Source organism: Gimesia maris (assembly GCF_008298035.1).
GTDB classification, from domain to species: Bacteria; Planctomycetota; Planctomycetia; order Planctomycetales; family Planctomycetaceae; genus Gimesia; species Gimesia maris.
Genome location: NZ_CP042910.1, coordinates 7353428 through 7411098, shown reverse-complemented (window position 1 = coordinate 7411098; position 57671 = coordinate 7353428). Strand labels below are relative to the sequence as shown.

Below are 57671 nucleotides of genomic sequence, written 5' to 3'. Positions count from 1 at the left end.
TGATAGGCGGCGGCCGGCTTTGATTTCGCTTTGGAATCCTCGCCTGCCTGTAAGCCGTGTTGTGACTGCAGGATACCGGCGACTGCTGTACCCGTTAATACCTGCGCGGCGGTCTGTTTCAGGAAATCACGGCGGGGAAGCCGATTATAAGGGGAGGGAGTATTCCGCATGTTGAAAACCTTCTTTATGATCCGTTGTCCTGTAGATTTCGAGGAAAGCTATTTTATAGTAGTATGAACTGAGACCGACCCTTTTTCTACCAGATTTGCCTGATTTACTGAAATCGAAAGAGATCCCCGTTGAATATGTCCGAGCCGCTCACACTCGTTGCTACTACCGCTTTCGGCCTGGAAGCCGTGGTTTCGCGCGAACTGAAACAACTGGGATACGAAGAGCAGACCATTGAAAATGGCCGCATCACCTTTCAAGGCGATCTTGCTGCGATCTGTCACTGCAATCTCTGGCTCCGTAGTGCCGACCGGGTGCTGCTCAGCCTGGCGGAATTCACGGCGCTCGACTTTGATGACCTGTTCGACGAAATCCGCGACATCGAATGGGAACGCTGGCTGCCCCCTTCCGCCCAGTTTCCTGTCCGAGCCACCGCAGTCCGTTCCAAAATCAACAGTCCCAAGAACTGTCAGAAACTGGTTAAGAAAGCGATTGCCGAACGCCTGAAGGATCATTACATCAAAGACTGGTTTCCCGAAGATGGCCCGCTGTACTCGGTCAGCCTGTCGATTCTGAAAGACAAGGCTTCCGTCTGCATCGACACCACCGGCCCAGGACTGCATAAACGCGGTTATCGCAAGCTCGCCGCCGGCGCGCAGATTAAGGAGACGCTGGCAGCAGGTCTGGTCCAGCTCAGCTATTGGAATCGCGAACGGCCGTTTGTTGATCCCTGTTGTGGCACGGGTACGATTGCCATCGAAGCCGCCCTGATTGGTACGAACACGGCGCCGGGCCTCAACCGTGAGTTTGCCGCCGAAGGCTGGCAACAGTTGCCCCCCGAAATGTGGGAAGCGGCCCGCGAGGAAGCGCGCGCGCTCGCACGAACTGATATCGACTATCGACTGCAAGGCTACGATATTGATCCTGCCATGATTCGCATGGCCCGCTATCATGCGCAGCAGGCCGGCATGGAAGAATTCATTCATTTTCAGGATCAGCCACTTTCCGAATTCAGCACACCCCGCAAGTATGGCTGTATCATTACCAACCCTCCGTACGGCGAACGACTGGGCGATAAAGCAGACGCCGAAGTCATTTACCGTGAAATGAAACGGGTATTTGCGCCACTGAAGATGTGGTCAATTTATGTAATTACCTCGCATCCGGGCTTCGAACGCATTTACGAACAAAAGGCCCGCCGCCGCAAACTGTATAACGGTCGGATAGAATGCATTTACTATCAGTTTCCCGGCCCTCCTCCGCCGCGGAAGAAGTCACCCTGGGAACAGGCAGTCGGGACACAATCCGATTCAGCTGAGGAAACAGATGACGCCGATGAAACGCGGCAGGAAGAAGTTGCTTCCGAGCCGAACGTGACTCCACCCGAAGTGGCAAGCGAGAACCCGGGAGCTGCAGAATCGATTGAGACGGCTTCTACAGAGTCTACTCCAGCTGAAGATTCTGCGACACATGAAAAATCGAATGAAGAAACGGAAGACAGGCAAGAGTAGCTTCAGGCAGACCACATGTTGCGGATGTTCTTGCGGATGTCTTCTGCTGTCGTTTCGATCTCGGCTTCCTGGGGAGTATCCAGCGCATCGGCACTGAACGCCGGTCGTCGCTGAAACAGCGAGATCGTCTTTGGTGAAACAAACCGTGTCAGCTGGGCATAACTGTGTGCCTGGTTCCAGCGACGATTCTGGAAATACTGCCGATGAGGAAAGCAGACATACAGCCAGTTTTTCGCCCGCGTCAACGCGACATAAAACAGACGGCGTTCTTCGTCGATTTCGTCTTCGCTTTCCAGTGACATCTCTGACGGAATACTGCCATCGGCGGCCTGCAGCACGTAGACTGCGTCCCATTCCAGACCTTTTGACGAGTGAATCGTACTCAGTACCAGGAAATCATCGTCATCCGCGCCGCTGGCGGCTGAGACATCCTGCGTGGAACTGGGTGGGTCAAGGGTAATCTCTTCCAGAAAACTCATGCGACTGCTGAAGCGACTGGCAACCTGTTCCAACTGTTCCAGATCCCGTTGACGCGATGTCGCGTTATCGTATTGCTGGTCGAGCAGGGGACTGTAAAACGTGCGCACCTGATGCACTTCCGCCGAGATGCCCCGTTTTTCTGATTGGGGAGAACTCAGGTTTTTCATCAGCCGCACAAACAGAGGCCAGTGCTCAACCGTCGCTGCCGGCGGTTTGAATTCCGACCAGGCATCAAAGCGAAACTGCGATTCCGCCAGCAGGTTGATCAGCTGTTGTGCTTTTTTCTGGCCAATGCCCGGCAGTAACGTCAGTACTCGCAATCCCGAGACGGCATCGCGGGGATTTTCAGCCAGACGCAGATACGCCATCAGGTCTTTGACGTGCGCAGTTTCAATAAACTTTAAGCCGCCATATTTGTGATAGGCGATATTGCGTCGCGCCAGTTCAACTTCCAGCGAAAGACTGTGGTGTGAAGCCCGGAACAGGACCGCCTGCTGATTCAGGGGAATCCCGGCTTCCCGGTGTTCGAGCACCTGCTGCACGACGAAGTCCGCCTGTTCGTTATTGTCACTGCAGTCGACCAGGCAGGGCGCTTCCCCGCTGATCTTGGACGACCACAGGTTTTTCTCGTAACGTTCGTGTGCTTCGTCGATAATCTGATTCGTCGCCTGCAGGATGGGTTGCGTGCTGCGGTAATTTTCTTCCAGCGTGACGACGGTTGTTCCCTCGTATTCCTGGGGGAAGTCCAGGATGTTCCGTACGGTCGCCGCCCGAAAGGAATAGATTGACTGTGCATCGTCGCCGACGACGGTCAGTCCTTCACCGTCCGGACAGATGTTTTTCAGAATGCCCGACTGCAGGATGTTCGTGTCCTGGTATTCGTCTACCAGTACTGCTTCGAACTGGCCTCGCAACAGTTTGCCCCCCGCGGGATCAGCGGCGAGGGCATGCCAGAATAAAAGCAGGTCGTCGTAATCGAGAATGTTCTGCTTTTCTTTGCGATCCACAAACGCCTGAAACAGTTTCTTCAACTCGTCAGCATGTTCCAGGCACCAGGGATAATGTCGCTCGAGGATCGGTTCCAGTTTGGAACACGTATTCACACAGCGGCTGTAGATTTCCAGCAGGGTCCCTTTGCGAGGAAACTTCTTGCCGTTATTGCCCAGATCGAGTTCACTGCGGAGGGCGCTCATCAAGTCTTCGGCATCGCTGCGGTCGATGATGGTAAAGTCATCGGGTAGTCCGATGGCCTGTCCGTAACGCCTGAGCAGTCGCGCAGCCGTTGAGTGAAATGTGCCCCCCCAGATACTCCGCGATCGGGCCGAGGCGGTATTCTCGCGGCCGGCGCTCATCGCCCGCAACAGCGCATCGACGCGCCGGACCATTTCATTCGCTGCGCGGCGGGAAAACGTCAGCAGCAGGATCCGGCTGGGATCGATGCCTTGCGCAATCAGGTACGCGACCCGATGCGAAAGTGTGGTCGTTTTACCGGTCCCCGCACCGGCGATGATCAACAGCGGGCCCGTATCGTGGCAGGCGGCTGCCTGCTGCTCCGGATTGAGCTGTTTGAAAAGGTCTTCCAGTTGTGGGGGGATTTCTGACATCCATGCCTCGCCGAGGTCGAAAGAATTGCGAATCTGCTTTCTTTCTATTTTCGCCAGACAGACGACGACCGCAAGGGGCGGAAATCAAAAATGTTGCTGAACGACTGTTTTTCCCTCAATTCAGGGGTGATTACAGTTCCCGCAGGCGGACATTGCGGTAATGTGCTTCGTTCACGAGATTTCCATGAATCTGTAATGCGATGATGCCTTTCAATGGAATCTGGGGATCTGCTTCCGTAAAGTCGACTGTTTGTACATCGTTAATCCAGATGCGAATGCGGGGTCCTTCACAGCGAATGCGATAGCTGTTCCAGTCGTTCATGCGGACAGGCAGATCACGCAGTTCTGCAGGAGGCCCTGCCAGGATCTTTTTGCGGCGGGATTCATCATACAGGCAGCCCCAGTAGCCGGTTCCCAGGTCTGCCTGGTAGCCACTGACTTCGTGATGATCGGGAATTTCCGCGGTCCGAATCTGCACGCCGGCATTGGTTTTATCACCCAGCAGTTTGAATTCGAGCTTGAGCTCAAAATCATCGTACACTTTGTTGGAACGAAGAAACTCATTGCGTTCGACTTTCTCGGTCAGGCTGCCGGCGATGATTTCGCCATCTTCGATGCGAAAGATCTTCTTATTACCATGCCAGCCGTCGAATGTTTTGCCATTGAACAACGACTGAAATCCTAGTTCTTTCTCACCCTGTTTCGCCTGTGCAGAGATCCGTTCGTGCTGCTGAGCGGCTCGTTGTTTGAGGCCATTATTCGATGTGGAAGCGATGACGCGCTGTAACGCATCAGCCAGCAGTTCGTCGTCAATCGGAGTTCCCCGTTCGGCCCAAGAGACAATCGTCGTACTCGCAGGGACGTTCAATGATTTATCCTTGAGCAGTGAAACTGTGTAGTTGACGGCCTGAGGCGTCGGGTTACGGCGGAGCACTTCGAACACGAGTTTCTTCTCATCGTTACGTTCGGCAATCGCCAGTGTATTGCGGCAGACTTCCAGACGCTCTTCCGGGGTCATGTTCAGCTGTCGGGCCACGCGAATGTAACCACGCAGTGAGCGAATTTTGTATTTGTTGTTCTCCAGTGATTTCGCCAGTTCCAGCAGGGGGGGCGCGACGTCGATGGTCACCCATTTTCCCAGCAGGTCGGTCGCTTTGTTCTGCAGTGCGTCGTCATTCGATCGAGCGGCTGCCACGACGGTCTCTAGCGCGGTCTCACCTCCGATGGCCGCCAGCTGGTCCAGCAGAATCAGCTTCTGATCAGTGGTCGCGCCTTCGATGCCGCCGGCCAGTGCCTGTGCAGTCTCTTCCAGCGGCAGCCGCGAGCAGGCAGCGACGAGTGCCTGGCCTGCGGGAGAGTCGGGACTGGATGCAAGGGTGAGCTTGATTAATTTCGGAAGATCATCGAGCGAAGTGGTGCCGCCTAAAGCAGAGATGGCGGCCTGCTTCACTTCAGGGTTCGAATGATTCACCAGTTGCAACAGAACCGGAGTGGCTGAACTGAGACGACAGCCACCTGCCAGCTTGATGCCCGCCAGTTGCGATTCGCGAGTTTCACTCTCCAGCAGCTTACGGATACTGGCCTCAATGCGTTTTTCAATTTCTGCAGAAGGCTGACTGGAATTCAGTTTGACGATCACCGTTTCCGCAGCACCGGCGAGGTCGGCGTCTTTCTGTTTGACCAGTGCGAACAGGGAGTTCAAAGCCTGAGTTTTCTGTTCGTCATTCGCAACAGGCGCCAGTTCACCAATTGCAAAAATCGCCTGCAGTTTCAGTTCCTGGGAATCGCCCGAGGTCGCTTTAATCACCGTGGGCAGGGCAGATGGAGCTTGTAATGTCCCCAATGCAGCAACCAATAAGGCTTTACGTTCTTCAGGTAATCTCGGGTACGTTTCAATGAGAGTAGACGAAGATATTTTTCCCAGTTTCTGAGCCGCCTGCAGACCGGCACGGAATCGCTGCAGGTCGTCCGATTTAAGCTGTTCTGCCAATAGTCCCAGACCTGCCTTGCCCTGCAATACGATTGACTGTTGCGTCGCTGCCAGCAGGATATTATCAGGCAGATCCATTTTCTGTACGGTATTGACCAGTGTCAGTGCCAGCTGATTATCTTTGATATTTGCCAGCGACTTTGCACACATCAGGCAGGCAAATCCAACTTCCTGCTGCAGTTTCGCATCTCCTTTACCGAGTGCCAGCAGCAGAGCCTTGGCAGCTTCCGACGTACCAATTTCGCCGATCGCATGAGCGGCGGCGATTGCGACGTTTGTGTTCTTGTCTGAGAGCAGCGGAGTCAGATCGTCGACGGCTCCTCTGTCCTTCCGTTTTCCGATCGAATTGATCACGCCGACCAGCAGATTGCCTTTGACGGTTTTCAGTGCATCCCGCAGTGCTTTGTCAGCTGCCGGACCGGGGATGTTTTCCAAAGCCGAGCGGGCGTAGGTCGCCAGTTTTTCATCGCCCAGATATTTGGCGATGGCAGTTGCCGACGAAGCATCACCAATAGCGGCCAGCCGACGACAGGCCATCGCTTTGTCGTAGGTATCCGCGTCGGAGTTAAGTACTTTAACCAGGCGGGCGGCTTCGGGAGCATTTTTATCAGCAGTAGATTTATCAGCGGCAAAATTCATTGTCGGTGTCAGCAGCAGGCTGGTCACACACAGCATGAAAACGGAAAATCGACAGATCAACATGAGCACAAAATCCTCAGGGGAAGAAGACGTTATCGGAAATATTCAAATTCGGTTGTTGAAGCAGGTCGCGAATCAGACGGTCCACGGTTCGCGCATCGCACGGCTTCGCATGCGGTTGGCTTCCTCGTCGTTCACAAATTCTTCCGTTACCGGATCGAACTGCACCTTGCGTCCCAGTTTCCAGGCAATCGCAGCCGCGTGGCAGGCGATGTGTGAGCGGGCCATCACATCTTCGTTGGCCGCGGGCTTGGAACGCGTCTTCACACAGTTAAAGAAGTCGCGGACATGAAACTTGGGTGAGGTTCCCGGAATCGAACTGGGGGAAGGCAACGAAGCCCGCAACTCATTCGAAGAGACCGCAGTCTGTCCGGAGTCACCCGTTTCGACCCAGCCGGCTTCCCCTTCAAAACGGACGGGGCAGGTTCCCAGACCGAGCCAGCCATTGCGACGCATAACAAGCTTAACCCCGTTTTCGTAGACGCATTCTATGACGTTGTCGTCAGGAACGTCTTTGGGTTCGTAGGTGACGGGCATCGTATTATCGGCTTCGAGTGCCCACTGGCAGATATCCAGCGTGTGTGCACCCCAGTCGAGCAGCTTCGCACCGGAGTCAAAGTCGTAATGTCCGCGCCAGGCACCATCCACATACGCATGGTTATAAGGACGCCACGGTGCAGGGCCGAGCCACATGTTCCAGTCAACGACTTCCGGATCGGGCTCTGGTTCCGCAGGCAGCCAGTCGTGGCGATCGATCAACTGGTAGATCGAAGCGTGGACAGTATGAATTTTTCCCAACTGCCCGGTCTGCGCGAGTTTGGCGGCGTGGCCAAAGTTTGAAACGTTGCGGCGTTGTGTACCCGCCTGGAAGACGCGACCGGTCCGCTGAATCGTTTCCTGCAGTCGTCGTGCCAGCTCAATGGAGATCGCACAAGGTTTTTCCGAGTAGACATCTTTGCCGGCTTCGGCTGCCATCATGGAAGCGGTCGCATGCCAGCGGTCACCCGTGGCAATCAGGACGGCGTCGATATCATCGCGGGCCAGCAGTTCGCGGAAGTCGCGATAGGTGTCGCATTTCTGGTCGCCGTTCTGTTTGTCGGCCATCTCTTTGACGGTCTTGCGTTGATCAGCGCGAACATCGGCGATAGCGACGAAGCGGACATCGGGCTGCTCAAGCATGTGGCTCAATACATATCCGCCACGTCTGCGAATGCCGATCCCTCCCAGAATAATCCGTTCGCTGGGAGCCACGGTTCCGTTCAGGCCGAGTGCTGTTGCCGGGATAATTGTGGGGGCCGTGAATACGGTACTGGCGGCGGCTGCCGTCTTCATGAAGTCACGACGATTGAGAGCACTTTTCTTCGTCATCTGTTTCTCCTCGTTAGCCTGGGGGGAAGAGTCGGCTGATCTATGATTCAATGATTATAGCGGGTTGGTGAAACCAGTGTCTGCCTGGTTTTGTAAATTGTAATCGACGGGCCAACGTGCGTCTTGGAAATTCGAGGCGAATTTGTGTATATTTGGCGCATTTCTGGTCTCGATAATTTGCTATGAATGTTTCGTTACAACAGCAGTTTTTCAAAAAAGTCCCCGGTATTGCGCAGACCTGTCGCCTGTTCGAACATCTGCCCGATGTGTATCTGGTGGTGAAAGACGAACGGGGACGTTTCATCAACCATAATGCAGCGCTGTTGAGCTGGCTCAAGGTGGATTCGGGTGAAACGCTGATCGGCAAGACGGATTATGACATACATGCCCCCGATCAGGCCGAAGCGTATCGTCGGGAAGATCGTCGCGTGATGGAAACAGGGGAACCGCTGGTCGATCTCGTGCATCCGGTGACCGGCGGCGAGGGGGCCACGACCTGGTTTCAGGTGATCAAAGAACCGCTGTTTGATGTGCGCGGCAATGTGGCGGGCATTGTGGGGATGATGCGTGACTTCCGCCGCGCAGGTCTGGCGATTGCTCCCTATCTGGAAATGCAGCGCGTCTTTGATTTCATTAACGATCATTTTCAGCGCGAAATCACAGTGACCGAACTGGCGGCCTTGATGGGACTGTCCACCAGCCAGTTTCAGCGCCGGTTCCGCAAGCTGTTTGATACGAGCCCGGCCAGTTATATCAGCCACATTCGCGTTCAGGCCGCCTGTCGACTGCTGACATCGACGACTGACACGATTTCACAAATCGCCAATCAGACCGGATTTTACGATCACAGTCATTTTTCTAAAGTCTTCAAATCGCAGACTGGTGTCAGCCCGACCGTTTACCGCCGCAAGTATCAATAGCCACTGATCCGTTTGTATGTCGTTAATTTTCTCGAACCGATTTTGCCCGGTTCTTGTCCCTCTGCTATGATTGCCGCGACTGTTTCAACTGCCTGCCGACTTTCTGATCTAGTATTCAAAGTAAGAGCATCCAGAACATGGGAAAACAAATACCCGAACTTGAAGAACAGCATATCAAATTCATCGCCGCACAAAAGCTGTTCTTTGTTGGTACCGCGACCGCCGACAGTCGCATCAATGTGTCGCCGAAGGGAATGGATTCATTTCGTGTGCTGGGGCCGAATCGTGTGATCTGGTTGAACGTGACGGGCAGCGGCAATGAGACATCGGCCCATATTCAGCAAGACGGACGCATGACGGTCATGTTCTGCGCGTTTACCGGCAAGCCTTTGATCCTGCGACTCTATGGACAGGCACGCGTCATTCATCCTTATGATGCCGACTGGGACGAACTGTTCGCGCACTTTCCCTCGATTCCCGGGGCCCGGCAGGTATTCGACCTGAGCGTCGATCTGGTACAGACCTCCTGCGGCATGGCGGTTCCCTATTTTGATTACGTCGAGGAACGCGAACAGCTTAAAACCTGGGCCAGTAAACAGGGAGAAGCCGGCCTCCATCAATACTGGTACGACAGAAACCAGCAGAGCCTGGATGGTATTCCGACGCATATTCTGGAAGAAGAGTGATCAGAATCAAGGAGGATAGTCAAATAAAAATGGGTAAGCCCGAATGCAATTCGGGCCGAGCGCAGCGAGCAGGAAATTGGCAGAGAAGCAGAACGATTGCTGGAAAATCTGTCTGCCAGATATTGTTGAGATATGTCGCGTGACTAATATTTCGCAGGAGTGAACCGTCAGTTTCCTGTTGCCTGCGGCAATCCCGAATTACATTCGCGACCACCCGAGGATCACTCCTTTACTTCTTCGAAACGGCGCCGACCACTTCTTTGTTACCGGTATTGGGCAGGAGCCTCTGTGCTTCCTGCAACACGAATTTGGGATCCATGAACGGTTCGTAGCTGATGTCCTGCCAGACGACGTTTCCTTTGCCGTCGATGATGAAAGTGCCATGCAGGGGTTGTTTTTCAAAATCGTCGTAGACGTGGAATGATTTGAACACGTCAAGCTTGTCATTCGAGAACAGCGGGATAGGCAGATCCCCTTTGTCGTAGTTTTTGATCGACGTTTTCAAACCTTCGAGGTTGTCGGTACTGATGGCCACCAGCGGGAAGCCGGCCTGCTCGAATTCCTGCACCATGGGGGCGAACGCCTGCAGTTGCTCGGCACAATGCAGACAGCTGAAGCCCAGGTAGAAGATCAGCACGTGTGGCTTGCCGCGAAATTCGTCGGAACGGCGCACTTTACCGGTGGCGTCTTTCAGTTCCCAGGTGGGAGCCGGGCTGGGTTTCCAGCGGAAGGGGCCTAGCGTACTCAGATCGGGACGGTTACCTACATCGGTGGCGGCTGTCTTTTCAATGCGCCAGTCCGGTTTGAATTTCAGTTCGGCGGCGATCGGTGCCAGTCGTGTGAAGAGTGGCATGTCCAGATCGATGGAAGCTGAGATCTTCTGCAGCTTCTCGAATTCTTTTTTTGCAGCCGCTTTATCACCGGATTCCCAGAGCAGTTCCACCAATGTCGCCTGCGGGTGAACTTCATTCTTATGTGAGCCAATCAGTTTGCGTAACGCTTTCTCTGCTTTTTTACGGTCGCCAGATTTCCATTGAACGGCGAGCAGATAAACTTCATCCGCGCCCCCCGCTTTCTTCAGCAGCTCATAACCCGCTTTCAGATCACCCTGTGCAATCGCCTGATGTCCCTCCAGGGCTTTGATGCTCTGTTCCAGTTTGCGGACGCGTGAGAGGTACGGTTTCGCTGCTGTGTTTTTCGCTTTATCAATGATAGAGGCACGACTTTCGTCTGGTCTGAGTGCGACCAGTGGTTCCGCGGTCAGACTGGATTTTGCTTTGGCTTCCGCTTTTTCAACGGTTCGTTTGCGTTCAGCGGTGACGTCATCCAGTCGCTTTTTCAGTTGAGCCAACTGGGCATCACCCTGTTTGATATTTTTTGTCTGGTAATACGCCAGTCCCAGGTAGCGCAGGCGGTTGATCTGTTCTTCTTCCTCATCGGTCGGTTCTAAATACGAGGTCTGGCTCAAAGCGATCAATTCGTCCCACAGTTCGTACGTCCGCAGCACCTGCAGTAGACGCATCCGTCCGTACTTCGCACTGCCCCGTTTTTTGAAGGTGTTATATTTGGGATGCTGCGGCAGTTCTGTCATGTTTTTGGCGAGCGCCAGGGCATCGTGGACGCGACCGATAAAGATCAGGTTGCGGATCAGCCATTCGTTGTTGTGGGCGTAGTTGTGAATCTGGTCAGGCATGACAGCGTCGCGCATCATGTGTGCGTGATCGACGCGGGCCGAGGCTTCCTGCTGCCAGACCGCATCTTCATAGCGGTTTAATCGCGAATAGATATGACCGGGCATATGCCACATGTGGGCGATGCCGGGGGAAGACTGTCCACAGCTCGCCGCTGACGTCAGCGCCTGTTCCGGTTTGCGGTGATCCCACAAATGAATGCGGTAGTGATGAGCCGGGTGCATCGGGTTCTTTGCGAAGATGTCCTGCAGCAGTGCTTCAGCAGCGATGTAGCTGGTGCTGGCAGAACGCGAGTTATACAGGTGCACGGCCAGAAAGGCCTTGGCTTCCAGATCATCGGGGTACGCGAGGATCAGGTCTTCCAGCGCTTTGGTATAAGCTTCGTTACGCTCTTTGGATTTTTTCTTATCCGCGTTGATGTAGGCTGTGAGCGCTTTGATGTACTGCTTTTCGCGCGGGCTGGCTTTGTCCAGCCGTTTGTTGGCTTCTTCGATAAATCCTTTGGCGCGTTTTTCATTTTTCAGATTACACATCGCAGCGCCCCAGAATGCCATGGCACAGTCGGGGTCTAAATTCGCGGCGTGACGGAAGGAGCGTTCGGCTTCCAGGTACCAGAAACCGTGGAGCTGCCCCAGCGCCTGGTCGAGAAACTTCTGTGCGGCCGGATTCTTCACCGTCACATCAAAGTGCACATCACCGGTGCCCCCCATCAGGTAGGCCTGACGGCGGGGACCTTCATTAAAAACTTCGCCATGATACGAGTGACCAGCCAGGGTTTCCTCGGCGGATTTCGTTTCCGTTTTCTCCACGTCCGTTGCTGCTTTGTCGGCGCTGTAAGCCGTTGTAAGCGGCAGGCAGAGCAGACAGGCAGTCAATATAAGAAAAACACGATTTCTACGCATGGTCTCGGGCAGGAAGTTGTTCATGTGAGTCAACTTTTATGAGAATGAGGATGGTGGTTTATCTTCAGGAGAGAAACTTGATGTAGAACATGCCATTTTACCGAGACCACTTGGGGAATGTCGATGCTTCCGGGTATTTTCAGGCAGTAATTTCAAAAACCCCGATGGTCTGCTTTTGATCGCAAACCTGATTTTTATTGCCTCCGAAATTTGTACAGTGTAGGATATGACGAATATGGTCCGAGTCGTATTTACTGCCAACCTGGAACGTCATCTCAGTTGTCCGGAAGAGACTGTGTCCGGCACTACGGTGCGGGAGGCATTGGAAGCGGTGTTTGAAACGCAGCAGCGGCTGCGCGGCTATATTCTCGATGATCAGAGCCGGCTGCGTCAGCATATGGTGATCTTCGTGGATGGCCAGACGATTGTAGACCGGGTTCATTTAAGTGATTCCATCTCACCCGACAGTGAGATTTATGTGATGCAGGCACTTTCCGGCGGATAACGGTTTTTCCGTTCGTTACATTTCTGTCATCAACCTTTCTAAAGGCATTCGCGATGAGTTCTCAGGTTCAGATTGCGACCCGTAAAGGTCTGTTTCAGCTCGACCGCAATTCAGATGGTTGGAAAATTCGACGTCACGATTTTCCCGGTGAAAATGTTTCGATGATCCTGCATGACTCGCGGGATGACACGACGTACGCTGCGTTGAATCATGGTCACTTCGGGGTCAAGCTGCACCGCAGTTCGGATCGGGGTAAAAACTGGGAAGAGTGTGCCGTACCCGTTTATCCGGAAGGAGCCAAAAAAGCAGCCGATCCGTTTACCGAAAATGCAGAGCCTAAACCGGCCAGTCTAAGCGAAATCTGGTCACTGGAACCGGGGGGCGCCGATCAGCCCGATCGTCTCTGGTGTGGAACGATTCCCGGTGGCCTGTTTCGTTCGGATGACCGCGGTTCCAGCTGGCAGTTGGTAGATTCATTATGGGATCTGCCCGAACGCTTGAAATGGTTTGGCGGCGGCAAGGATGATCCGGGCATCCATTCCATCTGCGTGCATCCCCGGAACAGTCAGAATGTTGCGGTCGCAATTTCCTGTGGTGGAGTGTGGATTACTGAAGATGACGGTGCCAGCTGGACCTGCAAGGCGGACGGATTGCGGGCCGAGTATATGCCTCCGGATCTGGCGCACGATCCCAATATTCAGGATGCACATCGCATGGTGCAGTCACCTACGCAGCCGGACCATTTCTGGATTCAGCATCACAACGGCGTATTTAAAACGACCGATGGGGCGCAGTCGTGGCAGGAAGTGACCGGAATTCAGCCTTCCGTGTTCGGCTTTGCAGTTGCCGTCCATCCGCATCTTCCAGATACGGCATGGTTTGCACCCGGCGTGAAAGACGAGTGCCGCATCCCCGTCGATGGACGGTTCGTGATTGCCCGCACGACCGATGGAGGCGCGACTTCCGAAGTGCTTTCGAACGGGTTACCGGGCGAACACAGCTACGACATTGTTTATCGACATGCATTGGACATTGATGAAACCGGTGACTGTCTGGCCGTCGGTTCGACGACCGGCAACTTCTGGATCACCGAAGATGGAGGCGACAGCTGGCAGACGATCTCTACCAACCTGCCTCCGATCCATTGCGTCCGCTTTGTGAAGAGTTAATCCCGTTTCTTCAGTTCCTGTTCGATGGCGCGGGCGGATTCTTTGCCTTGCGCTGTTGCGCCTTCCGCATTGAAATGCACGTTGCCCGGTTTGGTCCACCATTCGGCGTGATGCGGTTTGGTGAAGGCGTACAGATCGTTGACTCCGATCTCGGGATAATCTTTCAGGACTTTCAGAGCGACCTCGTTGTACTTTGCAGCGTCACCGGCGATGCGTCCTGCTTCTCCTTCGGGGACCGGGGTAGTGGTTACAAAAATCAGTTTCGCTTTGGGAGCCAGCTCTTTCAGATAGGCGATAATGGCGCGCAGGTTTTTTTCATAGTCTGCGGTAGAGGTCACCTGCTTGCCGTTAACGCGATCCAGTTTTTTGCCGTTCATGTATTTCAGGTCATGCAGGCCGACGTTGAAATGAATCACATCCCAGTCGAAGTCCCAGTGGTCGGCAAGTTTGGGATTGCGCATCGTGTCGTGCATGGTTTTCATTTTGGTGATGACCGAAGAGGAATCTCCCCCATTACAGTACAGGCGATAGACGTTGGCTTTGCCTTTGAGGGCTTCGCGAGTGGCATCGGTATAGGCAATGGAGATCGAATCGCCGTAGAGAAAGACATTGGGCAGTTTGGGGTCGTTCTCGACAAACTGAAAGGTGGGACGCTTGTTGAAGCGGGGAGAACGAACCAGTTTTTTCCAGGCATCGGACGCCTGTTCTTCTGCGAATACAACAGGAGTGCCCGCGAGCAGGCAGGCGGAGAACAGCGTAAGCAGTAGGATGGATTTCATGATGCGTCTTCTTTTATTAATGGATAATCGGCTGGAACAGCAAGAACGTCAATCAGTCACTACTGTTCTATTCTGGTGAGTTCGCAATCAGAACAGCAAGTTGATTTGCTGAGGAATTCATAAAAAACCGGCATCTCAGTAATACGGGAATTCGCAGTAGATTTCAGTTGGGAAGGGAAGTGGTAATCAATAGAATGGGAGTCATCATCAGTTCGAGATCCGGAACTTAAGGGAGTGCTCGCATGAGAATATTTTGTCTCTGTTGTCTGTTAATTGTGTTCGGCTGTGAAAAACCGAAGCCGGAAGTCGCAACGGCTGCCGTGGAACAGGGGGAATCAGCATCAATCCACAGTGAGAGTAAAACGGTTCTCCTACAGGCGGGGATGGGTATCATGGTCGGAGAGGTCACCTCTGAGACGGCTCTGGTACAGGTGCGTTTGACGAAAACAGACAAACTCGTTGACCGCGATGTACCGGGTATGCCGGGAGTTGTTATCTTTTCGCTCAGCCCATACGAAAACGAAAAGACAGCTTCAAAGCACGTTGATACCCAGGTTGTGAAGGCCGCTGCGGAGCATGATTTTATCGCGCGCGCCGCATTTAATGGTCTGATGGCTGACACCGAATACGAGTGCAAAACCCGGATCGGTGAAACAGAGGAGCAGATGCACGCTGGTCCCACGGCGCGGTTCAAAACATTGCCTGGTGCCAGTAAAACGACGCCTGTTGATTTTGTGGTGGTGACAGGGATGAACTATGCCAAGTTTCACGGCGATGATCGAATCGATCAAAAACAGCATCTCGAGGAAAACAACACAAAGCTTCCGCAACCCTATTCCGGCCCGGACAAACACCTGGGCTATCCTGCGTTGGAGACCATTCTCAAACTGAAACCAGACTTCTTTATTGGCACCGGCGATAATGTGTATTACGACACACCCGATAAGCCCCGCGCGAAAACCATTCCCGAAATGCGGCAGAAATGGCATGAACAGTTTCTGCAGCCCCGCTATCGGGATCTGTTTGCCGCAGTACCCACCTACTGGGAAATTGACGATCATGATTACCGAATCGATGACGGTGATAACACAGGAGATCATCATCCCACGCCGGCAGAAGGGCGTGCGATGATGCTGGAACAACTGCCCGTCGCCCCCATGCAAGAGACCGGGGCAAAAACCTATCGCACGCATCGTGTGAATCAAAATCTGCAGATCTGGCTGCCGGAAAACCGCATGTATCGCAGTCCCAATGCCATGGAAGACGGGCCGGAAAAAACGATCTGGGGTGCAGAACAGAAAGCGTGGCTCAAGAAAACACTCAATGAAAGTAATGCGACATTCAAACTGCTCGTCTCGCCGACACCCATGATTGGCCCCGATGATCTGCGCAAGACCGACAACCACTGTGACATCGGTGGATTCCGTCATGAGCGGGATGAGTTCTTCAACTGGCTCAAGGAGAATGGGTTGGATCAGCAGAACTTTTTCATTGTGTGTGGTGATCGTCACTGGCAGTATCATGCCATTGATCCGAGTGGATTCGAAGAATTCTCCAGCGGTGCACTGGTCGATGCCAATTCACGGCTGGGTCGCAAGGCAGGTGATCCGAAATCAACGGACCCCGAGGGACTGATCAAACAGCCTTATCTGCAGGAGCCGCGTTCTGGTGGGTTTCTGCTGGTGAAGGTCACTCCGTCGAATAAAAAGGATCCGGCGACCCTCTCCTTTCTGTTTCACGATGAAAAAGGAAAGCTGCTCTACCAGCATGATGTCCCCTCAGGTGGAGAAAAGCCGGCAGAGCAATAAGAGCGGCTATTCCTTGAAATCAGTGTCGGCAGTTTTCAGATCGAGGGGTTGTATCCAGATATTGCGATAGCGGACGTCGTGGCCTTCGCACTGCAGCTTAATACCGCCGGGTGTGTCGGTGATACCGAAACCGTTATCATTGCCTCCATCCAGGCCGGAGTTCGCGCCGCCCCAGACTTTATTGATGGTAACGTTTTCGTGGACTTTTTTCCCGTTGAAGTACATCGAGACTAAAGGCTTCTCGACGAGCTTGCCGTCTTTGAACCGGGCCGCGCGAAAGGTGATGTCGTAGGCGTTCCATTTTCCTGTGCCGTTATAGGCATGGTAGGGTGACTCGGTTTCGTTGATGACGGCTGCCATGCCGTGTTTTGTCTTGTCGCCGTCCAGAACCTGAATTTCATAGCGATTCTGCAGATAGACGCCGCTGTTACCCCCCGGTTTGGAAACCAGAAATTCCACATGCAGACGGAAGTCGCGGAATTTCTTTTTTGTCACGATGTCGGCGGTTCCGTATTTGCCACCTGCTGCAGCCGGGTCATCTGACATGACGACTGTACCTGCATCGATGGGATCTTCCACCACTTTCCATTTGATGGGCAGTGAGGAACTGAACCGGGGACCCTCCCAGTAAGTCCATTTCTGATCCAGCATTTCCCGGCTGCCGTCCAGCAGGATTTCTGCATCGGTGGGGGCTTTGGCACCAAGACCGACGTCGGCCCGTACACTCGAACAGGGCGACAGGAGTATCAGTGCAAACAGAGTCGTAATCAAGGCTGTGAAACGCATGGTGAATCCTCATGAAACCGGAAGTGTGATATCAAAGTTATATTATGTGATAATTTTGAGTACAGCACAAACAGAGAAATCAATTTGAAGCGTTTCTGAACGAAAGTTGAGTTGCAGTTTAAGGCTGCTGCTTTATTGGGCAGTCTGGACCAGACAGACACTCAACAGGCAGAGCCGATTCGTGATATTTTTTAATTCTAAAAAGAAATGTAAGTCATATCAGCAATTTATGATGTGAGAGTGGGTCTTCGCTAAGTCGAAATAATTCAGCAGTTTTTGGTTCTTGAAAAAAAGTGGAGAGCGACAACCTCGATTGCAAAGTAGCGGATTCAATCTGGTTTTTCACTGTTCAACAGAATCGTTGCTTCGTCCGGGGAAGCTGATTAGGCATGAGATTCGCATATTTGATATGTCAGCTAATTGGTCCGATGGCAATTTCTGCATGATCGTTAGCACTGGTTTTATTCTCACTTCATTGTGAAAGCTGGAGAGTCGAAAAATTTGAGTTGAGATATAGATTGAGAAGAGACTGGCTGCATCCCTGAATACCCCACCCTCTTTCATACCTGTTTTCCGCTAAAGAAACGAACTCTCGCATCCCGTATTTATTGAAGGAAAAGTCCATGTTGAGCAGGCACAAATTACGTATACGTGGTTTCACGTTGATTGAATTACTGGTGGTGATAGCCATTATTGCCATTTTGATTGCGTTACTCTTACCGGCAGTGCAGCAGGCACGGGAAGCCGCCCGCCGCAGCACCTGTAAAAATCAGTTGAAACAGATCGGTCTGGCGCTTCACAACTACCATGATAACTATCTTCGCTTCCCGATTGGCGAGCAGTTCGGACGCATCCGACCTAACTGGCGTGCACCGATTCTACCTTTCCTGGATCAGGCACCCGCTTACAACCAGATGAACTTTGATATCAGTACCACCGTGGGTGGTTTCATGTCAGAGAACAGTGGCGGCTCGTATGGTTATGGCACAGGTGCCGGAACGAACGAAGTATTAAAAACGTTGCGGGTTCCCGTGTATAACTGCCCGTCGAGTCCGTTTTCCAATTCGTCCAACGAGAACGGGATGAACAATTACGACCAGGGTCAGACGATGGACTACGTCGGGATTGCCGGTGCGACACCCGCTCCGGGCAGCAGTTCAGGTTCCTGCTCTGTTACCGGGGCCGGCTATGGGAACGGTACCTTCTGTAACAATGGATTGCTGGCTCCCAATGAAAGTTTCCGAATCCGTGATGTCAAAGACGGAACTTCGAATACGATGATCGTGGCTGAGCAGTCAGGCCAGGTGAATGGGAAAGACTGCCGCTCTAACTACTATGGCGGCTGGAGCGGAATCGGAACGACGTCCAAAATGCCTTCACTGGGTTCCGGTTCTGCCTGGGGTTCAGGAACAACGACTGTGATGTATTCCATCAACAGCTTCTGGACTTCCGGTGCACCAACTGAAGCCAGTGCTCCCTATGGGGCCAATACGGTTCTGAACTCCTTTCATACCGGCGGAACCCATGTTCTGTTGACTGATGGAGCTGTCCGCTTTGTTTCTGAAAATATTGACTTCAGTACCCTGGCAAATCTGGCATCCAAAAATGACGGTAATGTTTTGGGCGAGTTTTAGTCGTCACTCAGCATGGCAGTCTTAAACTGAGAATGAAGGCACGGTCTCCGTTCGTCAGGCCAACGGGGCCGTGCATTGTTTTGTATTTTATCATCTGAATGATATCTGGAATCACTCTGAAATGTTTACACAGATTTATTTGAAGCGATTTTTTCTGTACTCCCTGATGCTGTGTTCCAGTTTGTTGCTGGTCGGCTGTGGAAAAAGCAATGCAGAAGACAAACAGCGTGCCCACATTACCGTTACCGTGACTCACGATGGTGCACCTGTCACCGAAGCGGAACTCCGGTTGATGATGGACGGTAAAGGCGAGGGAGCCATGGGCGTATTGAACGAAGCGGGACAGACGGAACTCTCTGATGTCGTGCTCGGCAGTTACACCGTGACGGTGACCCCACCGGAGGGGACTCCCGACAATCCGGCTCCGAAAAAAGACTACCCCAATATCCCCCAGAAATACCGCAGTATGAAAGATACTCCACTCAAAGCTGATGTCAAAGCGGGCGCGAATGAATTAACGTTCGACCTCAAAAAATAAGTCAGCTGTTATTCTGATAACCCCTGCCTTGCTCTTACAGGAAACTGCTTTTGGCAACCCGGACACAGGTCAATGGTGAAATCCACTGCCTTCTGTCTGGGGGGTGTGCTGAGGATGAGAAGCAAAATAGTCTATCGCGTGCTGCAGGTCATTCAGCAGCATCTCTGCCATATCGCGTGTGAAACCTTCTTTGCAGACACACCGTAATACCGCGAGGTCGTCACGGTTTTTGGGGAAAGTATAAGCGGGAACCAGCCAGCCCCGTTCACGTACTTTATTTGAAATATCAAACACGCTGAAATTGGCGGTTTCATTGGTGGTAAACGCAAACACGGGAATATCACTTCCATCTGAGATCAGATCAAATGGCCCCAGTTTCGCGATGCCGGCAGACAGGTGCAACGCGACATCCTGCGATGTCTGGTGGATGTCGCGATAGCCTTCGTGACCCAGCCGCAGGAAATTATAATATTGCGCCACGACCTGATTACCGGGGCGGGAAAAATTCAATGCAAAGTTAGGCAGGTCCCCGCCCAGGTAGTTGCAGTGAAAGATCAGTTCTTCCGGCAGTTCGGCTTTCTCACGCCAGATAATCCAGCCAACACCGGGATACACCAGCCCGAATTTATGCCCGGAGGTATTAATCGATTTCACCAGCGGCAGCCGAAAATCCCATTCGAGATCCGGTTGCAGAAAGGGCGCGACAAATCCGCCCGAAGCGGCATCTACATGAATGGGAACTTCCCAGCCGGTTTCGGAATTGAGTTTGACCAGCGCGTCATTGACTTCTTTAACGTTTTCATAGCGACCATCAAACGTGCTCCCCATGATCACGACGACGCCAATCGTATTCTCGTCGACGAGTTTCAAGGCTTCTTCAGCGGTCAGGCAGTAGCGGTCCCCTTCCATAGGCACGAACCGTGGTTCGATTTCCCAGTAACGACAGAATTTTTCCCAGCAGACCTGCACGTTAATGCCCATGACCATATTCGGTTTATCAGCGGGTTTGCCTGCCGCTTCTCTGCGTTTCCGCCAGTTCCACTTGAGGGCCATCCCGCCCAGCATGGCTGCTTCACTGGACCCGATTGTAGAGCACCCAACGGCGTTTTCTTCGGCAGGGGAATTCCAGAGCTGTGACAGCATGTTGGTGCAGCGCAGTTCGATCTCTGCTGTCTGCGGATATTCATCCTTGTCGATCATGTTTTTATCGAACGTTTCTGACATCAGTTGCCGGGCTTCGTCTTCCATCCAGGTGGTGACGAAGGTTGCCAGGTTCAGCCGCGAGTTACCATCCAGAATCAGTTCATCGCGAATCAGGTTATAAGCCACCTTGGGAGGCAGACCTGCGTCTGGCATTTTGTATTTGGGAACGGGCTCCTGAATGAAGCGTCCTCCATACGCGGGAGTGATGAAGGATTCGGGGTCAGATGGATGCAGATTGTTCTGGCCGTGCAGCATGAAAGGTGCCCTCCTGGTAGATCAGTACGGATTCAATGTTGAGTGTACTGCCATCCTACTGTCTGGCGCTGAGATTTGAATGAAGATCGGGAGAGGGATCTGTTTTTCTGCAAATTTTATGTATTGCAGCCGACGGCGCACTGGCCGATGATGTCCAGTTTGTCATCGTTCAGATAGCAATAGCGGTTGATCCAGACTCCGTCCGGGCTGATGTCAGTCGCGACCTGCATCCGCGTCCGAAAATCTTCGGTGGGACCATACCCGTGCGCGAGTGCATAGATAGGCATGGGACGTGCCAGCTTTCTGGCAGCCAGGATTTTACGCTCCTGTGCCAGCGGGCCTGCGATGTGGGGTTGATCGGGGCCCGGGTAAGAGACGTCTGCCAGGCGTGTGGGGTGAGCCCAGTCGGTGATATCAAGAAATTTGAAGAGTGCGCGGACCAGCAGCGTTTCTGACAAACCGGGATTGGCCGCCAGAATCTGATCACCGTACGAACGCAACATCATTGACCAGTGCATCCCATACAGTTTCACACTTACCGAGTTACAGTATTTTGCTGCCAGTGAGTAATTCATGCCTGATAATATGGACCAGGGGGGAGGAAACGCACTGGGGGCCAGCTCGACGCCGGCTTTACCACAGTCATCCATTGTGTTCCGGAATCCCGCCAGCAATTCTTTGGAAAGCTGGGCTTTCATCAGCAGCATTTCAGAGGCTCCGGGATAATGATCGTTCAGCCAGAGCGGGAAATTGGCGGCCTGGTTCTCTTCCGAGAGCCAGTTTTCCAGATCGTAATTCGTCAGTCCTCCATTGAGTTTCTGATACAATCCCTGCGAGTCTAACTGCATTTGTTCAAAATCGTATCCCAGGCGATCTGCTGCCTGGCGGGCGTGGTCGCTGAAATCGAAAAACGCAGAATCCAGAAAATAAGGCGGATACTCGGGCCAGTCAAAACGCAGGCCGTCGATCTCAGGATATTGACTGAGTAAATCGCGAATCAGTGCATGCTGGTATGCGATAATATGCGGGCTGGCCAGGCTGCCGTTATTCGCGACGCGTCTGCGGGGCAGTGATCCATCGGGCAGGCGGGGGATGTCTTCTTCGACCGGTCCACCAAACTGCACACGATACCCGGGGGGAATTGCTGCCTGGACCTGGAAGTAAACTTCCAGTCCCCGTTCATGCGCAGCTTCAATGAACTCTGCAACGACATGACCTGCGCTGTGAGTCAGTTCATCCGCTTTCGCTGGCTGATAGCGCAGGCCTGAATAAAGTGATTCATCGGGGACGAAGCTGGGCGACGTTTTGACCCACAGTTCCCGTTTACCTTCCCACAGCGGTCGGTCCAGCAGGCGGACCTGTCCGGCACCAGCGTCGGCGGGGGGCTCGCGCACGCCTGTCTGCTCGTCAGCCAGTTGCATGACATAAGGCGAAGTGGAAACGGCCGTGACGCCTGCGCGCTTCATAAGATTGTCGAGAACCGTTTCGACTCCCTCGTACTGCAGGTACTCCGGTAAAACCGTCACGCCGATCTGTCTCTGCTGGCTCATGGTTTCCTCGCAATGAAGCAGAAAAAAACTCTGTACTTGATATCTTATAGGCCTGCAAGATCCTTTCTCCAGCCCGCCGGAGAGATTTTTTTTGACTTTACGGGTCCCCGGGCAATTTGTTGCAGAAAGCGACGAGGATAAAAGTGGCAACCGGGCCCAGTAAGAGGGACAGCAGAAACCAGGCCAGGCCGCTGCGGTTCTTTCCTTGTGCCAGGCCGGCATTGATCAGAGCCAGTGATCCCCAACCGACCAGATATCCTGATTCCTGCGGGATTTGTGCTGCGAATAACATGCTCGGATTCCTCCTGAAATAATCAGACTTTTTCTTGCCGGGTGAGATCAGATTCTGTCGTAGTTTTAGATTTCTGGTAAAAACACGAGCCCCGACAATCTGTGATTGTGGGGCCCGGAAATAGAATTCATTCAAGTGTCACTGGTTATTCAGTGATAATGTCGTTCACAGTTCCACCACTGGGAATCATCGGCAGCACATGTTCCTGGTAGGTGCAGATCACATCCAGCAGGTAAGGTTGATCCGAGGCCAGCATCTCTGCCAGGGCGGCCGGATATTCTGCTTTGGAGCGTACCTGTCTGGCCTGCAGTCCAAAGCCTTTGGCGATGGAGACAAAGTCGGGATAGGTGGCTTCAGCATGTTCGCCGGAGCCTTTCCCTTCCCATTCCGGATGGTGCACGGGCCCCAGGTAAGTGTGAGCACGCCGCCCTTCCATGAAGCGATCTTCCCATTGCACGACCATACCCAGATGCTGGTTATTCAGCAACAGGATTTTGACCGGCAGATTCTCAGTGTGCAGTGTTGCCAGTTCCTGAATATTCATCAGCATTGAGCCATCGCCGTCGATGTCGACCACGAGGTCATTGGGGAACTGTGCCTGGACACCCATGGCAGCGGGCAGGCCGAAGCCCATCGTTCCCAGTCCCGAACTGCTGAGCCAGTGGCGTGGTTTGTTGAATTTATAGAACTGGGCTGCCCACATCTGGTGCTGACCCACGCCTACGGTGATGTAAGGGTCTCTCTCTTTGCTCTGCTGCCAGAGTTCGTGAATCGCGTACTGCTGTGACATGACGTCACCCAGCTCAGGATATTTCAGCGGGAATTTCTCTTTCCACTCTTTGCACTGAGCGAGCCAGCTGTCGACCTGAGGCAGGTCGTCGTCGGTGATTGCTTCGTTTAACTCGGTCAGAACATGTTTCAGGTCTGCATTAATCGGAATATGCGCTTCTTTGTTCTTCTGCAGCTCAGAAGGATCAATGTCCACGTGTACGATTTTTCCATGTTTGGCGAACTCTTCAAGCTTCCCTGTCACGCGGTCATCAAAGCGTACGCCAAATGCCAGCAGCAGATCAGCTTCGTTGACGGCGTAGTTCGCATAGACGGTTCCGTGCATGCCCAGCATATCCAGGCTCAGGGGATCCTCGCCGGGGAATACACCCAGACCCATCACGGTCGTGGTAACAGGAATATTGGTTCGTCTGGCAAATTTGACGAGTTCTTCAGAGGCGTCTGAAATAATCGCCCCGCCACCAACATACAGAATTGGTTTCTTGGAACGTTTGATGGCTGCCAGAATCTGTTTGATCTGCTCGGGAGCCGCTTTACGCATTTCAGGACGATAGCCGGGCAGATAAGTATCCGGATTGTAATCGGGTTCTTCATCCAGTGTCGCCAGCTGACAGTCTTTCGGGAAGTCAATCAGTACGGGACCGGGACGTCCTGTATTCGCGATGAAGAAGGCTTCCTTCACGATACGGGCGACGTCTTTGACGTCGGTCACCATGTAATGATGCTTGGTGATCGCGCGGGAAATTTCCACCATGGGAGTTTCCTGGAACGCGTCACTACCAATGACGGCTTGAGGCACCTGGCCGGTGATGGCCACCAGGGGAATCGAATCCAGTTTCGCATCTGCCAGAGCGGTGACCAGGTTGGTGGCACCGGGACCACTGGTTGCCATACAGACGCCGACTTCGCCGGTCGTACGGGCAATCCCCTGAGCAGCAAAGCCGCCCCCCTGTTCGTGGCGGGGCAGGAGTGTGCGGATATCGTCTTTGTATTTCATCAAAGCCTGGTGTAACGGCATGCTGCAACCACCGGGATAAGCAAAGATGGTTTTCACGCCCTGCCGCACCAATGCCTGAACCAGAATCTCAGCGCCATTGATTGTCTTCGTTTGCGTGTTTTTTTCGTTGGCAGTGGCCACTGTTTCACCCTTCTGTTTCGATAATCTCTAATTGTCTCAAATTAAATGACGGGATCGACCAGATTTCACTGTCACCGGTTCGAATCCGGCTTCTGGCAGATCGCTGTTTCGCTGTTACCACAACAGACAGATACGTAGACGCACCGCGTACGCCAAATGTTCGTTCTGGTTTTCAATCACTTGATTGGCGGTCAATTCTATCTTCTCTCAGGGACAATAACGAGTCATTTCCTGCCCAGAATCCAATATTCGTCGAGAGACACGCCTCTTAAACCGCCTCAGCAAACAGGTTACAAAGACTGTTTCGATTGTGCAGGTTAACGCGTTCAATCCAGCAATTGCGTCCACGACAGACAAATCATCTGCGCGATGAGATAACTAAAATAAATTTAAGTGTATTGATATTAGTGGTTTGTGAAGATTTATTGTTGCTGGATTCAAGAGGGGAACCCGATTTCGCAGGAAAGGTTTGTGAGTGGGATTTGATTTGATATGATATATAAGCGAATGTTGAAGTGAATTCGTCATTTGACACAGCCGACCAGTAATAGAGAGCGGCGACATGCGTCTGCTCAGATCCCACCTGAACTTCCTTCCCGATATCAGCGAGCTGAGGTGTTGAACATGAATGATCCAGCAAATCTGATGCAGGCGACGCTTTCCCGACGATCGTTTCTCCAGTCTGGATTTCTGACTCTGGGTGGTCTGGGTCTGGCGGATCTGTTGCGGCTCAGAGCCGAAGCTGCTTCAAATTCAGGATCCACTCCGGATACCTCGGTAATTCTGATCTGGCTGCAGGGCGGTCCCAGTCATATGGAAACGTATGATATGAAACCCGAAGCGCCGGTGGAATATCGGGGTGAATTCAATCCGATTCATACGAATGTGCCGGGCATGGATCTCTGCGAGTATCTTCCCCTGCATGCGAAGGTGGCAGATCGCTTCACGTTGATCCGTTCCATTTCACATGGCTTCGCCAATCATGCCGGCGGTGCTGGTCGCTTTCTGTCCGGTCGCGATCCCTTAAGACCACTGGAACGTACCTCACAGTTTCCCACGATCGGCCCCATCGTTTCCAGAATGCGCGATCATGTGAATATCGGCATCCCGAATTATATCGGAAACCAACCCAACGTGTACGGCGGCGGCAGTGCTTACCTGGGCGAGTCCGCGCTTCCTTTCGTTGTCGGCTCTGACCCGAATGCGAAAAACTATCGTGTCCCCAATATTACCCTGGACGATAAATTGAAAGATCGCCTGGATGACCGCGTCACATTGTTGGCTTCTTTCGACAACATGCGCCGCGATCTGGATCAGAACGGTTCGCTGCAGTCCATCGACAAATTTAACAGCCGCGCTTTGGATATGTTAACCAGTGATAAATCCCGCGATGCGTTTGATATCACTCAGGAAAGCGAAGCAACCCGCGATAAATATGGCCGCCACAAATGGGGACAGCGCGCCCTGCTGGCCCGCCGTCTGGTCGAAGCCGGCAGCAGTTTCGTCACGATGCAGATGCAAAATCCGGGTATCACAGGCTGTGCGGGTAACTGGGACATCCACGCTGTGAATGGACACCTCTATGATGACCTGCGGGGACGCCTGCCTGTCTTCGACCGTGCCGTGTCTGCGCTGATTGAAGATATCTACGAGCGTGGCCTGGATGAAAAAGTGATGGTCATTGTCTCCGGCGAATTCGGTCGCACGCCCCGCATCAATCCACAGAAGGGGACCCGTTCCAAAGTCATGCAGCCCGGACGCGATCACTGGCCCGGTGCCATGTCGGTCCTGGTCTCCGGTGGCGGCATGCAGATGGGGCAGGTCATTGGTTCCACCACGGCCAATGGTGCTTATGCGAAAGACAATAAACTCGATCCCAACGATCTGCTTTCCACCGTCTATCGTTTCCTGGGCATCGACCAGGCCCACGAATTTCTCGACCACAGCGGCCGTCCCATGCCGATTCTTCCCAGTGGAAAACCAATTGTTGAGCTGGGCTGATGCGGGGGGATTATTGCTTGCGGGAGAGAGAGCGTGCGATCCGTTCTGCTTCTTCGAGAGATATGGATCCAGAGATAGTGAACTCACTCCCAACGGCATCATGTATGGTCGGGGCCATGATAATTTTTCCATCGACCAGAATTGCCAGAGGCTTCGAGCGATGTTTCTGGCTTGCCTTCGAGATCAACGCCGCGCCTTCTTGATTCAATTTCACATTTATGGTGGGATTTTGGTATTGGTCCAGATTGATCTGAGCTTCCAGAAAGTGTTCGTTGGATAATACTGGTTCCTGTGGTAGCCAGATGGAATCCCCCGTTGCAGGAATGACGTGTTCTTCTAATCCCTCCCCGGGACTGGTTTCCGCCAGGTAAAATTCTACTTGAACGTCTGGTTCTGGATTGCTGAGATATTTTTCTGACCCCACTGCAAAATCGGCGGACGGGTCTCTGCTCACATCGTAAGACCAGATGCCGAATCCGACCACCAGCAGCGCACTAATTAAGAGCACGTTCCAGAGGAATCGCGATGCTTTGAAGAAACGCTCCAGAGCGTCCGGTGTATTACGTCGGATACGCAGCAGACTGTCAGTGTATTTGTGCAGAGCGAGTGATAATAGCAGAAAGGCACAGGCCCGCGCTAAATGGGCAAAGACGACCAGGCGACCGCTACGGGAATCGATCAAGAGAATTCCCGGTTCGACTTCGTAACGAAGCTGAACCAGAAACAAAATTGTTGACAGAACGAATCCCAGGATCAGAAACACATACACGACACTTGCAACCGGTAGCGAGTGAACCAGGGGGGCAAGCATGTGTCTGGTTTCTGGTGTCGCGGCCGTTGTCTCAGTGGTTGGTTCTATCTCGGTCATCTAAATCGCTTCCCATAATTCTGAAGAACAATTTCCGAAGAACAGGTCAGGAGGGGCGAATTGCTGACACTCACTCTAACTGTTCGTAAAGTAGCAGTCTATGCTGGTTCGATTCTGACAAGTTCGACGTGGATTATTTTCTTATTGCAGCTTATGCTTTTTGCGTGGAAACTGTGCTTCCAGCAGTTTGACCGCTGCCTGAAAATCGGCTCGATCGGTAGGCTCGTTGATGATGTTCGTATTCTCTTCCGGATCGCTGGTGTGATCGTACAGTTCGCGTGCGATGACTTTACCCGTTTTGAAATTCCGCCATTCGGTGTAGCGATAGCGGGGCGTGCGGACAGAGACGCCCATGTTTTCAGGTTGTTTTCTGTAATACGCGGGCCGCGGATGCTGCGTAAAGGCGGCTGGTTTGACTGACTGCGTCGGATCTTTCAATACCGGGACCAGACTTGTGCCCTCCAGTTTTCCGGGGGAGTCGAGTCCACATAACTCGACCAGCGTCGGATACATGTCGAGCAGTTCGACCAGTGCGTCTGATGTCTTTCCCGCCGTCTTCATATGTGGCACCGAAATCATCAAAGGCACGCGTGCATCGTTTTCGAAGTTGGACGTTTTGCACCACAGACCATGTTCGCCCAGATGGAAACCATGGTCCGACCAGAACACAATAATGGTTTTCTCGCGCAGTCCCAGGCGATCCAGTTCCGCCAGTACTTTACCAAGCTGCGCATCCAGGTAACTGATGCCCGCCAGGTAACCGGTCCGCAGTTCAATGATCTGCGCATCGGTCAGTTTGCCCTTCACGGCTCTCAAAATTTCCCGACTGTCATGCAGCGCAACATCCGGTACGTTTTTCGGAGGCTGAGGATTATCGGGAACCGTAATCGGACTGTCGTCATACAGGTCCCAGTATTTCTTAGGCGGATTGAACGGCAGATGCGGTTTCCAGAAGCCAACGGCTAAAAAGAACGGTTGCTGTTTCTGTTTGAGGTCCTGCAACGCTTTGACGGCGAGATCGCCGATGCGTCCATCAAAGTAAGCGGAATCAGGTACGTCGCGGCTTTCGGATCGCGGCGCTTTCGCCAGGTTCACCGGCAGTTCCCGGTTATCGTTTAGCATTGGCTGATCATCATCGTGTCGCGCAAAATGCATGACGGCAGGTACACTCCACGAAGCCGGGTCCCCTTGGATCTTCTGCCGCCAGTTATGAAAAATCTTGCCGATGTTCTGGGTGAAGTAACCCTGCTGCTTGAACAGTTGAGGCAGTGTGACAATATTCGGGTCAGCTTCGCGAAAGTGTGTTGGCAGATCCCAAATCTCGAGTGTGTCCGGCCGACGGCCCGTCATCAGGGAGGCCCGCGAAGGATTACACAGTGCCTGCTGGCAATAAGCCCGTTTGAACAGAACGCCCCGGGTCGCCAGCTTGTCAAGGTTCGGCGTCTTCACCAGCGGGTGACCGTAGCAGGCCAGATCGCAGCGCAGGTCATCCGTGCCGATAAACAGCACGTTCGGTTTTTCGACTGCCTCAGCTTCTAAACCGAGAGCAGAGCAGAAGATCAGGAGTAACACAACTACCCGCGGAGAGCGACGTCTGCCAGTAAAAATCATGAGCACAGGCTTTCAGAGTGAGAATTCAGAACGATCAGAAGAGACTCTGTTTTCATTCTGCAGCCCGCAGAGCGATTCCGCAAGCATTGATTTGCAGAGGCTCAAATTTGCGGAATAAATTTATTTTGTAAAAAAACAACGCAGAGAATAAACAAATAATTTGTTTGACAGTGTCTGATAATTGTATTACTGTGTTGATACAGTTCTAAGTGAGGTTTTCCCAATGCAGATTCAATTATCAGAAGCGGATGGCACGCCTTATTACCAGCAGGTTGTGAACCAGGTCAAGTTTCTGGTGGCCTCCGGTCGTCTCGAGGCCCATGAGCAGTTGCCGTCCGTCCGCGGGCTGGCACAGCAGCTGACGATCACCCCCAATACCGTCGCGCGAGCCTATCGCGAGCTGGAAGCCGAAGGGGTCGTGATCTCGAAACGCGGTGCCGGCGTTTTCATATCTAACGGCGTTTCCCCCCTGTCCAATAAAGAAAAACGCCGCATCCTCAACGAACGCATGGATGCCCTGCTGACCGAATCGCGTCAACTGGGCGTAGATGAAGAGACCCTGTTGAAATTACTCCGTCAGCGGAGCCAGAAATTTGATTCACATCAAGAGGTCGAAAAATGAGCGAACATGTCATTGAAGTCAACAATCTAAGTCGTCACTTCGGCAAGAAACAGGCGCTGTCCGACGTCAGTCTGTCTGTGCCTGAAGGCTGTGTGTTCGGACTGGTCGGCGAAAACGGGGCCGGCAAAACCACGCTGTTGAAACATGTGCTGGGGTTCCTGAAGCCACAGCAGGGGAGCGTACGCGTATTTGGTCTGGACCCGGTGGCCGACCCGCCTGGCGTACTGGGAAGGATCGGACATCTCTCGGAAAACCGCGATCTGCCTGCGTGGATGACGGTACGCGAACTGATTGAATTCACGCGGGCCTTCTATCCCAAGTGGGATCCGGTTTACGCCGAAGAACTGCGGATGATGTTTGAGCTGTCGCTGAATCAGAAAGTGCCCACGTTGTCACGCGGCCAACTGGCACGGGCCGGCCTGCTTGTCGCCCTGGCGCATCGACCGCCGCTATTGGTGCTGGACGAACCCTCGTCCGGGCTGGATCCGGTGGTCCGCAAAGACATTCTGGACGCCATCATTCGCACGGTCGTCGATGAAGGTCGAACGGTGCTGTTTTCCTCGCATCTGCTGGACGAAGTGCAGCGCGTCTCCGATCGCATCGCGATTCTCGATCAGGGCAAACTGTTACTCACAAGCCCACTGGATGAAGTGCTCGTCTCGCATTACCAGTTGACAATCCGCTTCCTGGAGCCACAGCCCTTTTTCCCGCAACTCACCGGCGCACTGATGTGGTCGGGTTCCGGCAGAGAGTGGAAGATCGTCTGTAACGGTCAGAAACAGGAACTGGAAACAGAGCTGGAACAGCTGGAAGCCGAGATCCTCGATCAGACCGCACCGACATTGGAAGAAATATTCGTGGCCAGAATGAAGTCGGCACAACGCGCTTCTGCCCAGGAGTAAAACGATGATTCATCAGTTCTTTGTTGTTTCAAAAACGTTTACGAAGCGTGCCTGGCTGGCGGCGGTGCTGGCGGTTTGCGTGCTTGTACTCGTACCGCTTGTATTTCGTGGATTGATGTCGATCAAAGAACTGGGGACTTACGGTATCTCTACAGATCCGTTTCAATACCACTTCGCGTTCCTGGGATTGTCGTGGATCTTTTTTATCGCAATTTGCGTCCATGCCCTGCAGGGATGTGAGAATATTGTGGTGAGGCTGCCGGTTTCCTCAACTGCGATTTTCAGTGGATTGATACTGTTAACGGTCGGTCTTGTTTTGATCCTGAATCTGGTAACAAACGGGCTGTATCGATTCTTTTTTTTCGATCAAAACTGGCTCAGCGATTATTGGCCATTACTGGGGCCATTATTATTTTTAATGACACTCGTTCTGGTGGGCCAATTTTTGTTCTGGAGCAGGTTTGCCCCAAGTGTAACCGGCAGTCTCTTCTGTATCAGTTTCGTCGCTGCGCTTTGCTGGTGGTTTGCCTCACGTTATTTTCCCAACGGTTTTCAAAAACCGGTTGCACCCTGGAATCATGTCACTCTTGCGGACTGGTTCACCTTGCTGGTTGTTAACAGCGTTGCCTGGTATCAGGGAACACGTGCGTTTGAGAAAGTCCGATCGGGTACTGCTGTACCCAGCCCGCAATGGTCGCGGCTGAGGGACTGCTGGAATGCACTTTTATCGGGAACGCTCATCAATCGTCGTGTGGAATTCGGTTCGCAGCATCGCTCACTGGTACTATTGCATTGGTGCGACTCCTGTCGCCCTGCGGTGGTCATCGGGGGGCTTTATTGTAGCGTGGCAGGAGTGTTACTGAGTTTTCTGTTATTCAAACTCTCTTATCTGCCAGGAGGTCAGACGGCCGCTTTCTGGAGTTATATCCAAAGTATCTCTGTGGTGACCAGTTCTTTATTTTTACTTGCGTCACTTCTGATTGGGTTTCTGCTGGGCGACGGGATTCATCGTCCCGGTCGCATAGAACTCAAACGATATCTGAGTGCTGTTCCGCTGTCAGATCAGGATTTTTCTGGCATTCTGATGCGAAATCTGGTCAAGACGGTCTGTATTGTCTGGTCCTGTCTGATGCTGGGGTGTCTGCTTAGTCATATTATCGTTATTCATTATTTCGATTTCACTGCATCCCCATTGAATATGCTGTATTTAGAAGCTTACGTCAGCGCAACGTCAGAGAATCTCGTGCCTTTTCTTTTTCTCTCTGCGATGATTTTATGGGGAGTTTCCTCTACCATGGTATCGATTTTCTGGACGGGTCGCACATGGTTCTATCTAATGGTGCTTTCCCTGTTTGGCGGATTGTGTTTTGCTTTAATTCTGATCAGCGCCTGCATTCAATCTGAGGCCATTACCGGCTTGCTTTACGGATTGACCATGACATTAGCCTCTACGATATTGGGAGGAACGGTTGCCGCTTATTTAGTCGCATATCGAAAAAAATTGATTACGGCAACCGGTGTGCTGATGGCGGTTTTGTTTTTGCTGACCGCAGTCTGGTTCTGCAGCTCACTTACAGGCGATGAATATCATTCCGTGTTTTACCGAATCTGGAATTCAAATTTCTTCTTTCGTGCATTGGGAATTAATAGTATGCGATTTTTGGTTTTCGTTGTACTGACTTCGCTGGTCACCCCCTTCGCGACGATCCCGCTGGCGGTTTCGTGGAATCGGCATCGATAATTGTTTTAGGTGTAACGAATGTCATCTGCATTTGTCATGACAACTCGACTGATCTGGAAGCGTGCCTGGCCGCAGGCGCTGTGTTGTGTCGTGGCCTTTGTGCTGTATTCGTATGTGGTTTTGAAAGTGATCGCGGTTGCGGAAGAGTTCGAGGGACGTGTGCACATCGACATCTTCAAATTTGGCTTCCTCTTTGCATTTTATATGCTTCTGTCCAGCTTCGCTTTTCTGGGGATCTCTGTTGCCATGACGATAGGTTTTCAGAAATATTTTCTCAGGCTGCCTATTCCGTCTCGTACGATTGCCAGCGGAATGATGTTCACGGCAGTGACGCTGTTTCTCTCGATGCAGCTGCTGACGAATGGATTCTACCGCCTGCTGTTCTTCGATCAGAACTGGCTGTCTGATTACTGGCCGTTGGTGGGAACCCTGTTGTTTCTCGTGACGTTCACACTGGTGGGGTATGCTGTTTTCTGGTTGCTGCAGGCACCCAGTCTGACGCGTTTGTGTACCTCGGTCAGTTTTATCGCCGGGATGCTGTTCTGGTTTCTTTCCCGGTTTTATCCCGATGGCTTTAGCGGAGCTGTGGTTCCCTGGACCCAGGTGACTCTGAGTGAATTTGGAACCATGCTTGTTGTCTCGGTTGGAGCCTGGTACCTGGGAACTATTGCCTTTGCTCAGATTCGTTCCGGCACTGCGGTTCCCAGCCCCGCTTGGGAAATCCTGCATCAAAGATGGAAAGTACTGGCAGTGGGAGCAAGTTCTGAAAGAGTGACAGACCCACATTCGCAAACCGCGATTGCCACACTGAAGCAGGTGCACTGGCGGAACTCCTGTCGCAGTGGCGTGCTGATCGGATTCGGTCTGGCAGGGGTGGCATTCTGCTGCAATCTGGCTGCCTTTTTCATCTGGGCGGAACCCGGTGCAGATCTGGGGCCCATGACCTATCTGCCTGCGTTGTTCCTGACCGGCCTGTTTCTGCAATTTGCTGTTGGGGCACTGATGATCAAGATCGGGGGAACGCTCACATTCAAAGGGAAGCAGCAGATGAAGGACTATTGGGGGACCGTCCCTCTCATAGATCGGGAACTTGCGGCAGCGTTGATGGAGAACATTCTCAAGGCTGGGATGCTGGTGCTGCTGGCGATCGTTCCCGTCGGACTGGGAGGGAGCTATCTCCTGTATGCCCTGATTCAGGGACAGGGTGTTGTCAGTTCAGACTGGCAGTTTCTGGTCGAACATCAGCAGGTTGCGGATGCGATCTATCTAATCGTCTTTGGAATGTTGTTTTACTGGTCTACCATGCTGAATTTCACTGCAGTCGGCTGGTTTCCCCGACCCTGCTTTGGCTGGTGGGTGGTGCTTTCGTTGGCGGCGGTCTACTTTCTTTCTCTCCCCGCCAGTGGTTTGCCTTTGTTGCGAGCGCCCGTGTTTCTGCTGGATGCCTGCCTGATCTGGGGGATAACAGTTCTCGCTTTTCTACACGCGTATCGCTCTTCTCTGATCGGCGGGAAGACGATCTGGCGGGCGGCCCTGTTTTATCTGCTGCTCTGCATCGCCTTCTGGAATTACTGGGATTCAGACCTGTTTTTCGACCGGGTTTTATTGTCTGCCTTGCTGGTATTCACAGTGCTCCCCTTCGCGACGATACCGCTGGCTGTGTCGTGGAACCGGCATCGGTGACCTGTGGATTACTTTTTGTTTGTAAATATGGATCAATGAGTTTGTGGTGAAATCATGACACATCTGCTCTTTGTCGTTACAAAAACATTTACGAAACGCGCCTGGCTGGCGGCGGTGCTGGCGGTTTGTCTGCTCGTGCTCGGGCCGCTCTCGTTGCGTGAACTGATCTACCTTCTGGAGGGGCCGACGGACTCCGGCAGCGTGAACCCTTTTAATTTTCATTTTGCGTTTCTGGCGACCTCCTGGGTGACCTTTATTGCCGTCTGTCTGCAGGCGCTGCAGGGGTCGCAGCAGATGATTCGGGGGCTACCGATTTCTTCTGCCAGGATTGCCAGCGGTCTGATGTTTTCTTCCGTCGGAGTTGTGGTGCTGCTCAGTCTGGTTACAAATGGCCTGTATCGACTGGTCTTTTTTGACGAACACTGGCTCGCCGACTATTGGCCCGTGCTGGGTCCACTGTTGTTTCTTGGCACGCTGGTGATGGTCGGTTATCACTGTTTCTGGAGTATGCACGCGCCCGGTTTTCTGAAAGTCGCAGGCTGGGGGATGGCTTTTGGGTTGCTGTTTTTCTGGTTCGTCGCCCGTTATTATCCAAACGGTTTTGCCAGAGGAATCGTTCCCTGGAGCTATGTGACGCTGACAGAATTTGTCACGCTGCAACTGGTCAGTCTGGTTGCCTGGCTGGGAGGTGTTCGCGCTTTTGCGAACATTCGTAATGGCGCCGCAACGCCGACGCCGCAATGGGAGCAGGCGCAACTCTGGTGGACTGCATTGATCACCGGCAGGATTCCCGAACGGCTGTCGGTTCCGCTTTCACGGAGAATGACACTCGCGCGCCTGCACTGGAGTGGCTCCTGTCAGCGGGCGGTCATTGTGGGTGGGATCCTGTTTAGTGTGGCTGTGCTGATTGTGAATCTGGCTTCCGTTGCGATGTATGATTCCAGCAGTCCTGAGTTGAATAACCTGCTGGAGCTTTCGGGAACATTTCAGATCACAACGCTGGTGCTCTCCGGCATCGCGGCGATTGGTGTGGTGATTATGCTGGCAGGCAGCCTCGCCGGAACCGGTAATACGGAAATGAATCGCTTTCTGGCGATGACGCCGCTGTCGGACAGGGAGTTGTCCGCGACGATGTTCGGGAATATGGCGAAAACAATCCTGTTTGTCGTGGTCCTGATTCAACTGGCGCTGCTGCTCAGTTACGCCGGTTTTTTGATGATACAGGGGACAGAGATATTTCACTCCACTTATGACTTGAATGACTGGTTGAGACAAAATCTGATTTATTCCAGTGTCGCGATGATTGGGTTCTGGATTCTGGCTGCGAATTTACTCTCACTCTGCTGGACCGGCCGCCAGTGGCTCTGCAATACGGTTGTGGGCGTTGTGATCGTGGGCAATATTGCTTACGTGATAATCGAGCAATTGCTGCTAGCGAGCGGGAGCTATCAGGCCGTGCAGGCTTTAGGAACAATCATTTTCCTGGTTTATTCGCTGGTGATCATCAGTGCCACCATCGGCGCTTACCTGGATGCCAGCAAACGTTGTTTAATTCAAAAGCGAACCAGACAAGTGGCATTGTATTTCAGCCTGACTGGACTGGTTCTGTTCGAGCTCTGGATGTCTCAACAGCCGACAATGCCGGATAACTGGATCGGTTTTTTAGGATTGACGGTTCTGTTGGCATTGATCTTCGCGCCCTTCGCCACGATTCCTTTAGCGATCTCCTGGAATCGGCATCGCTGACTGTTTTCTGAATGGAATGAGATGTGTGTGGTTTGTTGGTTTGAGTCTTAATGAAATAAAGAGGTGTCCCTGATGTCATCTGCCTTCTTAATGACGACCAGAAATTTCTGTAAACGAGCCCGCCTCGGAGCTTCGCTGGCGGTAGGTGCCCTGGTACTGTGCCCCCTGGTCTCCCGGATTATCATGCAAGTGCAGGGATTGCGTTTCGAACATCTTGAGCAGAATGTGTTTGATTACCATTTTGCTTACCTGGGTGTTTCATACATTTTTTTTATTGGTGTCTGTCTGCAAGCGCTCACCGGCAGTGAGAAATTCTGTCTGGGTCTGCCTGTCTCTTCGACTTCGATTGCCACCTGGATGATGCTCTCGATGGTGGGGCTGGTGGTCGCATTACAACTGGTGACCAATGGTCTGTATCGCGTTCTGTTTTTCGACGATCGCTGGCTGGCGGACTACTGGCCTCTATTGGGACCACTGTTGTTTATGGTGACCTTGATCCTGGTGGGACACGCCGTTTACTGGAGCCTGCACGCACCCAGCCTGACGAAATGCATTTTCTGGTCAGCCGTGGTAGTCGCGCTGTTCTGGTGGTTTATTTCCCGCTACTTCCCCAATGGATATAACGAGGAAATCGTACCCTGGCGTACCGTCACGCTGGGTGAATTTATTCTGATGCAGAGCCTCGGCGTCGCTGCCTGGTACCAGGGGACCCGTGCCTTTGCCCATGTGCGGAATGGGACAGCGCTGCCCAGCCCCCAGTGGGAACAGCTTCAGGTCTGGTGGAAGGGGTTATTGACGGGTTCCATCCCAGAGCAGCCGATTGTTCCCCTCTCGCGGAAAGCGGCTCTGGCCCGATTGCATTGGCGCGATTCCTGTCAGCGGGCAGCGTTACTTGCCGGAGTGGGATTTGGACTGACCATGCTGGTGATCAATGTGCTGGTCATCGCCAACTTTGATCCCTCCCGAACCAACCAGAATAATTTCAGTCAACTGGTAGAAGTTTTTTTTATTTCCTCAATGTTCTTTGGTCTGGTTGCAGCCATTATCGTTGCCGTCCTCATGGGAGAGGGGACCACGGGTAGCGGACGAACTGAAATGAAGCAGTTCCTTGCCAAAGCGCCGCTTGTCGATCGCGATCTGAATTCGACCCTGTTCCGCAATCTGCTCAAAACACTGGGACTGACATTTATGGGTATCGTCGTTGCGCTCACGCTCAGTCTGATCATCGCCGGAATCTGGCATGGAGCTGAGGTGTTTCAGGTGCTGCTTTCTCCGGTCATTCGGGGAGGAAGTTCGATATTACCTGTGTTTTTACTGGTCATCGGTTTCTGGGTCATCGCGGCCAATATGATTTCTGTCTTCTGGACCGGTCGTTCCTGGTTTTATTTTATGGCGATCGGCGTCTTCTTTGGGGGAATTGTCTTTTATATCATTCTGATGAATCTCGGAGATACTCTGTTTCGCAATTCGATGCTCTATCACTACATGACAATCGTGCTGCTGTTGTTACCGCCTCTGTTGATTTGTGCGGGAACCTTCGCCGCGTATATGGTTGCCTGCCGCAGGAAACTGATTTCACAGACAGGCTCAATTGTGGCGCTGGTGCTCTGGATGTGCTCTGTCACTGGAGTTCTGATCTGGATGCTGGAACGCTCTCAATATTATCACGGTGTTGTCTGGGGGTTGTTGCTGATCTACGCGACGCTGGCAGCTTTGGTTCTCGCGCCGTTCGCGACGATTCCACTGGCACTGTCATGGAACCGGCATCGGTAAATCCGAGTGAGACAGGATCACACTGCTAAGAAAAGAAGCTTGTCTTAAGCTGTGAAATTCATTGAAAAATAAGGTGTCACTGATGTCATCCATCTTTTATGCGACCACCAAACAGTTTTGTAAACGTGCCTGGTTCGGCGCGGTTCTCGCCGTCGGGGCGCTGGTGATGGGACCCCTGTTGATTGTGCTTATTTTAAAGTTCAACGGATTACAATCGGATCAGATGGAGCAGAATTACTTTGACTTTCATTTTGCCTATCTAGGTGCCTCCTGGGTCTTTTTTCTCGGTGTCTGTCTGCATGCATTCTCCGGCAGCGAAAAATACTGTCTGGGTCTGCCGGTTTCTTCTGCTTCCATTGCCACCTGGTTGATGCTGGCAATGGCGGGGTTCGTGGTGGTGCTGCAACTACTGACCAATGGTCTCTATCGTCTGCTGTTTTTTGATGAGCACTGGCTTACCAATTATTGGCCTTTATTGGGACCGCTCTTATTTATGGTTACCCTGATTCTGGTCGGACATTGCCTGTTCTGGAGCGTGCATGCACCCAGCTTTACGAAAACATTTCTGGGGGGTGCTTTGATGATCGGAATGCTGGCCTGGTTTGTTTCCCGGTATTACCCGAACGGATTCAAGTCAGATATCGTTCCCTGGAATCGCGTGACGCTGGGCGAGTTTGTGACCATGCAACTGACCTGCCTCGCGGCCTGGTATCAGGGGACACGTGCCTTTGCAGAGGTCCGTGCCGGCACCGCGGTTCCCAGCCCTGCCTGGGAAAGGATGAAGGTCTGGTGGAATGCGCTGCTCACCGGAGCGATTCCCGAGCAGTCAGTGGTTCCCTTCTCGCCGCGATCATCGCTGGCCCGCCTGCACTGGCGTGAATCCTGTCAGCAGTCTGTTATTGTCGGGGGAGGAGTGTTCGGCCTGTTGTCGTTGATGTTCAACCTTTTGATTGGGACACGGCTGAATTCAGAACCGACGGCTCTGCGAGATGTCTTGGAAGGTTTTGTAGCCATGTCAACTATTCTCAACTTGGCCGCTGCTGTCACTGCAGGAGCGATATTGGGGCTGGGGATTTGCAGAACGGGACGCACGGAAATGAAACGCTGTCTGGCAATGGCTCCGCTGACGGATCCTGATTTTAATGCCACACTGTTCGCGAACATGGTTAAAGTGTTGGGCTGGTCCATCCTGATCATTCAATCGGCTCTGCTGCTGAGTCTGATCGTCACTGCAGTACTATATGAAGTAGACACGTTGAGCGTACTGCAGGTAACCGGTTTTCTGGGGAATGGATCAAACAGCTTGAGTGATATGCTGTTGTATTTATTCGGGGAAAATGGATTTTTATGTCATACGCTGGTGACATTGATCGGATTCTGGATCATCGCTGCGAATATTGTTTCCGTACTCTGGACAGGACGTACCTGGTTTATCGTCTCTGCGATCGGTGTCTGCTTTGGTGGTCTGTTTTTCTACAGCATGATGATCAGCTTGCTGGAAGCATTTTTCCCTCGTCAGTATCTGGCGGAACTGGTTATCATCAGTATGTTGCTGATTTTATATTTTCTGATTCTGGGGGGCACTCTTGTCGCCTATTTGACTGCCCGTCGCAGGCAATTGATCTCAAAAACCCGGTTCCTTGGGGCGGGTTTGCTCTGGTCATTTGCTGTCATGGGAGTTCTGGTGACTTTGCTGAGCATGGCTCCACATTACCCGTTTCGGACGATGTGTGGGGAGTTTTGTGTTTTTTCAGTTCTGGGTGCCCTGGTCCTCGCGCCGTTCGCGACGATTCCACTGGCGCTCTCGTGGAACCGGCATCGATAATTCAGAGTTGAATGAATAACAAAGCAATGAGCTTTCTACGATTTTGATTAATAGAAACTGAGGTAACCCTGATGTCTTCTGCCTTGATTGCGACGACAAAAAGTTTCTGTAAACGTGCCTGGCCGGGCGCGTCAATCGGCGTGGCAACGCTGGTGATTGTGCCTTTGATGATCAAGATTCTGATGCATTTGCAGGGGTACCGCATTCCTTATAATGACCAGGAAATCTTCAGCCTGCATTTTACTTACCTGGGAATCTCCTGGGTCATTTTCCTGTCGATCACGGTGCGGGCACTGGCCGGCAGTCAGAAATATTGTCGCGGGTTACCAATCTCTTCCCGCGCCATCGCGACATGGTTGATGCTGGCGATGGTGGGACTTGTGGTTGTGTTACAGCTGGCAACGAATGGTGCCTACCGGGCCCTGTTTTTTGATGAACGCTGGCTCGCCGATTATTGGCCCGTGCTGGGGCCCCTCTTATTTCTGGTGATGCTGGTTCTGACTGGTCACGCGATTTACTGGACTCTGAACGCCCCCAGTTATACACGCATCATTTTGAGCATGGGAATCATTGTGGCCCTGTTCTGGTGGTTCCTGTCACGATACTTTCCCGATGGATTCAAAGCAGATGCCGTTCCCTGGAGCCACGTGACGCTTGGCGAATTCGTGTTGATGCAACTGGTCAGTCTGGCTGCCTGGTATCAGGGGACGCGTGCTTTTGCCAGTGTCCGTTCCGGTACTGCTTTACCCAGTCCGCAATGGACGCAGACACGCAACTGGTGGGACAGCCTCACCACCGGCGCAAGCTCCAGCGGACATACGACGTTAGAGTCGCATCGGGCGGCACTGGGCCGCCTGCATTGGCGCGACAGCTGCCAGCGTGCGGTCATCATGGGTGGGGGACTGTTTGGTATTGCCGTTTTGGTCCTCAATACGACGATGCGAAATGCCAATGGTTCACATCCGATTAATATCACCGAGGGCTTTATGCAAATCTATCTGATGTTCTCGATCATTGCTGCGCTCGTAGTCGGGCTGGTCGCCGGTGAAGGAACATGCGGACCAGGCAGAACCGAAATGAAAAGCTTTCTGGCGGTCACTCCGTTATCAGACCGTGACTTCGCGATTGCATTATTCGTAAACCTGGTCAAAACAGTGCTCTATTCCAGTCTGCTGATACAGGCGGGATTGATGTTAAATATGCTGGTGTTCGTCGCCCCCGGCATGCTTCAGGGAGACCAGGCTTCGATTATAATATCCAGAGGGGCCCTCTACTGGTTCGTTTTCAGCGTGTATACCCTGGCCTGTTTCTGGACGATTGCCGCGAATGTCATTTCTGTGTTATGGACCGGGCGTTCCTGGTTTTATTTTCTGGTGATCGGCAGCATTCTCGGCTGCTTCGGGTTGTTTGTTTTTATTGTCAATTCAACAGATCGTGTTACCCATTCCCCCAACAATCTCTATTGCCAGATGGCGTTTTTCCTGGTGCTTGCGTTCCTGATTTTTGCTGGCGTGGTGACTGCTTTTGTCACCGCCTGTCAAAAAGGATTTATCAAATTATCGACCGCGGGGATCTCCGGCGGGCTCTGGCTGATCGGTTCTCTAACCGCGATCTGGCTGAAATTTCCTGCGCCGACAGGATTGCAGGAGATGCTGACTTTCAGTTTGTATATCTTTTTCCTCTCGCTGTTTGCCCTTGCTTTTGCGCCGTTTGCCACGATTCCACTGGCGCTGTCATGGAACCGGCATCGGTAACTCTACTGTTCACAAACGATTACGTAGCCGTCTTGCCGTCCTAAATCCTGTGAAATTCTCACTTTCAACGCAATTCCCTCTCGATAGTGACTTGCAGTCCTGAGCTGAGCAACTAAAAATAAACAGTTCAGGCAGTTTCAGGGCTGATCAGTCAGCGTGCACATTTCAAACTGTGGATGCCTCCTCCCCTGAAACGGCTTTCTGTCATCCTGTATCAGCTATCTGAGTCGTTCCATTGAGGAGAAATCATGGCGTCTGCAACCTATCGGAAATTTGCGAGGATCCTGTCATCGGGGATCGTGATCACGCTGGTTGTCGGTTTCACTGTTTCCCTGAGCCAGGCTGAAGAACCGGTCATCAAGGTTCCCCTCGGTCTGCCTCCGATCGAATTTCCGGAAGACAACCCGCCCACTGTCGAAAAAATCGCGTTGGGCAAACAGCTGTATTTTGATAAACGACTCTCGCGTGACAATACCATTTCCTGTGCCAGCTGTCATTCTCCGGTGAAAGGTTACAGCAACGCCGATCAGTTTGCGACCGGCTTCAAAGGCCAGAAGGGGGGCCGCAATTCACCCACAGTGATCAACGCCGCCTACAACAAATTTCATTTCTGGGACGGCCGTGCCGGATCGCTGGAAGAACAGGCGCTGGGCCCGATCGCGAATCCCATTGAAATGAATTTGACAACCAAAGAAGCCGTCGATCGGATCAACTCGATTCCCGGTTACAAAAAACAGTTCCAGAAAATCTTTGGCTCCGATGCGACAGAAGAAAATATCGCGAAAGCCATCGCCACGTATGAGCGTACCATTCTGTGTGGCGATGCCCCCTACGATCGCTTTAAAGCGGGCGACAAGAAAGCCCTTTCGGAATCTGCACAGCGAGGCATGCAGTTGTTTTTCGGAAAAGCTGCCTGCAGTTCCTGTCATTCCGGTCCCACATTTACTGACCACGCTTTTCATAATGTCGGCGTGGGCATGGATGCAAAAGAACCGGACGCCGGCCGCAAAGCCATCAGTAACCTGGGTGGCGATCATGGCAGCTTTAAAACGCCGACCGTGCGTGATATCGCCCGATCTGCTCCTTATATGCACGATGGCAGCCTGAAGACTTTGAAAGAAGTTGTAGAACACTATAATAAAGGGGGTATCCCGAACGAATTTCTCGATGAAGAAATCTTCAAACTGAATTTAACCCCGCAGGAAGTGGATGACCTGGTAACCTTCATGAAGGAAGGCCTTACCAGTTCGAATTATCCTGAGCATAAAGAACCTGAGCTACCCTGATTGAAACTCTCTCGGCGGATGTCTCATACCTGAAGACGAGACGCAAAACTAATTGAAAATCCCCTTTTCAAAGGAAGATGAACACCATGCAGTGGAATTTACAACGAATCTTGAAAGCAACCGCATTCTGCCTGACCGCAGCCTGCCTGATGCTTGGAAGTTCTTACGTCGTTGCCGATGAAAAAGGTGACAAAAAAGGCGATGACAAAAAAGAAGTCAAGAAGGAAGAGCCCAAAAAAGAAGCTCCTAAAAAAGAGGAGCCCAAGAAAGAAGAACCTAAGAAAGAGACCAAGCCTGCTCCTAAAAAGGAAGAGCCTAAAAAAGAGGAACCCAAGAAGGAAGAGCCTAAAAAGCCGGCTGTCACTGTAAAAACTCTGGTGACTAACCTTGAAAGCCCCAGCGGGATCGCCATCCAGGATGGTACCGGGCACGTCTTCGTTGCCAGCCGCTATGGCGTGTATCGCTATGACGCCAAAGGGAAAACTGTCGATCTCGAAATCGCCGGGTACCCGACCGACGTCTACGGCAAAGGCCCTAAATATAACATCGGACCTTTGGGCGTTGCCTTCATGGATAAAGATCATCTCGTCGTAGGTGATGGCAGCCGTCCTGATGCTGAAGAACTGGTTCGCATCTACAAGGTCGGCGATAAACCTCTGGAAAAATGGGTCAAAGAAGACACCGCTGTTCAGACCCTGGGTCCCATCAAAGCCGGCGATAAATCTGCCAAAGGCGAAGGAAACTTCTACGGCGTTGCCGTGGGTGATGGTGCTATTTATATCACCTGTAACGGTGACGACACCAAAGGCTGGGTTGCCAAGTCTGTGATCAAAGACGGTAAAGCTGGTCCGCTCGAACCCAGCATTGCGACCAAAGAAGCAACCAATGTCGATGCTCCTGTCGCCATCACATTCTCTCTGGATGGAAAAGAACTGGTTATCGGCCAGATGGGTGAAGTCAATGTCGCCGGCGACAGCCTGCTGACCTTCTACGATCCCAAAACAGGTAAACTCACCAAGAGCCTGAAAACCGGTCTGAGCGATATCGCTGGCCTGGCTTACAGTCCCAAAACCAAGAAGCTGTACGCCACTGATTTCTCCTGGGTCGACGCTGCCAAAGGGGGACTGTTCGAACTGAAAATCGATGGCGATAAAGTGACCGCTGAAAAAGTGATCTCACTGGACAAGCCAGCGGCCATCGCTTTCGACAAAGAAGGTAACCTGTATCTGACCGTCTTCGGAACTCAGGGGAAAGATCCTGAAAAATCTCCCGGTTCACTGGCAGTCATTAAGGCTGGTCTCTAAAACAGACGCTCACAATGCGGGTTGTTTCGATCTTCGATCGACCCGCGTTCTGTTGAAAACAATATTTCTATCACCAATATTTTGAAGGTAAGTAAAGACTAATGACAGTTCAAGTTATGCAACCCGCTCCTGATTTTGCACTGCAGGGTTACGATCGCGCCTCTGATTCATTCAAGGACTACAAACTGGAAGACTTCAAAGGCAAATGGGTTTGCCTGTTCTTCTATCCGCTGGACTTCACGTTTGTCTGTCCTACAGAGTTGATTGCATTCAATGAGTCACTGGGTGAATTCGAATCACGTAACTGCCAGGTGCTGACCGCCAGTACCGACAGCAAGTACTCCCACAAAGGCTGGTGCGACGCTGATCCTCAACTGGGTGGCCTGAAATACCCGATGTTGGCCGATGGCACTCACAAGCTGTCCCGCGATTACGGCGTGCTCAAAGAAGACGCTGGTATCGCGCTGCGTGGTATTTTCCTGATCGACCCAACCGGAGTCTGCTCATGGCTGGCCATTCACGGTTTGAGCGTCGGACGAAACGTCGAAGAAGTACTGCGTGTTCTCGATGCCCTCCAGACAGGCGAAAACGTTCCCTGTAACTGGAAAAAAGGCGAAAAGACACTCTAAGCCGTCTGGCATTCGTCTAGCGAAATTTAAGCAGGAGGCTCCCATCAGGGGCTCCTGCTTTTTTTATCGCCCGTCTCATTACCTCCCACCGGCAATATCGATGAAGCCACCTGTGGTATAGCCGGCTTCATCAGACAGCAGCCACAAAATCGCATACGCGACTTCCTCAGCCGTGCCGCCTCGTTTTAAAGGGACGTTGGCTTTCACACGCTCAATGCGGTTCGGCTCCCCGCCACTGGCGTGCATTTCCGTATCGATGAATCCGGGGCGCACCGCATTCACGCGAATCCCTGCCTCGGCGACTTCCTTTGACAAGCCTGTCGTAAATGTATCGATGGCTCCTTTCGAAGCGGCATAATCCACATATTCAAAGGGCGAACCAGCCCGTGCCGCCAGTGAAGAGACATTCACAATCGCACCGCCTGGCCCACCGTTGAAAGTCGACATCCGCTGGATCGCGGCCCGCGCACACAGGAAGCTGCCAAACACATTCGTCGCGAAGATCCGCTGCCAGCGAGCTATGTCCATCTCGGTCACAGGCATCTGCTGTTCCAGAATTCCCGCGTTATTCACCAGCGCCGTCACCGTTCCCAGTTGTTCGTCTGTCGTCTTGAATAGTCGTTCCACATCCGCTTCTTGAGATACATCCGCCTGCACCGCGATCGCAGTACCTCCCGCGTCTTGAATCTGTGAAACCACCGCTTCCGCTGACTTTTCATCGCTGCGATAATTCACACAGACAGCATAGCCTTTTTGCGCGGCCTGCCGGGCTGTCGCCGCTCCAATCCCTCGACTTCCGCCTGTAACGATGGCAACCTGTTTCATAGATTCATCCATTCACTTTAGCAAAAGAAAACTCCACTGTCGGCATGCCTGCTTCCATGAATTATAATGATCTCGCTCCAGAATTAAATACATCCGTGTTCACGCTGGTGAGAGGTAAGTCGCTGGGAACCCGCAGTTTGAGTGTGAATCTGAAATTCATCGCTTCGTTTTTACGTGACTTTCGACCTGTCTGCTGCTACCTTAAAATAATCAGAATCTGATTCGCAACCGACCCAACTGAGGAGAAATCCGTTGAAGTGCTCAGCCTTTTTAGTCCGATTATCATTACTCTGTTTGCTCACCTGCAGCTTGGTCTCCTGCCTGGCTTCCAACCAGGCCGATCAGAAAGAACAACAGACTCAAAGCCAGGACCAGCAGGATAAACTATCGGTCCTGCTCATTGATGGACAGAACAATCATCAATGGCAGCAGACGACGCCGGTCCTTAAAAAAATCCTCGAGAATTCGGGGAAGTTCACCGTCGAAGTTTCTACCACTCCGCCGGGCCTTCCCCGTAAAGCTCGCAAGCCGGCCAATAAGAAACTGACACCCGAACAGGAAAAGCAGTTCGCAGAATATCTGAAGGCCTGGGAAGCGGAAGTCGCCAGACTGCAGAAAGAAAACCCGGCGCTCTGGAAGAAATGGCGCCCGGACTTCGGCAAATATGATGTCATTGTCAGCAACTACAACGGCGAAAGCTGGCCCGAGGAAGTCAAACAGTCGTTCGAAAAATATGTCAGCGAGGGAGGCAGCTTCGTCGTCGTGCATGCTGCCGACAATGCATTCCCCGACTGGCCCGCTTACAACGAAATGATCGCCGTTGGTGGCTGGGGAGGCCGCGATGAAAAATCGGGTCCCATGTTACGTCTCCGCGAGGGAGAGTGGATCGAAGATACCTCCGCCGGACGGGGAGGCACACATGGTACGCGGATTCCGGTCGTCGTCAAAGTCCGCCAGCCCGAGCATCCCATCGTGAAAGGGCTGCCCCAGGAGTGGATGCATCCTGCTGACGAAGTTTACGGCAAACTCAGAGGTCCTGCCAAAAACGTCGACATCCTGGCAACCGCCTACTCCGAACCCGAACAGCGGGGCACCGGCGAACATGAACCGATCATGATGACCATCGACTACGGTAAAGGTCGTGTGTTTCATACCACGCTGGGGCACGACGTGACGGCGCTCCAGGGAACCGGTTTCCAGATTACGTTACAGCGGGGAACGGAATGGGCGGCGACAGGTGAAGTCACACAGCCCCTCCCCAAAGTCAAGTGGAACGATCACGAACCAACGGTTCAAGAACCTTAAGTTGCAGGAGTGTTCTCAAGCGAGAGTGAAGCTACTCACTGGCGTCACTTTCGCTAATTGGTTTATGCAGCTGTACCGGTTTCACCTGATTTTTTCGCATCCGCAGATTCAGCATTTCGACGGCCACGGAAAACGCCATTGCGAAATAGATATAGCCTTTGGGCACATGCACGCCGAACCCTTCCACCATCAGCGTGACGCCGACCATAATCAGAAACGACAGCGCCAGAATTTTTATCGTCGGATGATCATCCACAAAATCGCCGATCGGTCTGGCTGCGAACAGCATCACGAGGACAGACAGGATAATCGCGACCGCCATCAGTGAAACATGGTCCGACAGTCCGACCGCGGTAATCACCGAATCCAGCGAAAACACAATGTCCAGCACGCCGATCTGCACCAGGATCGAACCAAAACTGGCCTGTGCTGCATTCGATGCCGTTGCTTCATGCGCCCCACCTTCCAGGCTGTTATGAATTTCATGCGTCGCTTTCGCCAGCAGAAACAGGCCGCCTCCAACCAGAATCAGATCGCGTCCGGAAAATTCCCATGCGAATACAGAAAACCAGGGTTCTGTCAGACCCATCACCCACGAGATCGAAAACAGCAGAATCAGACGCGCCACCATCGCCAGGCCCAGTCCCAGCGATCGGGCCAGATCCCGTTCTTTTTCGGGCAGCCTTCCCACGAGAATGGAGATGAAAATGATGTTGTCAATTCCCAGGACGATCTCCAGCGACGCCAGAGTCGCCAGCGCTATCCAGGCTTCCGGGCTGGCCAGCCATTCAAACATTCTCACTCCAATCGGTAAAGGTGAAATTCAAAACGTACCGGATTATACACATCCGCTCGAATCTGAAAAGCAGGAGAACGACGGGTATGACAGTTTGGCTGACTGAAAATTCATATATTCGCATAGATTACCTGAAAAATCGTAACATCGGCTGACTCACACTCCCCTTTACGGTTCCTGACCCACTGCATAAAAACGGTTCGATAAATATATCTTGACGCGCTGTCGCGATTCTCGAAACTGCGTTGAACTGTGTCGCGCGCGTGTCCAGTTCTACGAGCAGTGGATGATTCAGCACCTGCGCGACAGAGCCCCATAAAAGTCCCTTGGTTGAACACCCCGGAATCAGCCAGCGCTGCCACCTGTTCCCGATGAGCAGTTCCAATACCTGCGGGTCGACACCTTTCGGCGCGACATCGCTTTGCAGTGGCAAGCTGTCCGCCAGCTTCACACCAGTATCGCAGCATATCGCCTTGACTGGTGAACGCCGTTCGCGAAAATCTTCAATTCGTAAACATCGCCAGGCAGAGCTTCCGTTCAGGCATCTCACAACCAGAAACCACAACAGCAAAGTACCGATCTGCATCAAAGTCACATCCTTGAACAGGTATCGCGCGCCGCGCTACACCGATCTGAACAACAGGTGGGGCCGTCGCAGCAAATTCAGTCGATTCTAGATCGCAACACATTTAAATATAGCGTCTCGCAATTTAATCTACTCGGGCCAAACAGCCCTGGAGACGCTCCAGTAAAACTGGACACAGTCTACCCGAAAATCAGGACAGACCCGCAGATAAACACCGGTCAGCAGTGATATGAGCAGTAAACCCCTTGTTTTCAAGGCATTCGAAATGAAATGCGTGGATAAAATGTGAACATTAATCACCTTTAGTTTGCCGGCTGATCTTTAAGTAATCTTTGTAAACGCTCCAGACTGGGGGTAGTATACACGTCCGTAAACAGTCAGTGTCCAATTGTTACTGGAGCAGATATTTCTTCGATGTTCTCATTTCCGTGGTTAACTGTCCTGCAGCGCCAGTACCGAACCCGATTCAGACGAAGTGCCCGCGCGAGATTAAGCCGGAATCGGTACAAGTGCGCCCCTCGAATTTCAAGCGCCCCGCCCCACCGCACAATCGAGGTTCTGGAAGATCGCACGCTGCTGACTGCCTTCACTGTGGTCAACACCAACGACTCTGGAGCAGGCAGTCTGCGGGCTGCCATCGAAGCTGCCAATGCGGGTGGCGGGGCCGACACCATCTCGTTCGACTCCGCACTTGCCGGTCAAACGATTGTGCTCACAGATGAGTTATTAATTTCAGATGATCTGACGATCACAGGCCTGGGGGCCGATCAATTAACCATTGATGGAAACGGTGACAGTCGGATATTCAACCTGAATAATGGGATTGCAGATGAGGCAATCATAGTCGAAATAACTGGTCTGACTCTGACAAATGGATTCGCGGATAGTGGGGCTGCGATTATCAGTTACGAATCACTGTCTCTTTCGGAGATGGTTTTCTCAGACAACATAGGATCCTCTAGCGGAGGGGCCATATACTCCGATGACTGGCACCTCTCAATCAGTGACTCAGAATTTCTGCGAAATACATCCCGGTCCGGTGGTGCGATTTATAGTCAGTCAGTTTTTTTAAACGTGGATCGTGTCACTTTTACAGACAATACTGTAACTGGAAACAGGTACGGTACAGGAGGAGCCATCACTAACATTGCTGGTTCAATGTGGGTCACCAACTCATTTTTTTCTCAGAATACTGCATCTCGACTGGGGGGGGCGATCCATAATTCGCAGTACAGCAGCGCTCAGATTTCCAACACGGTCTTCTTGCAGAACAGGGCTCAGAGTGGTGGGGGAATCAGTAGTCTGGAAGCGTTTCTGAATGTGGCAGAGAGTACGTTCACGGAAAATCAGGCAACCGAAAACGGAGGTGCTGTATTTGTTAATGTTTATGAAAGCGTTGTCATAGGATCACAGGCCACGATTTCAGGCAGTACATTCTCTATGAACTCGGCAGGAGATTCTGGTGGAGGGATCGCCAATTATTACGGAACTCTGATCGTGGAACATAGTTTCCTGCATGCCAATAAGTCGCTGGATATCGGTGGTGGCATTGACAACAGAGGGACTCTCACACTCCTCAGCAGTACGCTTTCTGAAAATACCGCCGACTCTTTTGGTGGGGCCATTTCCAATATACAGGAGGGGACTGCGACGATTTTTAACAGTACGCTCTCCGGAAATACCACCTTATTTCTGGGGGGTGGTCTGTACTCAGTCACTTCGTCCCCTGTCACGATTATCAACAGCACGATTACGGGTAATTCCGCTGTAACCTCAGGCGGCGGGCTTTACGTTCAAGGTTCGAAACCACAGGTTTCCAACACGATCATCGCCGGAAATCTTGCGAATACGAGTGCACAGATCTTTGGAGCTGTGACCGGGGTAAAAAATATCTTTCAGGAAAGTGTTGAAAACCTGATCGACCCCGTCCTGCGTTTCAACGGAGGGGCAACTCCCACCCATGCCCTGCTGGCAGGCAGTGCGGCGATTGACGCGGGCAGAAATAATGCAGCCACTCAGGTCGGCCTTAACACGGATCAACGGGGGGAAAGCTACGCGCGAATCAACTCGGGAACCGTTGACATCGGGGCGTATGAATTCAACGGATATACCCTGGTTGTCGATACCCTGTCCGACGAAGATGACGGTAACTATGCCACCGGTCAGCTATCTCTGAGAGAAGCGATCCGTCTGGCTAATGAAAGTCCTTTTACAGAGACGATTGTCTTTGACGAATCCCTTTCCGGGCATACGATCATTTTCAGTCAGGAAATTGCTATTACTGACGATCTGAAAATCATCGGACTGGGCAGAGATCAACTGACCCTCGACGGGAACGGCGACAGCCGCATTTTTAATATCAGTGACGGAGTCCAGCAGACCAGAATCCTGGTCGAAATCAGTGGCCTCACACTGACGAATGGCTACGCCGAAAATGGTGGTGCCATCAGTTGTCTCGAAAATCTTTCAATCGTGGATTCGACGATTACCGGAAATACTGCCCTGGAAAACGGGGGAGGCATTGATAGCGACTTCGGTATTATGACGATTTCCAATTCCAGTTTTACTGCAAACCAAGCCTCACGAGGCGGCGGTATCAGCAGCGATGCCGGACTACCGAATGTCTTTTCGAGCGTCTTTAATATCTCCTCAAGTATCTTTGCTGAGAATATTGCCAGCGATAAAGGGGGAGGCCTTTATGTATCTGCCTATGGCATGGAGATCTATGATTCTGATTTCACACGCAATTCAGCCGAATCAGGAGGTGGCATCTTTATTCAATGGGCATTCAACAAACCACTGATTTATAATTGTCGATTCACTGATAACACGGTGCTCAGATCTGGTGGCGGCATCCACAATGCGACTAGCGGTTTGAGAGTCTATTATTCCAGTTTTACAGGCAACGCTGCCACAGGAAGCCCGTACTGGGGGGGAGGTGGAGGCCTGTATAATTCGGGATATTCAGTGCAGATATGGGGTTCGATCTTTTCCTCAAATACAGCGAGATCGGAAGGGGGAGGAGTCTATCTTTCCGGAGAGGCGGACATCGGGTACACGCAATTCTCCGGGAATTCCGCTTTGTATGGTGGCGGGCTTCATTATTCCGGAAATACATTGTCAATTTATGATAGTTCTTTCATTGAGAATGTTGCCTTGGAAAATGGTGGAGGCATCAATCATCAGGGACTGGAACTGGAACTGGAATCGATCCGCTTCATCGGGAATACTGCAGCAGAGTTCGGTGGCGGTCTCTTCAGCCAGGGAGATCTGCTGGTCCAACGCAGCTTATTTACTGAAAACACAACGGGCACTTTCGGTGGTGCTGTATACGCCAACTCCTTTGGAACCACTACGATTTACAATACTACACTTTCCGGAAACACAGCATTCGACCAGGGAGGCGGCTTTTATTCCAGAAGCAATTATCCAGTGACCATCATTAATTGCACAATAGTTGGAAATACTGCGACCAATAAGGGGGGTGGGATTGCGATTTATAACATCAAAGGCAAGCTGCCGTCTAACATGGTTTCTCCCATGGTTACAAACACGATTGTTGCCGGAAATACTGCAGCCTCTGATTCCCAGGTTTCAGGACCATTTTTCAGTGACAGTAATATTATTCAGGACAGCATCCAGGGACTGCTCGATCCGGTATTGAGAGATCATGGCGGCCGGACAATGGAGCACGCCTTGCTGCCAGGCAGTGCTGCCATCAATGCTGGTAACACTTCGATTGTATGGCTGACAGGATTGCATATCGATCAACGGAGCAATGCGGAGATTCCTCGAGTTGTCGAATGGATCGTTGATATCGGTGCTTTTGAATATCAGGGACCTTTTACCTATTTTGATTTACGTGTTGTGGAGACAGAAACTCCAGTCGCAGGCAATGGTGAGACGGAATCGATTCCACTGGGGCTTAGCGTAATTGATGAGTGGCAACCATACTGGCTGGAAATCTGGGTCAGTTCGTCCACGTTAGAGTCAGGCATATTCTCTGTTTCTCTGAATTTCAATTACAACACTGCGATTACTACCGCCACTCGTTTTGAATTCGGCTCAGCCTTCACACTGAACCAGATGGGAACCATCAACGACCAGTTGGGAATGATCACAGGGTTGTCCGCTGAGAGCAGTCTGACCGATGTCGGCGACGATCAATACGTTCTGTTTGCCCGCATTCGGTTTGAATCAACGCCAGAGGATGGGATCGATCTGGACAGCACCAGACCGTTTCTGACTGTCGCCGGTACTGAATTCTCTATCGATCAACCAGAGATCCGCTTTGTGGGAGGCGCGGAAAGTGAAGAAATTATTTATGCCTTATCTGACTTCCAGATTCAGGCAAACCCGTTTGATTTGAATGATGATGAGCGGATTAATTTTCGTGACCTGCAGATCTTTATGAACGCTTACGGGTCGCAAGCAGCCACACAAAATAATAATCTGAGTCAGTTCATAGACTATAACCAGAATGGACGTGTCGATCTGAACGATCTGATTCTCCTGGCCATGAAGTACGGTACGACCAAAAACGAAACAGAGTCGAGCACTGTTCCGGTGAATGGAGATCAGCTGTTAATCGTAGAAGCTCCCGCAATATCAACCCAGGTGAAAACACGAACGGTCACGCAGAACGCTGCAGAGACAGTACTGGAATCCGTCGTCGAGCAAATCAGTCCCCCGCTGACGTCTGATCAACGTGAAACACTGGAGGCAGTGAATATCGAAGTCGTCGATCTGGCGGGTGATACTCTAGGCCGCGCCGTTCCAGGCACGATTTATATTGACGTCAACGCCGCCGGGTTTGGCTGGTTTGTTGATGCGACTCCCACGGACAACAGCGAGTTTTCCTCTGCCAGCGAACTCTCATTGATCGCCTTACCCGACAGCGAAGCTGCCGGGCATGTCGACCTCTGGACTGTCATCCTGCATGAACTCGGACACCTGCTGGGCTACGAACACGCTGAGGAAGATGTGATGCAGGAGAGTCTGCTTCCAGGCGAACGACACCTGGCGGACTGGAATGACAATACGGATCAGTTTTTCATGGAATTTCCCGCAGAATCAGTATTAACGTCGTTTTAGTGTCCTTTTGAATTCTTCTTTTGATGAAACTAACGCTAAGACAGGATAAATACGTTTGTATCCTCTTTAGTCTATGGTAGTATACGACTTACTCTACACAAAATACTCAAATGTCCTCAATTCAATTCAGATCTCTCATTTTAAACTCACCACACACTACTCATTCCAGTCAGTCGTGATGACACGACAGTTAATCGGAACCGAGTTCCCGCAATACAATCGGATTGTTCTAAATATGTTTATACAACAGTGGCTCACTTCGTTGCAGAACCAGCTCCGTATACGCTCGACTCGCCCTCGACGCGGACGTCATTCCCGGAATCAACGGCTGAAAACCCCGTCCGCCCAGGCACTGATTTCCCGCAATGTTGTCGAGTCTCTGGAAGACCGTACATTGCTGACTGTATTCACGGTTTTGAATACGGATGATTCCGGCGCGGGCAGTCTGCGCGACGCCATCGAAGCCGCCAATGCAAATGTCGGCGCAGATACGATTACGTTCGATGCTTCGCTGGCGCTGGCGGGGAAGACGATTGTGCTGACTGACGAGTTATTGATTTCAGATGATCTGACGATTACTGGCCTGGGGGCGAATCTACTCACACTGGATGGCAACAACAACACTCGAATTTTTAATATTGATGATGATTCCAGTTCTTCAACAATCACAGTTGAGATTAGTGGTCTGACCTTAACAAACGGGAATTCCAATACCGTTGATACTGAGTTGGCAGATAATGGTGGCGCCATTTTCAGCACCGAAAATCTGACGATTGAGAATTGCATCTTCACAGGCAACACTGCCGGATCGGGTGGAGCTATCTATGACGATGCCAGTTCTTTAACGGTGCGAGGCAGTCAGTTTATCGGGAATACGGCAGAAGAAAGTGATGGAGGGGCCATCTATCACAAAGAAACGTTCCCTTACCCGGAAGACGGTGAACGGTTATTGATCGAAAACTCTCAGTTTATAGGCAATCATGCCCTGTTCTCAGGGGGAGCGGTTCTGCTGCGCGATGGAATCTGTATCGTCAATGGCAGTACCTTCACTGAGAACACGGCAGAATTTCCCGGCGGTGCCCTGCGAAATATCTTCGGCGACCTGACTGTGAATGACAGCAGTTTTATCGAGAATCATACCGATTTCAGTGGTGGGGCGATCGCAAACGGGGGGACGCTGTTCGTTTCCGGTTCGACTTTTGACAGGAACACGGCGGATGTCAATGGCGGGGGAATCTACAGCCAGGGAGCGGAAAGCGTCACTATTCATAACAGTACATTCTCCGGAAACAGCAGCGTGTTCGACGGAGGCGGGATTTTTGCACTCGGCAGCAAGCCCGTTACTGTCATTAACAGCACGATTGTTGGTAATGTGGCTACCGGAAGTGGGATCAGCAACGGAGGCGGAATCTATCTGTTTAGCACCGACCCTACCTTGATTATGAATACGATCATTGCAGGTAATCAAGCCGACTCAGGTCAGCAGATTGCTGGCGATTTCACGGGCACTGCCAACATTATCCAGGAGAGTATCGCTGGACTGCTGGATGCGGAGTTGAAAGACAACGGCGGTCCCACCAAAACGCACGCGCTGTTGTCAGACAGTGCCGCGATCAACGCCGGGGATAACATTGCTGCGACCAATGCAGGACTGACCACAGATCAGAGGGGAACCGGTTTTTCCAGAATCGTTTCCGGCATCATTGACATTGGTGCTTTCGAATCGCCCGTCGCGGTACCAATCGATCTGATCGTCAGCACGACCTCCGATGTCGTCGATGGAAATTATTCAGCCGGCCAATTGTCTTTACGTGAGGCAATTGCTCTGGCGAATACAACTTCAGGGGCAGATACGATCTCGTTCGATGCCGCGCTGGCAGGACAGACGATTACGCTGACTGATGAGTTATTGATTTTAGATGATCTGACGATTACCGGCCTGGGTGCCGATCAGCTGACGATCAGTGGTGACAATAATACCCGTATTTTCAAAATCGATGATGGTTTTAGTGTGACTAAGATTACAGTTGAAATCGAGGGGCTGACACTGACGAATGGAAATTCGAATGAGTCAGGTACTTCGACCACGGGATATGGTGGAGCCATCCTGAATCAGGGATACCTGACCGTGAAGAACAGTACCTTGAGAGGGAACCGGGCGCGGCTTGGCGGCGGTGCGATCTATAGTAAGTATGGGTCCCTGACAATAGAAAACAGTTTCATTACAGAAAATACAGGAGTGATTCACGGTGGGGGGGGAGTGTATGTGGCAGGATCCGGTGGCACTGATTTAGTTGTCCGTGAGAGCACTTTCTCATTCAACACTACTGGACTCAGAGGCGGAGCCATCTTTATTTCAGCCGGTAACTCTTCCATCCTGAACAGCACGTTCTCGGTGAATACTGCAGTCGATTCCGGAGGAGGCGTTTATAATAATAGTTCCGGTTCGATGACCATTGATGCCTCTACCTTTGTGAAAAATGTGACATCGGGTAATGGTGGCGCGATTTCGAATTCTGGTGAACTACTTGTTGCGAATAGTACGATTTCTGAAAATAGTGCACTTGATTTAGGTGCGGGTATCTATTCTTCTACTACAGCCACTTTCGAAATCGTCAACAGCACGATTGTTTTGAATTATACAAGATCCGCGTTATCTCGCGGCGCCGCCATCTATGGAAGCAACAGCAACTCGTTCAGTATCACAAACAGCATCATCGCAGAAAACTCATCAGGGCAAAGTGTTCAAATCAGCGGGCTCTATGAGGATCAAAATAATATTATACTGGACAGTATCGACGGCCTGATTGATCCAGTCCTGCGCGACAATGGCGGCGAGACAGAAACGCACGCTCTGCTCCCTGGCAGTGCGGCCATCAATGCCGGTGACAATAGCTTTTCTACGCACGCCGGTCTCATCTCAGATCAGCGGGGAGCAGGTTTTCCCAGAGTCTTTGATGAGACGGTTGATGTCGGGGCTGTTGAATTTCAGACCGCTTATTTGCTTGTAGATACCACTTCCGATCTCAACGATGGCGATTATTCAGCAGGAAATCTGTCACTGCGGGAAGCAATTGAACTGGCAAACGCTTTTTCTGCGGTGGATACGATCAGCTTTTCCAACGCACTCGCCGGTCAGACGATTACGCTCTCTGATGAGTTGTTGATCACGGATGACGTGACAATCATCGGATTGGGTGCAGATCAGCTCACCCTGGATGGTAACGGCAACAGTCGTATTTTTACGATTGATGATGGCAGCAGCGCTACAGAAATTGCAGTCAGCATCAGCGGCCTGACTCTGACGAATGGCTCCGATGACAACGGAGGCGCGATTCTCAACAGGGAAAATCTGACTCTGCAAGATTCGCTTCTGACTGGCAACACAGCCACCCTGGACGGTGGCGGCATCTACCACGCGGATGCAACTCTCACAATCAGCAATACAGCGTTTACACTGAACCACTCAGCTAATAACGGCGGGGCGCTGGCGAATTCCGCTGAGATGCATGTGCAAAACAGTACGCTGTCCGGTAACAGCACGCTTCTGCTGGGCGGAGGCATCTATTCCGGTTCGACCGCTACACTGGAAGTGTTGAACAGCACGATCGTGTTGAATGAAGCCACGTCAGATGTCTCTATGGGGGGAGCCATTTATAGCAGCGCTACCAACCCGTTCGAGATCAAAAACAGCATCATTGCAGGGAATACCGCTGCCGGTTCACCACAGATCGCGGGGGGGTACAACGCGTCATTCAGTATTGTGCAGGACGACATCACAGGCCTGATTGATCCGGTTCTTCAAGATAACGGCGGTTCGACACAGACACATGCGTTACTGTCAGACAGCGCGGCCATCGATGCCGGCGATAACAGCCTGGCCGAGACTGCAGGTTTGGTAACGGATCAACGCGGAAACGGTTTTCCCAGAATCTTTAACGAAGCCATTGATATTGGCGCTGTGGAATTTTACGAGTCCGACTTCGTGGTGGATACGATTTCTGATCTCGATGACGGCGATTATTCGGCGGGGAATTTATCACTGCGGGAAGCGATTCAACTGGCAAACGCTTACTCCACTGCTGATACCATTCTCTTTGACGAATCGCTCGCCGGTCAGACAATCTACCTCACCAGCGAGTTGCTGATCACGGCTGACCTGACCATTGTCGGCCTGGGGGTAGATCAACTGACACTGGATGCCGGCAATAACAGTCGCGTCTTTCATATTAATGATGGAGACGATACGAAAACGATTACCGTCGAGATCGATGGCCTGACTCTGGCGAATGGATCCACACTCAGTACCGGAGGTGCCATTCTCACGCATGAAGATCTGATTGTCAGGAACAGTACTTTGACAGGCAATACTGCCCGCTTGGGCGGTGGTGCGATCTACAGCACGCTTGCCGGACTCACCATAGAGCACAGTCTGATTACCGGGAATGCATCACAGTTTCAAGGTGGAGGGGGAGTTATGTATTTCCGCTCCGGAGGTACTGGTTTCACAGTCAATGAAAGTACCTTCTCACATAACACGACGGACGGCGCTGGCGCTGCCGTCTATTTCTTTGAAGGTGACGCGTCAGTTCGGAACAGTACTTTTGATGAGAATACGGCAGAGGAGAACGGTGGAGCCATCCAGAATAATTACTCTGGATTCATGACCGTCGATTCATCCACGTTTTATAAAAACAGATCGAATTATAACGGCGGCGCACTTGCGAATGACAACGAACTGTTTCTTGTGAACAGCACCCTGTCAGAAAACAGTGCCGATTACCTCGGCGGAGGTATCTATACCTATCGCAATACCACCCTGGAAATCGTCAACAGCACGATCGTAATGAATCAC

General features: G+C 52.0%; 39 protein-coding genes (2 of these 39 running past the window's edge). 23 read left to right on the top strand and 16 right to left on the bottom strand.

Going from position 1 to position 57671, the window contains the following annotated elements; genetic code table 11:
• On the bottom strand, positions 1–170 hold the start of the coding sequence (locus tag GmarT_RS27665) for a sugar phosphate isomerase/epimerase family protein (protein ID WP_002649611.1). Its footprint begins 832 nt before the window's first position; the window shows 170 of its 1002 coding nt (coding positions 1–170); its start codon is at positions 168–170; its stop codon lies off the left edge, out of view.
• Between the two features lie 135 nt (positions 171–305).
• On the opposite strand from GmarT_RS27665, the gene GmarT_RS27660 reads away from it, so the two are divergent.
• Complete coding sequence (locus tag GmarT_RS27660) at positions 306–1679, top strand: THUMP domain-containing class I SAM-dependent RNA methyltransferase (protein ID WP_002649612.1); 1374 nt, start codon at positions 306–308, stop codon at positions 1677–1679.
• A gap of 2 nt (positions 1680–1681) precedes the next feature.
• Here GmarT_RS27660 and GmarT_RS27655 read toward each other — a convergent pair whose 3' ends face one another.
• From GmarT_RS27655 to GmarT_RS27645, 3 genes are all read right to left on the bottom strand, one after another.
• Positions 1682–3763 (bottom strand): ATP-dependent helicase, encoded by a 2082-nt coding sequence (locus tag GmarT_RS27655; RefSeq protein ID WP_002649613.1) that lies wholly within the window; start codon positions 3761–3763, stop codon positions 1682–1684.
• A 130-nt stretch (positions 3764–3893) separates the two neighbouring features.
• Complete coding sequence (locus GmarT_RS27650; protein WP_002649614.1) at positions 3894–6455, bottom strand: DUF1080 domain-containing protein; 2562 nt, start codon at positions 6453–6455, stop codon at positions 3894–3896.
• A 72-nt stretch (positions 6456–6527) separates the two neighbouring features.
• A complete protein-coding gene (locus GmarT_RS27645) occupies positions 6528–7820 on the bottom strand; it encodes a Gfo/Idh/MocA family protein (RefSeq protein WP_002649615.1) in 1293 nt (430 codons plus the stop codon).
• Positions 7821–8002: 182 nt separating this feature from the next.
• Here GmarT_RS27645 and GmarT_RS27640 point away from each other — a divergent pair, with 182 nt between their 5' ends.
• Complete coding sequence (locus tag GmarT_RS27640; protein WP_002649616.1) at positions 8003–8740, top strand: AraC family transcriptional regulator; 738 nt, start codon at positions 8003–8005, stop codon at positions 8738–8740.
• Positions 8741–8877: 137 nt separating this feature from the next.
• The gene (locus GmarT_RS27635; protein ID WP_002649617.1) at positions 8878–9426 is read left to right on the top strand and encodes a pyridoxamine 5'-phosphate oxidase family protein; all 549 of its coding nucleotides are present in this window, start codon (positions 8878–8880) and stop codon (positions 9424–9426) included.
• Positions 9427–9655: 229 nt separating this feature from the next.
• Here GmarT_RS27635 and GmarT_RS27630 read toward each other — a convergent pair whose 3' ends face one another.
• Positions 9656–12043: a peroxiredoxin family protein gene (locus GmarT_RS27630; protein ID WP_002649618.1), complete on the bottom strand. Its 2388-nt coding sequence runs from the start codon at positions 12041–12043 to the stop codon at positions 9656–9658.
• A gap of 211 nt (positions 12044–12254) precedes the next feature.
• On the opposite strand from GmarT_RS27630, the gene GmarT_RS27625 reads away from it, so the two are divergent.
• Together GmarT_RS27625 and GmarT_RS27620 are read left to right on the top strand one after the other, a co-directional pair.
• Entirely contained in the window at positions 12255–12524 is a 270-nt protein-coding gene (locus GmarT_RS27625) for a MoaD/ThiS family protein (RefSeq protein ID WP_044240551.1), read from the top strand.
• A 53-nt stretch (positions 12525–12577) separates the two neighbouring features.
• Positions 12578–13693 carry a WD40/YVTN/BNR-like repeat-containing protein gene (locus GmarT_RS27620; protein WP_002649620.1) on the top strand — a complete coding sequence of 372 codons (1116 nt, stop codon included), beginning with the start codon at positions 12578–12580 and terminating at the stop codon, positions 13691–13693.
• On the opposite strand, the gene GmarT_RS27615 is transcribed toward GmarT_RS27620, so the two are convergent.
• On the bottom strand, positions 13690–14472 hold the full coding sequence (locus GmarT_RS27615) for an SGNH/GDSL hydrolase family protein (RefSeq protein WP_149303503.1): 783 nt from the start codon (positions 14470–14472) through the stop codon (positions 13690–13692). The genes GmarT_RS27620 and GmarT_RS27615 overlap by 4 nt on opposite strands.
• Positions 14473–14714: 242 nt before the next feature.
• On the opposite strand from GmarT_RS27615, the gene GmarT_RS27610 reads away from it, so the two are divergent.
• Positions 14715–16280, top strand: coding sequence for an alkaline phosphatase D family protein (locus GmarT_RS27610; protein WP_149303501.1), 1566 nt, complete (start codon positions 14715–14717; stop codon positions 16278–16280).
• A 6-nt stretch (positions 16281–16286) separates the two neighbouring features.
• Here GmarT_RS27610 and GmarT_RS27605 read toward each other — a convergent pair whose 3' ends face one another.
• On the bottom strand, positions 16287–17066 hold the full coding sequence (locus GmarT_RS27605; RefSeq protein ID WP_149303499.1) for a 3-keto-disaccharide hydrolase: 780 nt from the start codon (positions 17064–17066) through the stop codon (positions 16287–16289).
• Between the two features lie 623 nt (positions 17067–17689).
• Between GmarT_RS27605 and GmarT_RS27600 the strand changes: the two genes are divergently transcribed.
• Positions 17690–18700, top strand: a complete 1011-nt coding sequence (locus tag GmarT_RS27600; RefSeq protein WP_044240370.1) for a DUF1559 domain-containing protein — start codon at positions 17690–17692, stop codon at positions 18698–18700.
• Positions 18701–18821: 121 nt separating this feature from the next.
• Entirely contained in the window at positions 18822–19238 is a 417-nt protein-coding gene (locus tag GmarT_RS27595) for a carboxypeptidase-like regulatory domain-containing protein (RefSeq protein WP_002649414.1), read from the top strand.
• 69 nt (positions 19239–19307) lie between these two features.
• On the opposite strand, the gene gad is transcribed toward GmarT_RS27595, so the two are convergent.
• The 4 genes from gad to ilvB all read right to left on the bottom strand — a co-directional run bounded on the left by gad (position 19308) and on the right by ilvB (position 24465).
• Entirely contained in the window at positions 19308–20696 is a 1389-nt protein-coding gene (gad, locus tag GmarT_RS27590) for a glutamate decarboxylase (protein WP_002649415.1), read from the bottom strand.
• A gap of 116 nt (positions 20697–20812) precedes the next feature.
• The gene (locus GmarT_RS27585) at positions 20813–22246 is read right to left on the bottom strand and encodes an RNA-binding protein (RefSeq protein ID WP_002649416.1); all 1434 of its coding nucleotides are present in this window, start codon (positions 22244–22246) and stop codon (positions 20813–20815) included.
• A gap of 97 nt (positions 22247–22343) precedes the next feature.
• The gene (locus GmarT_RS27580; RefSeq protein WP_002649417.1) at positions 22344–22538 is read right to left on the bottom strand and encodes a hypothetical protein; all 195 of its coding nucleotides are present in this window, start codon (positions 22536–22538) and stop codon (positions 22344–22346) included.
• Positions 22539–22683: 145 nt separating this feature from the next.
• A complete protein-coding gene (gene ilvB, locus GmarT_RS27575; RefSeq protein ID WP_002649418.1) occupies positions 22684–24465 on the bottom strand; it encodes a biosynthetic-type acetolactate synthase large subunit in 1782 nt (593 codons plus the stop codon).
• Positions 24466–25089: 624 nt separating this feature from the next.
• Between ilvB and GmarT_RS27570 the strand changes: the two genes are divergently transcribed.
• Positions 25090–26466 (top strand): DUF1501 domain-containing protein, encoded by a 1377-nt coding sequence (locus tag GmarT_RS27570; RefSeq protein WP_002649419.1) that lies wholly within the window; start codon positions 25090–25092, stop codon positions 26464–26466.
• Positions 26467–26476: 10 nt separating this feature from the next.
• Here the strand turns inward: GmarT_RS27570 and GmarT_RS27565 are convergent, their stop codons facing one another.
• Complete coding sequence (locus GmarT_RS27565) at positions 26477–27334, bottom strand: SecDF P1 head subdomain-containing protein (RefSeq protein WP_149303497.1); 858 nt, start codon at positions 27332–27334, stop codon at positions 26477–26479.
• 141 nt (positions 27335–27475) lie between these two features.
• A complete protein-coding gene (locus GmarT_RS27560; protein WP_002649421.1) occupies positions 27476–28945 on the bottom strand; it encodes a sulfatase in 1470 nt (489 codons plus the stop codon).
• Positions 28946–29168: 223 nt separating this feature from the next.
• Here GmarT_RS27560 and GmarT_RS27555 point away from each other — a divergent pair, with 223 nt between their 5' ends.
• The 11 genes from GmarT_RS27555 (at position 29169) to GmarT_RS27505 (ending at position 44210) form a co-directional block, all read left to right on the top strand.
• Positions 29169–29567 (top strand): GntR family transcriptional regulator, encoded by a 399-nt coding sequence (locus GmarT_RS27555; RefSeq protein WP_002649423.1) that lies wholly within the window; start codon positions 29169–29171, stop codon positions 29565–29567.
• Positions 29564–30469 carry an ABC transporter ATP-binding protein gene (locus GmarT_RS27550; protein ID WP_002649424.1) on the top strand — a complete coding sequence of 302 codons (906 nt, stop codon included), beginning with the start codon at positions 29564–29566 and terminating at the stop codon, positions 30467–30469. The genes GmarT_RS27555 and GmarT_RS27550 overlap by 4 nt, the downstream gene beginning before the upstream one ends.
• A 4-nt stretch (positions 30470–30473) precedes the next feature.
• Positions 30474–32210: a hypothetical protein gene (locus GmarT_RS27545; protein WP_002649425.1), complete on the top strand. Its 1737-nt coding sequence runs from the start codon at positions 30474–30476 to the stop codon at positions 32208–32210.
• A gap of 18 nt (positions 32211–32228) precedes the next feature.
• On the top strand, positions 32229–33893 hold the full coding sequence (locus tag GmarT_RS27540) for a hypothetical protein (RefSeq protein WP_002649426.1): 1665 nt from the start codon (positions 32229–32231) through the stop codon (positions 33891–33893).
• A gap of 54 nt (positions 33894–33947) precedes the next feature.
• Positions 33948–35639, top strand: a complete 1692-nt coding sequence (locus tag GmarT_RS27535) for a hypothetical protein (protein ID WP_002649427.1) — start codon at positions 33948–33950, stop codon at positions 35637–35639.
• A gap of 72 nt (positions 35640–35711) precedes the next feature.
• Positions 35712–37412 (top strand): EscU/YscU/HrcU family type III secretion system export apparatus switch protein, encoded by a 1701-nt coding sequence (locus tag GmarT_RS27530; protein WP_149303495.1) that lies wholly within the window; start codon positions 35712–35714, stop codon positions 37410–37412.
• Between the two features lie 82 nt (positions 37413–37494).
• Positions 37495–39237 (top strand): hypothetical protein, encoded by a 1743-nt coding sequence (locus tag GmarT_RS27525; protein WP_002649429.1) that lies wholly within the window; start codon positions 37495–37497, stop codon positions 39235–39237.
• 71 nt (positions 39238–39308) lie between these two features.
• Positions 39309–40991, top strand: coding sequence for a hypothetical protein (locus tag GmarT_RS27520; protein ID WP_002649430.1), 1683 nt, complete (start codon positions 39309–39311; stop codon positions 40989–40991).
• A gap of 248 nt (positions 40992–41239) precedes the next feature.
• Entirely contained in the window at positions 41240–42277 is a 1038-nt protein-coding gene (locus GmarT_RS27515; protein ID WP_002649431.1) for a cytochrome-c peroxidase, read from the top strand.
• A gap of 86 nt (positions 42278–42363) precedes the next feature.
• Positions 42364–43581, top strand: coding sequence for an NHL repeat-containing protein (locus GmarT_RS27510; protein WP_002649432.1), 1218 nt, complete (start codon positions 42364–42366; stop codon positions 43579–43581).
• Between the two features lie 101 nt (positions 43582–43682).
• A complete protein-coding gene (locus tag GmarT_RS27505; protein WP_002649433.1) occupies positions 43683–44210 on the top strand; it encodes a peroxiredoxin in 528 nt (175 codons plus the stop codon).
• 78 nt (positions 44211–44288) lie between these two features.
• Here the strand turns inward: GmarT_RS27505 and GmarT_RS27500 are convergent, their stop codons facing one another.
• Positions 44289–45035 carry an SDR family oxidoreductase gene (locus GmarT_RS27500; RefSeq protein ID WP_002649434.1) on the bottom strand — a complete coding sequence of 249 codons (747 nt, stop codon included), beginning with the start codon at positions 45033–45035 and terminating at the stop codon, positions 44289–44291.
• Between the two features lie 252 nt (positions 45036–45287).
• On the opposite strand from GmarT_RS27500, the gene GmarT_RS27495 reads away from it, so the two are divergent.
• Positions 45288–46340 (top strand): ThuA domain-containing protein, encoded by a 1053-nt coding sequence (locus GmarT_RS27495; protein ID WP_230682402.1) that lies wholly within the window; start codon positions 45288–45290, stop codon positions 46338–46340.
• A 31-nt stretch (positions 46341–46371) separates the two neighbouring features.
• Here the strand turns inward: GmarT_RS27495 and GmarT_RS27490 are convergent, their stop codons facing one another.
• Positions 46372–47136, bottom strand: coding sequence for a TerC family protein (locus GmarT_RS27490; RefSeq protein ID WP_002647352.1), 765 nt, complete (start codon positions 47134–47136; stop codon positions 46372–46374).
• A 127-nt stretch (positions 47137–47263) separates the two neighbouring features.
• Positions 47264–47722: a hypothetical protein gene (locus GmarT_RS27485; protein WP_002647353.1), complete on the bottom strand. Its 459-nt coding sequence runs from the start codon at positions 47720–47722 to the stop codon at positions 47264–47266.
• 414 nt (positions 47723–48136) lie between these two features.
• On the opposite strand from GmarT_RS27485, the gene GmarT_RS27480 reads away from it, so the two are divergent.
• A complete protein-coding gene (locus tag GmarT_RS27480; RefSeq protein WP_002647354.1) occupies positions 48137–52816 on the top strand; it encodes a choice-of-anchor Q domain-containing protein in 4680 nt (1559 codons plus the stop codon).
• 235 nt (positions 52817–53051) lie between these two features.
• A protein-coding gene (locus GmarT_RS27475; RefSeq protein WP_187782321.1) for a right-handed parallel beta-helix repeat-containing protein crosses the window boundary here: on the top strand, positions 53052–57671 show its 5' portion. Its footprint extends 3615 nt past the window's final position; 4620 of the gene's 8235 nt are visible here — the first part of the coding sequence; its start codon is at positions 53052–53054; its stop codon lies off the right edge, out of view.

Bases quoted from the DNA above. Each gene is read 5' to 3' on its own strand.
- GmarT_RS27560 (WP_002649421.1), bottom strand. From the start codon at position 28,945: ATGATTTTTACTGGCAGACGTCGCTCTCCGCGGGTAGTTGTGTTACTC.
- GmarT_RS27605 (WP_149303499.1), bottom strand. From the start codon at position 17,066: ATGCGTTTCACAGCCTTGATTACGACTCTGTTTGCACTGATACTCCTG.
- GmarT_RS27635 (WP_002649617.1), top strand. From the start codon at position 8,878: ATGGGAAAACAAATACCCGAACTTGAAGAACAGCATATCAAATTCATC.
- GmarT_RS27480 (WP_002647354.1), top strand. From the start codon at position 48,137: ATGTTCTCATTTCCGTGGTTAACTGTCCTGCAGCGCCAGTACCGAACC.
- GmarT_RS27540 (WP_002649426.1), top strand. From the start codon at position 32,229: ATGTCATCTGCATTTGTCATGACAACTCGACTGATCTGGAAGCGTGCC.
- GmarT_RS27610 (WP_149303501.1), top strand. From the start codon at position 14,715: ATGAGAATATTTTGTCTCTGTTGTCTGTTAATTGTGTTCGGCTGTGAA.
- GmarT_RS27510 (WP_002649432.1), top strand. From the start codon at position 42,364: ATGCAGTGGAATTTACAACGAATCTTGAAAGCAACCGCATTCTGCCTG.
- GmarT_RS27645 (WP_002649615.1), bottom strand. From the start codon at position 7,820: ATGACGAAGAAAAGTGCTCTCAATCGTCGTGACTTCATGAAGACGGCA.
- GmarT_RS27630 (WP_002649618.1), bottom strand. From the start codon at position 12,043: ATGAACAACTTCCTGCCCGAGACCATGCGTAGAAATCGTGTTTTTCTT.
- GmarT_RS27580 (WP_002649417.1), bottom strand. From the start codon at position 22,538: ATGTTATTCGCAGCACAAATCCCGCAGGAATCAGGATATCTGGTCGGT.
- GmarT_RS27505 (WP_002649433.1), top strand. From the start codon at position 43,683: ATGACAGTTCAAGTTATGCAACCCGCTCCTGATTTTGCACTGCAGGGT.
- GmarT_RS27555 (WP_002649423.1), top strand. From the start codon at position 29,169: ATGCAGATTCAATTATCAGAAGCGGATGGCACGCCTTATTACCAGCAG.
- GmarT_RS27655 (WP_002649613.1), bottom strand. From the start codon at position 3,763: ATGTCAGAAATCCCCCCACAACTGGAAGACCTTTTCAAACAGCTCAAT.
- GmarT_RS27660 (WP_002649612.1), top strand. From the start codon at position 306: ATGTCCGAGCCGCTCACACTCGTTGCTACTACCGCTTTCGGCCTGGAA.
- GmarT_RS27515 (WP_002649431.1), top strand. From the start codon at position 41,240: ATGGCGTCTGCAACCTATCGGAAATTTGCGAGGATCCTGTCATCGGGG.
- GmarT_RS27640 (WP_002649616.1), top strand. From the start codon at position 8,003: ATGAATGTTTCGTTACAACAGCAGTTTTTCAAAAAAGTCCCCGGTATT.
- GmarT_RS27530 (WP_149303495.1), top strand. From the start codon at position 35,712: ATGTCATCTGCCTTCTTAATGACGACCAGAAATTTCTGTAAACGAGCC.
- GmarT_RS27565 (WP_149303497.1), bottom strand. From the start codon at position 27,334: ATGACCGAGATAGAACCAACCACTGAGACAACGGCCGCGACACCAGAA.
- GmarT_RS27595 (WP_002649414.1), top strand. From the start codon at position 18,822: ATGTTTACACAGATTTATTTGAAGCGATTTTTTCTGTACTCCCTGATG.
- GmarT_RS27545 (WP_002649425.1), top strand. From the start codon at position 30,474: ATGATTCATCAGTTCTTTGTTGTTTCAAAAACGTTTACGAAGCGTGCC.
- GmarT_RS27490 (WP_002647352.1), bottom strand. From the start codon at position 47,136: ATGTTTGAATGGCTGGCCAGCCCGGAAGCCTGGATAGCGCTGGCGACT.
- gad (WP_002649415.1), bottom strand. From the start codon at position 20,696: ATGCTGCACGGCCAGAACAATCTGCATCCATCTGACCCCGAATCCTTC.
- GmarT_RS27525 (WP_002649429.1), top strand. From the start codon at position 37,495: ATGTCATCCATCTTTTATGCGACCACCAAACAGTTTTGTAAACGTGCC.
- GmarT_RS27535 (WP_002649427.1), top strand. From the start codon at position 33,948: ATGACACATCTGCTCTTTGTCGTTACAAAAACATTTACGAAACGCGCC.
- GmarT_RS27615 (WP_149303503.1), bottom strand. From the start codon at position 14,472: ATGAAATCCATCCTACTGCTTACGCTGTTCTCCGCCTGCCTGCTCGCG.
- GmarT_RS27485 (WP_002647353.1), bottom strand. From the start codon at position 47,722: ATGCAGATCGGTACTTTGCTGTTGTGGTTTCTGGTTGTGAGATGCCTG.
- GmarT_RS27550 (WP_002649424.1), top strand. From the start codon at position 29,564: ATGAGCGAACATGTCATTGAAGTCAACAATCTAAGTCGTCACTTCGGC.
- GmarT_RS27570 (WP_002649419.1), top strand. From the start codon at position 25,090: ATGAATGATCCAGCAAATCTGATGCAGGCGACGCTTTCCCGACGATCG.
- GmarT_RS27625 (WP_044240551.1), top strand. From the start codon at position 12,255: ATGGTCCGAGTCGTATTTACTGCCAACCTGGAACGTCATCTCAGTTGT.
- GmarT_RS27520 (WP_002649430.1), top strand. From the start codon at position 39,309: ATGTCTTCTGCCTTGATTGCGACGACAAAAAGTTTCTGTAAACGTGCC.
- GmarT_RS27620 (WP_002649620.1), top strand. From the start codon at position 12,578: ATGAGTTCTCAGGTTCAGATTGCGACCCGTAAAGGTCTGTTTCAGCTC.
- GmarT_RS27500 (WP_002649434.1), bottom strand. From the start codon at position 45,035: ATGAAACAGGTTGCCATCGTTACAGGCGGAAGTCGAGGGATTGGAGCG.
- GmarT_RS27585 (WP_002649416.1), bottom strand. From the start codon at position 22,246: ATGAGCCAGCAGAGACAGATCGGCGTGACGGTTTTACCGGAGTACCTG.
- GmarT_RS27600 (WP_044240370.1), top strand. From the start codon at position 17,690: ATGTTGAGCAGGCACAAATTACGTATACGTGGTTTCACGTTGATTGAA.
- GmarT_RS27650 (WP_002649614.1), bottom strand. From the start codon at position 6,455: ATGTTGATCTGTCGATTTTCCGTTTTCATGCTGTGTGTGACCAGCCTG.